The following is a 55,515-nucleotide window of genomic DNA, read 5'->3' on the forward strand; positions in this document are numbered from 1 at the left end:
TCTTCATGGCGCGGACCCTCTGCGAGGATTACACGATGTTCTCGGCGCTGTGCCAGGAGAACGCCGAGCGCGCGAGCAGGTTCGCGCTGGCGTGCTTCAACATCGACGGCACCGTGCGCGACAACTGGACATCGCAGACGGACGGCCCGGCGCACCGCATTCTGTCCCTCCTCGCCATCGAGGATCGGCTCTCGCTGCAGGCGCTCGCCACGGCCAGGTCCATCATCGAGAAGGACACCCGGTACCTCCTCTCGGCCTACAAGGAGCAGACGCACAACCTCTGGGAGGAGACGGCCGGGTTCAGCTTCTATGCGCGCTCCGTGCAGCGAAAGGCGTTCCTCTCGCTGATCAGCCGCGCCGACGAGCACGGGCTCTCTCCGTACATCAACGACATGTGGGCGGCCGCAGAGTGGCTGGGCAGCCAGATGGCGACGCACCAGGGCACGTACGACGGGCAGCCGTACTACGCGTCCATCACGGGGCCGAACGGCAGGCCCACCGAAGGCAGGGGAGCGACGCTCAACGTGGATGTCGTCATGTCGGCCGTCTACGGCTCCACGAACTGCGCCGACCCGGTGCTGCTCTCGACGGCCGCGCTGGTGCGCGACGCGTTCACCGAGGGCGACCGGCGGTACCGCATCAACGACGCCGATCGGGCGCTGCCTCGGAGCAGGGGGCCGATGATCGGGCGGTACCCCGAGGATACGTACGACGGCAACCTGTCCGATCATGGTCCGGACGCCGGTCACCCGTGGGCGCTCACGACGTGCAACTTCGCGGAGCTCTACTTCATGCTCGCGGCGAAGATCAAGAGCTCCCCCGCCGCCGCGCTCGTGAACGCCACGACGCAGAGGTTCTTCGCGCAGGTGGGCGTGAGCGATCCCGCCGATCCAGACATCGCGGCGAAGCTGATCGACGCGGGCGACAGGATGCTCGAGGCGGTGATCTACCACTCCGATCGCCTCCAGCTGAGCGAGCAGTTCGATCGCGACAACGGGTACGAGTGCAGCGTGAGCGATCTGAGCTGGAGTTACGCCACCTTCCGGAGCGCGGTCAGGGCGCGCGAGGCCGCCGTGGGGGACTTTCCGAGCCGCCACGGGTAGCCCGAGCGCGGAGGTGCCCGGCGGCGAGGCTCGTTGAGCGCAGCGAGATCGCGCAGGACGTTGCCGCTGATGAACCAGAGCCCGCGCATGTCGAACACCCCGAACTTCGATCGATCCGGACGAACACCGCGCAGGGCGGGGTCCGAGCAGCCGCTTCGACAGCTTCGATTTTTTTGGAAGAATCCCCTTGCGCCAGTACTTCTAGATCCGTAGAAGTAGTGCGTGCCCTCGACACTGGAGCGTCACGCGGAACAGCTGGCCGCGCTCGGTCACCCCGTCCGCCTCGCGATTCTGCGCTTCGTTGTGCAAGCCGGCGCCGACGGCGCATCCGCAGGCGAGATCCAGGCGCACGTGCACATGCCTGCATCCACGCTGAGCCATCACCTGAAGCGGCTCGTCGACGCCGGCGTTCTAAGGACGCGCGGAGAAGGAACGTTCCACTACTACAGCGCCGACTACGCGGCGCTTCGCGGCCTCACGGACTACATCTGGGAGGACTGCTGCAAGCGTGGGAAGGGTTGCTGCTAATTTTTTTCTCCACTATTTCTAAAAAATTGGAAGGAGTACCCGAGATGAACGTCCTCAAGCCTCACGTTTCGCTGAACATCTCCGACATCGATGCCTCGGTCGCGTTCTACGAGAAGGCATTCGGTGTGCGCGCCGCGAAGCGTCGACCTGGCTACGCCAAGTTCGACCTTGCGTCGCCTGCCCTCAACCTGACGATGCAAGAGGCGCCGCGCACGGGCGTGAACGCGAGCCATTTCGGCATCCAGGTCGCGAGCACCGACGACGTGCTCGAGGCCAAGCGCGCCTTCGAGGCGGCCGAGCTCAAGACCTTCACGGAGGAGAACACCGCGTGTTGCTATGCGGTGCAGGACAAGGTCTGGATCGAGGACCCCGACGGCAACTCGTGGGAGGTGTTCGTGGTGAAGGGCGACGCGGACGTGATGGGAAGCCAGCCTGCGAAGAGCGAGCCTGCGAAGAGCGAGGCGGCGTGCTGCGCGCCCGGCTGCTGCGCCCCGGCGAAGCTCGGCGATGCAGCGCGCTGATCTCACCCGAAGGGCCGTCGCCGAAGCGCTCGGGACGGCCCTCCTTCTCGCGACGGTGGTCGGGTCGGGGATCATGGGGGCGGCCCCCGCAGTGGTTCAGCGAGTTTGTCGCGACTTTCGGTCTGCTTGCGGTGATGTGGGGATCAGGATCGACCTGTCCGAGTCGACGCCGCAGAAGCTCACGCACGCGCTCGCAGCGGACGCGTACATGCTGATCACGATGGGCTGTGGCGAAGCCTGTCCGACCGCCCCAGGCGTGCGACGCGACGACTGGCCCTTGGAGGATCCGAAGGGAAAGCCGCTGGAGCGCGTCCGTGCCATTCGCGACGAGGTGAAGGCGCGCGTCGAGGCGCTCATCGCGGCTGAGGGGTGGAGTTGAGCGACGCGAAGATCGAGCCGGCTGCGTCGGGCGATCTCGACGTGGTTCGGGGGCTCCTTGTCCGCGCGGAGCTGCCGACGGCCGGCCTGCTCGACCAGTTCCCCGCCGCGTACGTGGTCATGCGGCGCAGCCTGGAGCTCGTCGGCGTAGCTGGGCTCGAGACGTACGGGCGAGTTGGCCTGCTACGCTCCGTGGCCGTGGTGCGGACGCTTCACGGGCAAGGGCTCGGCCGGGCTCTCGTCGCCAACCGCGTCGATGCGGCGCGGGTGGGGTCGCTCGAGGCCGTCTACCTGCTGACCACGACCGCTGCGGACTATTTCCGGGCGCTCGGCTTCGCCTCGACGCCGCGCGAGGCGGTTCCAGCCGACCTCGCCGCCTCCCCGGAGTTCGCCGGCGCCTGCCCGGCCTCGGCGGCCTGCCTGGTGCTCCGCGTGTGAGGCCAGGAAGCCGCGCAGCTTGGCGAAATCCTCCTTGGTGGAATCGATGACGCCGTCTGCCCCCAGCGACTGCGCGACGTTCGCCTGCTCGCCTGCTCGCCCGCTCGCCCGGTGCGGCGCTGGACAGCCAGGCGCCGCTCGGTGAACACTCGGGCATATGGGATACGAGCGGGACGACGATAGCGCTCAGCTGGCTCGCCGCCTGGAGGCGATGGAGCAGGAGATGGAATCGTGGCGGGCGGACGCGCGGAGATGGCGCGCGCTGATGGCGGCGCGCTGCTTCAGCGTGTCGATCCACCGCCCCGTCGGCAGGACCCACGCCGTCAACGCCGGCTGGGAAGCGCTCTGGCGGGCCCCAGCCGAGGCGTTCTTGCAAGTGAACTACAACATGCTGGAGGACCCGCAGCTCGCCGAGAACGGGATCATGCCGCACATCGAGCGGTTCTTTCGCGGCGAGGAGGTCGCGATCCCGCCGATCAGCTACGACACCGACGCTAACGAGACGCTCACGAGCAAGACGGGCGGAGCGGTGTGGGTCTGCTCCTTCGGCGTGCCGGTGCGCGACGCCGGGGACGGCTTCGAGGGCGTGCTGGTCCAGTTCGCCGTCCCGGAGGCTGCCGAGATCCAGCACAAGTACGAGGCCCTGATCGAGGAGCAGCGGGCGCTCCAGGCGTCGCTGGAGGCGCGGAACCGGGAGCTCGAAGAGACGGTGCGGGTGATCGCGGCGCAGCGGGACGCGATCCAGGCGATGAGCGTCCCGGTGATCCGCGTCGCGGACGGCGTGCTCTGCCTTCCCATCGTGGGCATGATCGACGACGCACGGGCCAGCGCGCTCCTGGAGCGCCTGCTCGAGGCGATCGCCGCGCAGCAGGCGGCGCAGGTGCTGCTCGACATCACCGGCGTGCCGGCGCTCGACGCCCGGGCTGCCGCGCAGCTCGTCGGGGCGGCGTCCGCAGCGCGGCTGCTCGGCGCGTCCTGCACGCTGGTGGGCGTCTCGCCCGCGCTGGCGCAGACGCTGGTCGAGCTCAGCGTCGACCTCGGCGGCCTCGACACCGCGGCGACGCTGGCCGAGGGGCTGACCCGGGCCCTCGCCGCGCGCCGCGGGGCGGCGCAGCGGAGCGCGATGGTCGCGGCGCGCGCGCCCCAGCGAGAGGCGCATCGGCCGGCGGCGCTGCCCCGGGGAGAGGCTCCGTCCCGCAAGCGGTGAGCGCTCGGCCGGCTACGGCGCCGCGTCGTCCCTGGCGGGCGGGGCGCCGAGCCCGAGCTCCTTGAAGAGGAACGCGAACACGTCGGCTTGCTCCTCGATCTCCTCGGAGAGCGGCGTCCCGGCCCCGTGGCCCGTCGAGCCGCTCGCCCGGAGCAGGATGGGCGCCGGGCCCGGCGAGGCCGCTTGCATCCGCGCCGCCATCTTCCGCGAGTGCCACGGATCCACCCGCGGGTCGTTGGCGCCGGTCAGGAACAGGGTCGCCGGATAGGCGGTCCCGTCCTTGACGTGGTGATACGGCGAGTAGGCGTGAAGGGCCTTGAACTGCTCGGGGTCCTTCACCGTGCCGAACTCGGTCACGTTGAACGCCCCGTTCGGCGTGAGCTCCACCCGGAGCATGTCGTAGATACCGACGTGCGACACGACCGCCTTCACCATCTCCGGGTGCTGCGTGAGCTGCGCTCCCATCAGCAGACCGCCGTTCGAGCCGCCGCGGATGGCGAGCCGCGCCGGGCTCGTGACGCGCCCGTCGACGAGGTGCTGCGCGCACGCCGCGAAGTCGTCGAAGACGTTCTGCTTCTTCGTCAGGTTGCCGCCGCGGTGCCACGCTTCCCCGAACTCGCCGCCGCCGCGCAGGTTGACGATCGCGACCACCCCTCCCTGGTCGAACCACAGCCGCCAGAGCGGGTTGAACCCGGGAGCCATGCTCGTCCCGTAGCCGCCGTATCCCGTGAGCAGCGCCGGCGCGGTCCCGTCGAGAGGTGTGCCCTTCCGGCGCAAGATGTTGATGGGAACCCTGGTCCCGTCCTTCGAGGTGCACGCCTCCCGGGCGACCTCCACGTCGGCATAGGAGACAGGGGCCGTCATCGCGAGCGGCGTCTTCGTCACCTTGCCGTCCCTGGCCGAGTACGCGAACCAGGCCGCCGGCTCGGTGTAGCTCACGCCGCGAAAGAGCATGTCGTCGCCTTGGGTGCGCACGACCTGCCGCACCGAGGAGACCTGCGGGATCGGCACCGTCCCGAGCGCCTTGCCCTTCAGATCGAAGACGCGGACCTGCGACGGGCCGCCGAGCAGATCGCGGACGTAGAGCCGCCCTGTCGTGGGCAAGAAGCCCTGGATCACCGCCTCGCTCTCGGGCACGACGAGCTCCGCCTTGGCGAGGTCCAGCTTGCCCGGCGAGAGGCGCAGCACCTTGCCGCGCGGCGCGTCCTTGCGCGACAGGAGGTAGAGCCGGTCGTCGGCGCCGAACACGACCCGGATGACCTTGTCGGGCAGATCGGCGAAGCGCGCCCACTTGCCCGAAGCGTCGAGGAGATAGTGCCAGTACTCGCCTCCATCGCCGTTCTGGACGCTGGCGAGCACGAGCTTGCCGCTCTCGCTCGTCGTGAGCTCGACCTCGGCGATGCGGGGGAATTCCTTGCCGAGCGCGTACTTGTCGTCCTTGTCCGGCGTACCGAGCTTGTGGAAGTAGATCTGCTGGAAGAAGCCCATGTCCTCTCGCGGGCGCTCCCCGGGCCGGGGGTGCCGGGTGTAGTAGAACCCCTTGCCGTCGCCGGTCCACGCCAGGCTGCCGCCCGCTGTGCCGCTGTTCGCGTAAGGCACGGTGTCGCCCGTCTCCTTGCCCGTCGCCACGTCGTAGACGTGCACGGTCCCGCTCTCGGTGCCGCCTTCGGACAGGGAGACAGCCACCTGCTTGCCGTCGCGCGACGGGACGAACCAGTCGATGGTCGTGTGCCCTTTGGGGTCGATGACCTCCGGATCGACGAGGGTCCGCGCGGAGGCGGGGTCGTTCACGGACCTCAGGACGACGAGGAAAGGCTGCTGCTTCGGCGGCTGGTCCTTGAGCGCGAAGATCTGTCCGCCGGCCTCGTCGAGCGCGTAGTGGTTCGCGGAGGTCGCCGACAGGATCTCCTGCACGCGCGCCCGGATCGCGCCGCGCGCCGGCACGGCGTCGAGGGTGCCGCGCGAGAGCTGGTTCTGCTCGGCGACCCAGCGCTCCACCTCGGGGGAGCTCCCGTCCTCCAGCCACTGGTAGTCGTCGACGACCCGGGCGCCATGGTACTCGCTCGCCACGGGCCGCTTCGCGGTCGCCGGGTAAGGAAGCCGCCCCGGTCCGGGGGGCGCTGCCGGCGCGGCGTGCGGCGGCGGGGTCGCGGCGGCCGGGGACGCGGCCGGCTTGTCCAGCGGCCTCGACGCGGGGGCGCTGCACGCCGCGAGCAGCGGCAGCGCCAGGGTGACGGCGGGGGTCGTACGCAGGCGGTTCATGTCCCCGACGCTAGCCGGCAAGACGGCGGTCACGGAAGTGGGCGAGCGCCGTCGCGATCCTGCAACCGTGCAAGCCGGATCCTCGCAGAATCGAAACCCGCCCGATCGGCGCCCGAGACATAAGTAGGGGATTTTCCGAAGGGTGTACCTGGTACGGAGAATGCTTAGCCTTGAGCCAGCTCCGCCGGCGGCCTCCGCCTAATCCCCCGAGGCGCCCGGCGGCGCTGCTATTTTGTCCTCCTGATTCCGGGCGGCCGCTCTGGTCACGGCGCCTCGATGGCTGAGGCCGCGGGGCGCCGGCGCCCCTGCGTCGATGGCAGAGGTCGCCTGGGCCCCCTGGGCACCGGGCAGGACGAGGCGCGGCGCCCTTCCTGCTACCATGCGTCGCATGACGACACACGGGAACGAAGGGGCGGCTGCGAAGGGCGAGGTCCGCGAGGTCGACGAGAGCGTCCTGAAAGATCTCGAGTCGAGGTACGCCGACGTGGCTTGCCCGGTGCATGGCGAGCCGCCGAGCTTCGAGCTCGCGCCCGACGGCTCCGTGGTCGAGCGCATCTGCTGTCCGGCCCTCCTCTCGATCGTCCGCGAGCTCCAGGTCGCCGCGGGCGAGCGCCCTCCGCCTCCAAGAGACGAGGACGAGGAGGTCAGAGGCTAGTTCCACCCACCAGGAGTCCAGCCAGGGCTCCGGAGAGAGATTTCAACGCAAAGGCGCAAAGGCGCAAAGGCGCAATAATGAACAAATGTCTTTTTGCGTCTTTGCGCTCTTGGCGTCTTTGCGTTGAATCTCTCTCCGCTCGCGAGGCAGGGTCCCCGCAGGATTTCCGACCCGCGGCATTGACTCCGCGTCACCTGAGCTCCTCCCCGGTGGCGTGGGAGAGCCTCTTCGGGCTGGAGAGCTCCGAGCTCCTCATGGCGCTACTCGTCGAACGCCGCGCCCGCGATGACGTCGCAGAAGTGGACGGGTCGAAACCCGTCGAGCCTGCGCTCGCCGACGTCGGCCACGACCGGCGAGGTGGCCGCGGCCGCCTCGTTTCGGCGGAGCAGCCCGCAGAACGCGGAGGTCATCGCCTCCTTGAAGCCGAGCCGCGGGTAGCGCCCGAGCGCCTCCTCGACGAGCCGCTCGGGCAGGAGCGTCCGGGGCGCGTAGCCGACGTCGATGGCCGCGCCCATCTGGCAAAGGGCGATCTCGGGGCGCTTGCGCTGGGGTATCACCACGGTGGTATGCAGGGCGATCGCGTCCCAGACGATCTCCTGCTCGCGCGCGCCGACCCCGCGCGCGGCCAGGAAAGCCCTGGCCGCGTCGGCCCCCTCGACCTCGAAGCGCGTCTCGACGGGGGCCGAGTCGGTGAGGCCCAGATCGTGGAACACACACGCCAGATAGAGCAGCTCGCGGTCGTACGACAGGCCCCTGCGCCGCCCCAGCGCGTCGCCGAAGACGTACGTGCGCGCCACATGGTTGAAGAGGAACGGGGCGCTGACCGCCCTGGCGTGCTCGGTCGCCTCGACACAAAGGGCGCTGTCAGGAATCTCGGGTAGCTCGATCGCGTTCATTGGCTCCTCCCGGGTTTGCTTGGGCCTGGCTCGGGACGTCACGAAGCGCCGTCACCGCGGCGCAGCGCGCGAGCCCGCGGCCGCGCCGCCGGCGCCCCGCAAGTGGGTAACAGACGGCGCGTCTGTCCCGAAAGACAATGAAGCTGCATTTTCGGCCACGGCGGGCGCTCGCTCTGCGGCGCGCGCGGCCCGTTCGGCCCGGTCCCTCGCCTTTCCCGACCCGAGCTGCTCGTCTGAGCGGCCTCTTGCGCGCCCCTCCGGTGGGTCGCTTGAGCCAGCCGCCGCCACGCTCTATCCTGGTCGCCGGCGATGCTGCTCGGACACGACGCGCTCAGGAACCTCTGCCGGGCGCGGGATCTGCTCTCCGAGGTGCGCGAGTCGAGGTTGTCGATCGAGGACGTGGCGCGGGAGGTGGCGATCTCGCCCTACCACTTCATCCGGCAGTTCGAGGCGGTGTTCGGCGTGACCCCTCACCAGTACCGCATCCGGCGGCGCCTGGATCTGGCCAAGCAGCTCCTGGCGGCCGGGCATCACTCGGTGACCGACGTGTGCATGGAGATCGGGTTCTCCAGCCTCGGCAGCTTCAGCGCGCTGTTCGCGCAGCGGATCGGCGTGCCGCCGTCGGCGTACCGGCGCCGCGTGCGCGCGATGGTCCAGGTGCCGGGGAGGCTCCCGTGGGAGCTCGCCCCCGGCTGTCTCACCCTGATGGGCCGGCTGCCGCCGGGCGCGTTTCGCAGTTTTCGAGAAGCGTGAGCCGGGCGGCCCTGGCAGAGTCGGCCCGAACCGTCAGCTCAGCGAGGCGATCGATGAGGATCAAGCTCAACAGCATCATGGTCGAGGACCAGACACGCGCGCTCAAGTTCTACACGGAGGTGCTCGGCTTCAAGAAGAAGAGCGATTTCCCTGTCGGCGAGTACCGGTGGATCACCGTGGTCTCGCCGGAGGGCCCCGACGACGTCGAGCTCGTGCTCGAGCCGAACGCCAACCCGGCGGCGAAGACGTTCCAGCAGGCGATGTTCACGCAGGGCATCCCGCTCACCGCGTTCGAGGTGTCGGACCTCAAGGCCGAGTTCGCTCGCCTCAAGGAGCACCAGGTCGCGTTCACGCAGGAGCCCACCCCGATGGGCCCGGTCATGATCGCGGTGTTCTCGGACACCTGCGGGAACCTGATCCAGCTGTATCAGCCGCTCTGATACCCCATCGCCAGGGCCGTCCCGGGCCCTGGTAGGGTGGCGCGCAGGGACGAGCGGCTCGCGAGGCATTGCGCGCGTCATCGCGGCGGCGCTGGCTCGGGCTCGGGCTCGGCCTTGATGTCACGCTCCGGATCGCGCCGGTCTCGACGACACGGGCCGAGGTTCTTCAGCAGCTCGACGGGCAGCGCCACGTCGACCGAGAAGCGCTGCTCCTCCGGCTTGCTCGCCCAGGGAGGGCGCCGCGCCTGCGTCTCCACCCGCGCGTGGTCGAGCAGCTCGGCGAGCTCGTCATTGTCTTCGCGCTTCGCGTTGAGCCGCCCCATGGAGAGCGCGGCGCCGAACAGCTTCGACAGGTCCTCCATCTCCTGACCGGCGGGGCCGGCGACCTCGGCGACGACGGCGACATCCTCCGAGGCGTCGATGTGGATCTCCACCCGCTGGACGGTCTCTCGGATCCGCTCGGCGAGCTGGTCCTGGTCCGACGGCAGCATCTTCGAGAGATCGTCGGGCGAGAGCACTCCATAGACGTCGCTGTAGGCCTGGTATTCCTGAAGGATGGATCCCTGCGCGGGATCGGTCGATTCGAGCCGATCGATCGCGTCCTCGACGAGATCGGGCTCGGCGCGCGGGTTCAAGATCAGGACGTCAGGCCCCCACGTCGCGACGCCCCTGCCCGTGTCCTTTTCCTCGTAGAGGACACCTCTCTCCCCGTACGTCCGCGTGGACCATCGCTCCCGCTCGAACCTCGCGCCCTCGAACGATCCCTGGAGCACCATGAGCCCCGTGCTCGACGTGGCGATGCGCTCCACGTCCTCCAGCACGTCGATCCCGTATCGGTCCTTCAAGCGCGCCAGGCCGGCGCGCTCGTCGCCGCGCGACAGCATGCAATCGAGCCATATCTGCATGATCGGCGACTCCTTGAGCGCCTCGATCTCGAACACCATGGCCGAGCGCTTCGGATCGGCGGGCAGGGCGGCGAGCACCGGGTCGCGCTTCCATTGCGGCGCTTCGACGCCGGGCGGCGGCGCAGACAGCGGCGGCAGCGTGCGCCGACGGCTGGCGCGCTCCACCTCGGCCGGCTTCGGATGGCGCGGAAACTCGATCTTCCGGGGCCGGACCGTGGGCTTCTCCTTGTCGCCGCGCGACATCAGCCACGCGGCGAGCGCGAGCAGGACCATCGCCGCCGCGAGCCACACGCCCCGCTTCTTCATCGGTCTCATCGGGTCGTCACCCCCGCCCAGGCGCCGCGGAGCCGCCGATTCCGAGCGCTCACCGCCTCGTCCGAGCATCGCCGCTCCACCCTAGAAATCCTTCTCTTCGAACACGTGGATGCCCACCGCGAGCGCGGCCAGGCCGAAGAGGAGCAGCCCCGCCACCTGGCTGGCGAGCACATCCCCCTTGATCGCCGTCGCCACCGCGAACTCCGCCGACGCGTCGGCGAGCGCCGACACCCGCGGCAGCACGAGCGTCGCCGCGCGGAAGGCCCCGCGGGCCACGCCAGGCTCGAAGAACGAGTCGAGCTGCTCGCGGTACCCCGCGACGATGCCGAGGATGAACAGCGCGATCCCCACCGCCGCGGACAGCGCGGCGCTCCGCACCATCACCGCGGTCGTGAGCATCGCCCCGTAGATGCCGGCGAACGTCACGCTCGCGAGGAGCGCCGCCACGATCGGGCTCGCCATCCACACGCCCGCCCTCAGCCCGAAGATGACCGTGATCCCGAGGGCGCCGTACAGCGTGCTGAGGAGCGAGAGCGCGAGCACGCCGAGGAACGTGCCGAGCAGGAGCTCGAACCGCCGCACGGGCAGCGAGAGCAGGTGCTCGATGCGCCCCGGCGCCAGCAGGCTCGGGCCGAAATCGGCGCAGGAGACGATCCCGAACGCGAGCCCCCCGTAAAACAGCACGTACGAAAGCGCGCGGCCGACGTAGCGGAGCGCGACGTCGACCGAGCGGATGTCGCCGCGGCCGACCTCCTTGCCGAAGAGCCGCGTCGCCGCGAGCGCGCCGTCCACCACCTCGAGCTGCAGCGCGCCCCCGATCACCACGAGCGCCATCGTGACGCCGATCCCGAGGGCGAGGAACCACCGCCGCGACGAGGCCTCGCGCAGGAGGTCGCCCGCGACGCTCAGCGCCGCCCTCACGCCACGCCTCCGCGGGCGCCGCCCGCGCCCAGCGCCTCCGCCAGCACGTCCTCCAGGTCGCGCAGGTCCCGCGACAGCTCGACGAGCAGGGCGCCCGCGCGCCGCGCCTCGTCGAGCGCCTCGTTGAGCGCCGCGGGGCTCTCGGCCTCCAGGCGCCACCCGCCTTCCCCGTCGATCGGGCGGAACCCGAGCGCGGCGAGCCTCGCCGCGTCGACGCCGTCCGCGAACCGCACGCGGTACGCCGTCTCGCTGCCGCACAGCGCGACGAGCGCGCCCTCGCGCACGAGCCGCCCGCCCGCGAGGATGCCGATGCGGTCGCAGATGCGCTCGGTCTCCGACAGGAGGTGCGAGTTCAGGAACAAGGTCGCCCCCCGCGCGCGCTCTTCGCCCAGGATCCTGCGGATCTCGGCGCGGCCGAGCGGGTCGACGCCGTCGGTGGGCTCGTCGAGCACGAGCAGCTCGGGCTGCCCGAGCAAGGCCGCGGCGAGCCCGAGGCGCTGCCGCATCCCCTTCGAGAACCCGCCGATCTTGCGGTCCGAGTCGGCCCCGAGCCCTACCCTCTCGGTCAGCGCGCGCAGCGCGCCCTCGCCCGGCGAGAGGCCCTTCATGCGGGCCACGCTCGCGAGGAACTGCCGCGGCGTGAACGCGCTGGGCAGGAAGAGCCGCTCCGGCAGGTACCCGATCCTGGCGCGCACGCCCGGGTCCTCCGGCTCGCCGCCGAGCACGCGCACGGCGCCGCTCGTGGGGCGCACCACGCCGAGCAGCGTCTTGATGAACGTCGTCTTGCCCGCGCCGTTGAGGCCGATGAGCCCGAACGCGGCGCCGCGCTGGATGGCGAGGTCGAGGCCCGCGAGCGCCGTCTGCCCGCCGCTCCGGCGGAAGAAGCCGCGGTAGACCTTCCTCACGGAGGACGCTTCGATGGCGAGCACGGCGGCGTAGTCTGGCCGGCCGACCGCCGCACGCAAGCGGAATGCCCGAGGCGAGGGAGAGCGGAGCAGGAATCCTCCAATCGCGACGGCGCGACCAGGCGCGCGCCGAGGCGACCTCGAAACACAGGTTCAGAGCAGAACACATCGTGAGGGAGCGGGAAGTCCAGACGCTCCGGAGGCGTTCCGGCCCCATCCTTCGCCCGCGGGCAGCGTCAAGCGCCAAGGAGCACGTGGTGTTGACAGACCATGTCCGACCGGGTCCACGCCTCGATCACGCCCCGTCCTCTCCAGCTCTCCACAGGGGTTCTCCACAGGACATCCCCTGGACAACAGCTGGATTCTGTCGATTACCTTTGCCGCGCGCGCCTCCGCTCGTCATGGCCGCTCGCGCGGCGTCGAGGAGCCCCGCGCCGCCGGGTGGACCGCGCCCGGGCACCCACGCAACCATTCGTAATTACAATATATTTTCAACCCGCAGCGCATCCGTCCGCCCTCGACAGGTTGGGACAATGTCCGTCCGACCGATCCCTTTCCCGACGGGTCGAAGATGACTATCCATGGTAGACACCAAGGACGCGGCGCGACGGCGTGTCTCTCGTACGACGCGTGTCGATGGCGCGCCGGAATGCTTCGTTTTGCAGGAGACTTCATGGAAAAGATCTCGCTGACGTACTTTGTCGACTTCGTTCTCAAGGCCGGGACGCCCAAGCTGACCGGCGTCAGGGAGTTCAAGGAACGGAAGGACGAGCTCTACACCGACTTTTACAGGCAGGTGCGAGAGGCGATCGTCGACATGCACAGGAGCGGAAAGCCCACCAGCGTGCTCGACGGCTTCCTCGCCGCGCAGCACGACGAGCGGCGCCGCCGCATCTACCCGTCGGTGGTGAATGGATATCGCAAGTTCCTCGCCTCGACGAAGATGACGTGGTTCGAGCCGCCGGTGTCGACGTACCGCCTGGGCGATCTCGAGATCAACGTCAATCCGGAGCTCGGGCTCGTCATCGATGGGACGCCCCACGTCATCAAGATGTATTTCCGCGGGGAGCCGCTGTCGTCCAAGCGCGTCTCGGTCGTGCTGAACCTGCTCATGAACGGCCTCGCGGAGAGCACGCCGGGCGGCGCCTTCGCGGTGCTCGACGTGCGGAACGCCAAGATTCACACCTTCAAGGTGCCGAACCCGCGTCTCAGCCTGCTGCTCCGCGGCGAGGCGGCCTCCTTCGCCACCATCTACACCGGGCTCTGATCGCGGCGCCGCCGCGCGAGGCGGCGCCGCGCAGCGCGGACATGACGCCGCGTCAGCCGTCGATCACCTTGCCGGGGTTGAGGATGCCGCCCGGGTCGAAGGCGTGCTTGATGCGGCGGTGCAGCGCGAGCGACGCCGCGCCGAGCTGGCGGGCAAGGAGGCCGCGCTTGAGCGTGCCGACGCCGTGCTCGCCGGTGATCGTGCCGCCGAGGTCGAGCGCCTGCGACATCACCTGGTTGAAGGCCGCGACCGCGCGCGCCTCGGCCGCGGCGTCGCTTCCATCGAACACGACAAGAGGGTGAAGGTTGCCGTCGCCCGCGTGCGCCACCGTCGCGATGGTGGTCTGCGTCGCGGCGGCGATCGCCTCGATTCGACGGAACATCTCCGGCAGCTGCGGCAGCGGCACGGCGACGTCGTCGACGAGCACCGTGCCGAGCTGCTCGACCGCCGTGAGCGCGAGGCGGCGCGCGGTGAGCATCATCTGCCCCTCGCTCTCGTCCTCGGTGGTGGCGATCACCGTCCCGCCGGCGGCCTCGCAGGCCGCCTGCATGCAGGAGAGCTCGGCGGACCCGGGCGCGTCGCTCTGCGCGATCAGCATCGCGGCAGCCTCGGTGTCGAGGCCGAGCGGGCGGAAGCGCTCGACGGCGCGGAGGGCCGTGCGGTCCATGATCTCGAGCATCGACGCATCGACTGACCGGACGAGCGCCGCGACGGCCCGCCCCGAGGCCTCGAGCGATGCGAACGTCGCGACCAGCGTGGTTGCCGGCGGGGGCCGCCGGCGCAAGCGCAGGGTGATCTCGGTGATCAGCGCGAGCGTGCCCTCGGAGCCGACCAGGAGCCGCGTCAGATCGTAGCCGGCGACGTCCTTGCGGCTCCGGCCGCCTGTGCGGAGCACCGTCCCGTCGGCGAGGACCGCCTCGAGGCCGAGCACATAATCGGAGGTGACACCGTATTTCACGCAGCACAGGCCGCCGGCATTGGTGGCCACGTTGCCGCCAAGGGTCGAGATGGCGTAGCTCGACGGGTCGGGCGGATACCACAGCCCCCGTTCGTGCGCGGCGGCCTTGAGCTCGCCGTTGAGCACCCCCGGCTGGACGACGGCGAGCATCGCCGCCTCGTCGATCGCGAGGATCCGGTTCATGCGCTCGAAGCTCAGCACCACGCAGCCGTCGCTGGCGGTCGCCCCGCCCGCCACCCCGGTCCCGGCGCCGCGCGGCACCAGCGCGGTGCGGTGCCGGGTCGCCCACTGCGCCAGCGCCTGCACCTGGGAGGTCGAGGCAGGCCGCGCGACCGCGACGGGCCAGCCGCCAGGCGCCCAGAGGGCCTGATCGCGGCGATAGCCCTCCAGGATGTCCCGATCCGTCACCAGGCCGTCGCCCAGGACAAGGGCGAGCTCGTCGAGCGGGTTCATGTGCCGTAGAACTCCGAGAGGTGCGCCCTGAGGAGCGTCGCGGCCGACCTCGCGTTACCGCGCTCGATCGCGCGCAGGAGCGCCCGGTGCCCCTCGACCACCCGCGGGCGGATCGCCGCGAACGAGCGCGCCCGCAGCGCCTCTTCGAGGTGGAGCCGGAAGCTGTCCTTGACCGCGTCCATCACGAGCGCGAGCACCTGGTTACCAGAGGCCGCGACCAGCGCAACATGGAATGCGATATCGACGTCGTGGAACTCGGTGGGGAGATCTGCGGCCGCCCCATCCCCGCGAGCGCGGCGCACGCCTCGTCGAGGTGAGCGGCGACCGGCGCGGCCGCAGAGCGGGTCATCGCGGCCGTCTCGATCGCGACGCGCAGCTCGATGAGGTCCGGGAGCGACACATTCCGGAGCTGGACAATCGCGCTCCCGCTCGTCCGTGCACATGCAATTTTTCTACAACCATTACCATGGCAAATGACACGGCAATATGTTATGCACACCACGAAGATAAATCACTTCTGTGCGCCAGCCGCACGTCGGTCTTCACGGGGAGAACACCTTTCATGAAATTTGCTACCAGACAGCGTGGTGCTGCTTGCTCGAGGCTCCTTGCGGCTTCGGTGATCCTTGGCTTATTCGCGGCATCCGGATGCACCGCCGAGCTCGAGGCGCCCCCGGCGTCGTCCGAGGACGAAGGGGCCTTCATCGCGGCCGAGCCGGAGGAGGATGCCCTGGGCACGTCCGAAGGGGCGCTCGCCAGCGGAACCGTATCGGCGTTCGGCGGCTGTCCCGGCGCTTATCCGTCGTGCACCACGTGCGGCCCCTACGCGTGCGGCCAGACGTGCTGCGCCACGGAGCGGGAGCCTGGCTTCGAGTTCTCGTACCCGGATGACTGCTCGAGCTGGACCCGCCCGGCGTGGCAGCCGACGAGCGATCCGCCGCTCGTGTGCCACATCGATCCGGACAGGCACTGGGATGGCGTCGAGATCGAGATCTACGCGGCGAAGCGCTATCAAGACACGAGCTGCGCGCCGCAACCGAGCCGGTGGCAAAAGGACAAGGTCGCGGAGGTCGATTGCAGCTGGTGGACCGCCCTCACGGACGGGAGCACCTGCGGGCGGCGCGTGTTGAACAAGGTGACCGAGCTCGCGGCCGCGGGATACGCGCCGTTCCTCCCGAACCCGGAGGGCGACAACTGCCCCACCGGCTCCGCGCCGCCGCCGCCGCTGCCGCCGCCCCCGCCTCCGCCTCCGCCCCCCAACGACGATCCGTGCAGCAACTGCCGCGGGGGGACCTCGTGCTTCTGTGGCGACGACGTGTGCCGCCCGAGGACCACGGCCTGCCCCTGATCCGATCGACGAGGGCACGGGCCGGTTGAGCACGCCAGCCCGCGGAGGCTGCCGCCCTGCCGTCCTTGCTGTGGAGACGCTGCCCCCTTATTGCCGCGCACTCTCGTTGATGCCGAAGCTCCTCTTATCGAGCATGCTTCTTAGATGCCGGCGCGGGGTTAGTGTCACCTCCCCCGGTGCTGCCCGAGAAGGATTCGAGCGAGGTGAGGCTGAATTCCGACTGCTCGGCTCGCCGCCAGGCGCGCTCGCCGCGGCCGCTCAGGCGGCGACGAGCATCCGTTCCCCGTCGCGCCGCGCCGCCGCCGATGTCTCGTCCCAGGCGGCGTCGGCCTCCGCGCGCTGGAGCCGACCGAAGGCCTGCACCTCCTTCCGCTCGCCCTCGACCTCGGCGTCTTCCGCCGGCGGCGCCGGCGCCGGCCCCGTCATCGCGTCGCCGACCGCCTCGCGCACCTCGCGCCCGCCCTCGGCCAGGCAGTAGGCGAGCACGCGCCACCCGAGCTCGGCGTGCAGCGCCTCGTCGCGCGCGATCTCGCCGAGCGCCACGCGCGCGCCCTCGTCCCTCGCCCCCGCGAGCGACCGGCGCGCCCGGGCCGCCGCCGCTCCCTCGCCGAGACAGCCGTCGTGCCACGCCTCGAGCGCCATCCGCACGAGCGCCGCTTGCCGGTCGGCGTCGCGCGCCGCAGGAGGCGGGAGAAGCGCGGGCCTGAGGCGCCACCCCGCGAGCGCGCTCGCGAGCTCGCTGCAGCGCGCCGTGTGGCGCACCTCGTCGCCGAGCGCGGCGAGCGCCCGCGCCACGAGCGACGCGGGCGCGCCGACCGCCGCGAGGTCCCGCGCGAGGGCGAGGAACGCCGGGATCGAGCCGCACTCGGCCCGCGCGCTGTCCAGCCACGCAGACGCGAGCGCCGCCCGGGTCGCGCGATCGAGCCGCGCCGGGCGCGACACAGCGGGGCCCAGCCCGAGCACCGGCGGGAGCACGACGCCATCGGCCGTGCGCAGCGGCCGGCCGTCGATGCCATGGGACCGCTCTCCGAAGATCGGAGCGGCGTGGACGCCCACGCCCAACATCTGCTCGGGGGCGAACGGTTCGCCCGACAGTGGAATGGCCGCGCCCGTCGAGAAATCGATGACCGCCGGGTCGAGCAGGCTGGCCATCACACCGACGTGGAGACCATGCTGCCCCGGGAGCAGGTCGCGGTAGGGGGTGCGGTACATCCAGCCGAGCTCGCCGTCGATGCTGGCGTCGCGCGACAGATCGCCGCCGCCGTGGGTGCCGATCGCGAAGCGGCCCGCAGAGAAGTTGAGCCACGTCGCCTGCGCGAACGGACCGAATCCCATGTGCCCCGAGTCGAACGCTCCGGCGAAGCTGCCCTCCATGAGGAACGTCGCGCGGAGGTCGGCGCCCAGACCGAAGGCGACGAGCTTCGGACCGAAGGAGACCGACAGGGAGACCCCGACCGACATGGCAAAAGGCTCGTCGGCGCGCGCCTGGCCGGGCAGCGAGACGAGGGCGGCGACACCGAGGGCGGCGAGCACGGGCGGGAGCGCGCGGGAACAAGAGGACATGGAACCTCCGCAAGCCACAAGGGGAAGGATCGAGCTCGGCTCCAAATTTACCAGAGGACGCAAACCGGCACGACCGCGGTGGACGACGGAAAACGGCTCTGGAGCGCGGGAGCACGCGCCGCGCGCGGTCCGCTGGGAGCGCCATGTTGCCGCTCGACCGACGGCGAGCGAGCTCGCGGCGGAGAAGGCGCCACGTGCAACAGAGCGCGACCTTCCGGGCGGAACATCACATCCAGGAGCCCGCGAAAAAAGATTGACTCTCCATCCCGCAGTGTCGCCACATATCCATCTGGGCGTTGCAAAAAGTTTGTCGAATTGAGAAATTCCCCTCGCCAGGCGGATGGGGCACCAGCACCCTCGGCTGGGTCGTGGGCCCCCTGTCTCTCGCCTGCTCGACCTCTGGGGTGCGGCCGGCAGCAACGCTCCTGCTTAACACGAGAAAGGAAACGGAGACCATGACACGCACTTATCGTCACTTGCTGCTGCCTCTGACCCTCGCGCTCGTCTCGCACGTGGTCGGCTGCTCCGGCTCAGACGCGGAGGCGGACGCCTCGAGCGACGGCTCGACCAGCGCCTCGTCCACCTCCGGCGGCACCACCTCGTCCACCTCCGGTGGCGGCACCACCTCGTCCACCTCCGGCGCCGGCAGCACCTCATCCACCTCGGGCGGCGGCAGCACCTCATCCACCTCGAGCGGCGACACCACCTCATCCACCTCGAGCGGCGACACCACCTCATCCACCTCGAGCGGCGACACCACCTCGTCCACCTCAGGCGGCGGGACGACCGAGAAATTCAGCTTTTTCGTGACGAGCCTCGCCGCCATGCGGGAGGTGTCGGGCTCCCAGGACGGCTTCGGGGGTGACCTCCGCTTCGGGGAGACAGGGCCGGGCGCCGGCCTCCGCGGCGCGGACAAGATCTGCGCGACGATCGCCGAGAAGAGCCTCCCGGGCGCAGGAAGCAAGACGTGGCGCGCGTTCCTGAGCGCCACGGCAGGCGAGGACGGGAAGCAGGTCAACGCGATCGACCGGATCGGCGAGGGGCCCTGGTACGACCGGCTCGGCCGGCTGGTCGCGAACGAGAAGAAGGAGCTGCTCAACACGCGCCCCAGCGGGGCCGACGCGGCGATCATGAACGATCTGCCGAACGAGGACGGCGTCCCCAACCACCAGCCCGACCCGGGCCAACCCGAGGTCGACAACCACGACACCCTGACGGGCTCCAACACCCAGGGGCAGCTCCAGGGCGCCAACGCGACGTGCAAGGACTGGACGGCCAAGACGGGAGACAGGGCCGAGGGGACACCGCAGGTTGGACACTCGTGGCCAAGGGGAACCGGCGGCGGACCCGGCGGGGGCGGGACCTGGGCCCACTGGATAACGACCCACAATGCACCGGGGTGCGCGCCTGGGGTCAATCTCGTGGACTCGGGAGGCCCGGCGCCGGGCTCGAACACCGTCGGCGGCGGCGGCGGCTACGGCGGGATCTACTGCTTCGCCTTGACGCCCTGACGCAGGCAACCCGGCGCGCTCTTGATGGGCGCCTCGCAACGAGGGCGATCCGGGCACTTCGCCTGCGACCGAGCTCTTCCAGGCGATCGCCGACGCCGTCAAGGAACGGCGCTCGGCTTCCTCTCGCGCGCGACCCGGAGGAGAGGGCGCCGTACAGGAGATCCTCCTTGGCCATACGATGGCGGCACCTCGGCAGGGTCGCGGTCGATGCCTCCGGAGCGCGCGGCCACGGCGCCGGCTTCACCGGGAGCGCTGCGCACAGGCGCAATCGATCACGCCGGGAAGCGAGAGCCCCTCTCCGGCCCGATACTTCACGTTGGAAGCCGCCGGCGCTTGGTCGCTCTCGCGAGCTGCCTCTCGCTCCGAGGAGAGCGTGCGTCGCTGCTGGGCAGCCTCAGCTACGGAGTGAGCCTCGTGCTCGGCTACCATCGTGCTTGGGCACAAGGGCGCTCGCTCTCTTCTCGGGAGAGCAGCATCCCGCGAAGGGGCCCGCCGGACGCGCCGGGATTGGTCCGGTTCTTGAACGCCACTTCGATCGTGATAACGAAACGGAGCACCTGGCTGACGGCCACTCGGTGGGGGCGAGCCCGTCGTCCGGACATCCTGCTCGGAGCAGCGACAAAGGAGGGTGACAAATGGTCATGAACGACAGATTGATCATGCCGACGCGAGTCGTCAGGGACTACCTTAACAGTTCCCTTGTCTGGAACGACTTCCTGACGCAGGGCGGCTTCGTCTCCGGCGACATCGTGGTGGCGGACCCGTTCAAGGCGGGGACCACGTGGACCCAGCGCATTATCCAGCAGATCCTCGACAACGGAGAAGAGCGGAAAGACGCTCTCTCGGACACGTCGCCCTGGCTGGACTCCAGCTTCGGCGACCACGCCGCGATGCTGGCGATGCTGAAGGCGCAGCGTGAGGCCGGCGAGCGTCGTGTGCTGAAGTCGCATTTGCCCGCGGACGCCGTGCCCATCGCCGCGCAGGCCCGCTACATCTTCGTCGGCCGGAACGGCAAAGATCTCGGCATCAGCTTCCACAACTACTTGAGTCAGTTCTCCGCCGAGACCATGGACAAGATCGACCGCATCCACGCGAAATGGTCCAACGATCCAACGCGGCTCGTTATTCCGGAGGACGCGCAGGCGTTCTTCGACAAGTGGCTGGACACCGACGGGTACGGCTGCTGCGATCTGTTCGACGTCGTGCGATCGTGGTGGAAGCTCCGGGGCGAGCCGAACGTGCTCCTCGTGCATTACCGGCGGCTCAAGGAGGATCTGCGCGGTCAGATCGTGCGCATCGCCGAGTTCATCGACGTCGATCCGACCAGGCTGCGGCTGGACGTGATCCTGGAGCACTGCTCCTTCGGCTACATGCGCGAGCGGGCCGAGCAGATGGCCCCGTTCGCCGGTACACACATGCGGGACCCCAAGGCGTTCTTCCACAAGGGGCCGGCCCGCGACTACCGCGCCGAGATCACCCCCGAGCAGACCGCGCGCTTCGATCGGCTGGCGCTCGAGAAGCTGGGAACCGACTGCGCCCACTGGCTGGAGACCGGCGAGGAGCGCCCCGGAGCGTCGGCCGGCGGGCGTCGTCAAGCGGCCTGATCGTGCCCTCGCCCCTGCGTCGCTGAAAGGAGGAGCTGCGCGACCTCCGGGCGGCTGAACTCGGGAGGAGGCAGCTTCCCGGCGCGCAGCAGCTCGCGCACCTGGGTCCCCGAGAGCGTGATGCGCGTCTCCGGCCCTCCAGGCGCGGTCTTGTCGGTCGCCATCCCGCCGACGACCGTGGACCAGAAGGCCTCCTCGAATTTGAGCGGCTCGATGCCGAGCTCGCTCGGGAGGAAGTCGTCGAACGCACGCTGCGCGTCGTACGTCCCATAGAAGCGCCCGACGCCAGCGTGGTCGCGCCCGACGATGAAGTGCGAGCAGCCGTAGTTCTTGCGCACGAGCGCGTGGAAGATGGCCTCGCGCGGTCCCGCGTAGCGCATGGCGGCCGGATACAGCCCCAGGACGACCCGGTCTGCGGGGTAGTACTTCTCCAGCAAGAGCTCGTAGCAACGCATCCGCACGTCCGCCGGGACGTCGCCGGCCTTGGTCGCGCCCACGAGCGGGTGGAGCAGGAGCCCGTCCGTGATCTCGAGTGCACACTTGGTGATGTGCTCGTGCGCGCGATGGATCGGATTGCGCGTCTGGAATCCCACGACGCGCCGCCAGCCGCGCGCCTCGAAGGCTGCCCGCGTCGCCGCCGGATCCCGGGGATACTCCGGGAACTGCGGAGAGAGCGGCCGCTCGATCAACCAGACCTCGCCGCCGAGGTACACGTCGCCCGACGACCGCAGGTAGGCGACGCCCGGGTGGCCTTCGTCCGTTGCGCCATAAACGTTGCGCGCCTCGACCTCCTTGTCCGGCGTCCAGCGGTCGACGAGCTCGAGCACACCGACGACGCGCCCGTCCGGCGACGCCAGCGCCACCTCGCTGCCGAGGGAGAGACGAGCGGCGTCCTCGTCGGGGACCGCGAGCGTGATCGGGATCGACCAGACGAGGCCGCTCTCCAGCCGCCGCTCGCGGACCACGTGCAGGTAATCCCGCGACGTCATGAACCCCTTGAGCGGGGAATAGGCGCCATTGCCGATGAGCTCCAGATCGCTCGCCCCGCGCTCATCGAGCCTCACCCTGGGTAAGCCGGCCACGCGCTCGAGCAGCCGCTGTCTGGCGTCGCCGCGAACGAACCTGTCGACGAGCTCCCCGCCGTGCGGGGGCGCGAGGCCCGCCCTCGCCGGCTCGGCCGGCTGCGCCATGGGACGGACATACCCGAGCTCCTCGAGCTTGGCGAGGATCCTGGCGAGGCCCTCGCGGGGCGACTCGCGATCGGTGTGAACGATCACCTCGGGCGAACGCGGCGGCTCATACGGATCATCGACGCCGGTGAAGCCCTTGATCTCGCCCGCGCGGGCGCGCGCGTAGAGCCCCTTGATATCCCGGCGTTCGAGCACATCGATCGGGCACTCGCAATAGACCTCGCAGAAACGCCCGATCGCGCGCCGCTGCTCGTCGCGGATCTCCCGGTAGGGGCTGATCGCCGCGGTGATCGCGCATGCGCCGGAGCGCGCCACGAGCCTGGCGACGAAGCCGATCCGGCGGATGTTGGTGTCGCGATCCTCTCGCGAGAACCCGAGCCCCTTCGAGAGGTGTGTGCGGACGACGTCTCCGTCGAGCGACTCGACATGCACGCCCCGCCTCGGCAGCTCGGCAGCCTGCATGGCGGCCAAGGTCGACTTGCCGGACCCCGACAACCCGGTAAACCACACGACGAAGCCCTCGCCCGAAGCCATTGTGTGCCTCCTTTCGACGTATCCGTACACCGCTTTGGGCACGCAGTATGCCACTTTGCATGGGCGCGCCGGCCGACTCGCGCCCCCGTGCGCCCGTACACGACCGTCGTCTGCGGTACGCGGGTGCGGGCGACCTCCGCGGCTCGAGCGGGCTCCGCCCGCCCCCCGGGGCGCGGCGACGTGGCGCGACGCAGCGGTATGACGATGTACCTGATAGCGGCGCTCGGTCTGATCATCGGGATCGTATCGGCCATCCTCGGGGCCGGCCCGTCGATCCTCACCGTGCTGCTCTTGACGAGCGTCGCCGGGCTCGAGCTCCACAGCGCGGTCGCCACCTCGCTCGTGGCCGTCATGCTGATGAGCCTCGTCGCCGTCGTCCCGTACGCCATGGAGAACGCCGTCGTCTGGCGGTACGCTTTCACCTTCGGTCTCGCCTCGATGACGGGAGCGTACCTCTCCGGACACATCGCGGGTGTGATCCCGGAGCACATCCTTCGGGTGATCTTCTTCATGGCCACCGTGGTCGCGTCCGTCGCGATGCTCTGGGATCGCCCCCCGCTTCCGCTGGACCAAGGCAGAAAACGATCGAGCTGGCGGCCTATGGCTGTGCTCGCGGCAGGGGGGATCCTGGTCGGTTGCTTGACCGGCCTGGTCGGTCTCGGCGGCGGGTTTGCTATCGTCCCCCTGCTCGTCATGTTCACGGGGACCCCCGTGCACGCCGCGATCGGCACCTCCATCCTCGTCATCGCGATGAACACGATGGCTGGTCTCGCCGGCCATCTCCCCCACCCGCCGATCGATTGGCCGCTCGCCGTTTCGCTGAGCATCACCGAGTGCGCAGGCAGCCTGGCCGGCGCCAGGCTCGCCAGGCACATCAGCGCGGCCGTGCGGCGTTGGGCGTTCGCTGGCCTCATGCTGGCGGCGTCGGCCTTGACGCTCGGACAAGCCATGCATGGATATCATCCCTCGCACGTGCTGAACGGGTGAGGCCGCGGCTGCGCCAATCCCCGCCACGTCCCCAATCCCACGGCGGCCGACTGTGCACCCTTGGGACATGTGGGCGCGCCCTGGCGATCCGCTGCGCCCGGTATTAATCATGGGGTAGGATGAAGACTGATCCGGAGCTCGACGAGGTACTCCGTATTGCGCGCGCCGCTGAGCGTCGCGTGCGCGCCATCTACGCCACCGCCTTCACGGTCGAGCTCAAGGGACCGGGTGATCCAGTGACGCGCGCCGACCGAGAGGCGAGCGACATCATCTGCGAATCCCTGGCCTCATCCTTCCCAGGCGACGCCATCCTCTCCGAGGAAGGTGTGCCCGAGGATCCCGCGGAGGTGGCCCGCCTCGTCACCTCGCCCCGGGTGTGGTTCGTCGATCCTCTCGACGGCACGCGCGAGTTCACCGAGCACATCGGCGAGTTCGCGGTGATGATCGGCCTCGCCGTCGCCGGCCGCGCCGTGCTCGGCGTGGTGGTGATGCCGGCTGACGGCGAGGGGATCGCCGGCCGAGCGGGCGGCGCCGCGTTTGCCGAGGACGCTCACGGCGCGCGGCGCCCTCTCTCGGTGAGCGCGGTGAGCGATCCGCGCGAGGCCACGATCGTGATCTCCCGCTCCCACCGCCCTCCGCTGCTCGACCCGTTGCTCGCTCGCCTCGGCACCGAACGCATCGTCCCCTGCGGATCGGTCGGCGTGAAGGTGGCGCGCCTCGTGCTGGGGCAGGCCGATCTCTACGTGCACGACGGCGGAGGCGCCAAGCGCTGGGATACCTGCGCCCCCGAGGCTGTGCTGACCGCCGCAGGCGGGCGCATGTCTGATCTCGACGGCGCGCCCATCGACTACCGAAGTGACGACCTCGTCCTGCGGCGCGGCATCGTCGCTACCAACGGCGCGCTGCACGAGGCGGTGCTCTCCGCGGTGGTGGCGAGCAAGGTGCGCGCGGCTGCGGCTCGAAACGACGACAGGGCCGTGACCAAGGGTTCCTGAGACAGACATGTCGGCGGGGGCCGACGAGAGGTGCGCATTCCGGGAGGGGTATGGCGCGCGATATCCTGATCGCCGTCGTGATCACCGCAGCCATCCAGTCCGTCTTCGGGGTCGGGGTGCTGCTGTTCGGCACGCCCATCCTCCTCCTGCTGGGGTACTCCTTCACCAAGACGCTGACGGTGCTCTTGCCGATATCCATCTCCATCAACCTGCTTCAGATCGCCCAACACTGGCGCCAGATCGACTGGACCCTGTTCCGAAGGATCCTTCTGTACACGATCCCCTTCGTCGTGGCTTGCCTGGCGTTCGTCACCCGCGTCAAGATCAACGTCGGCTTCATCATCGGTCCGTTCCTCGTGTTCGTCGCCCTCAAGGACTTCTCCCGGCGGATCGGCGCAGCGGTCGAGTCCCTGATACGCTACGAGCGCACCTACCTCGTCACGATGGGGGTCGTGCACGGCCTTACGAACCTGGGCGGCTCGCTCCTCACCGCCCTGGTGCACGCCAAGAGGTACGACAAGGACGCGACTCGAGTCACCACCGCCATCGGCTATTGTGCGTTCGCCGCATTCCAGATTGCCACGCTGGTGGCCACCGCCGCCCACGCCCCCGTCGACTACGGCGCGCACGCCATCTACGTGGCGACAGGCATCGCCGTCTTCTTGCTGGTCGATCGGCTCGTCTACGTCAGGTTCGACAACGCCGGGTACAGGCGCCTCTTCGCGGCGTTCCTCTTCGCCTCGGGGGTCCTGCTGACCTACAAGGCGTTCGCCCGCTGAGCTGGCGCGGGAGCGCCGCGGCGAGCGTCTTGCGGAACCTGCGTGGACCTCCGAGGGCGCGCCGGCGCCGAGACGGCGCGCAACGCGGGCCCGCGACCCGGCCAAGGGGGGCCGCGAGCTCCACCCGCGCCGCACGATGCGCCGCGGCCAGCAGACCGCCGTCGCCGGCCGCGCTCGCCGGCGACCGGCGCCGCGGACCTCAGCGACACGTCGACTCGAGCGGCCCCCCGTTCACCGGCGCGCCGCCTCCCATTCGGGGCTGCTCAGGAAGTACGTATCGAAGAGCTCCTGCACGTCGCGCAAGGTCTCGGGCGGCTCCTCGCCGCGGGCGATGCGCGTCAGCTTGCGGAAGTAGTCGAACCGCTCGACCCCTGGGGTGATGACGACCAGGAGCTCTGCGCCCTTGCCGCGCGCGGCGGCGAACGCGTGGGCGACCCGCGGAGGGACCACGAGGAGATCGCCCTTCTCGGCCGTCACGACGTCGCTCCCCGAGAGGACCTGCACGGCGCCGTCGAGCACGTAGAACATCTCGGCCGAGCCGTCGTGACGATGGGGCCGCGCGCCGTCCGCGTCCTTCGCGAGCGTCACACGCACGGTGGAGAGGGCCCCGCCCGTCGCGCTGCTGTCCGCGAGGAGCTGGATCCGCGCGGCGGGAGAGCCGACGATCTCAGCGTCAGCGCCACGGACGACGACCGACCGATCGAAACAAGGCTGGATGATCGACATGCCACCCAGTGAAGCACCCGTTGAGAGAGCGCTCACCTGGAAAAACGTACGGAGCGCGCCCGCAGGCGGGGCGCCGCATGCGCTGCGTTCCGCGCCGCCGGCGAGAGGCGGCGCCTGCTCAGGTGAGCGGCAGGGCGCCCCCGGTGTTCAAGACGCCCTCGCCGAAGCTCTTGACGTCCTCGAAGCCCATGTAGTGGAAGCAGCTCACGAGCATGTCGGCGAAGGAGCGATCGCCGCGGAAATCCACCAGCCGCCCGCGCCGGAAGTAGTCGTGCGCCTTGCCCGCGAAGACGACGAGGCTGTCCTCGATGCTGTGGCTGTCGCCCTGCCCGAGCTCGTTCCAGTGCACGACGAGCGTGTGATCCCAGAGCGTGCCGTCACCGTCGCTCGTGTTCTTCAAGATCTCGTAGAGCTTCGTGTTCTGCTCCCAGAGGTGCCTGTGGATCTTGCGTACCTTGGCGAACGAGTCGTCGTCGCTGTTGTGCGAGATGTCGTGGTGCCCGTCGCTGAGGCCCAGGTTCGAGTAGACGCGGTTGCTGGTGTTGCCGCTCCAGTTGAAGTGCACAACGCGCGTCAGATCGCAGGCGAACGCGAGGGCGCTGATCTTGAAGAACAGCTCGCCCATGATCGCGTGGTTCTCGTCGGCGTAGGGGTTGAGCCGCTCGCCGAGCGGGGTCTTCACGCACGCGGCCGCGCCGTTGCCTGCCTGGAGCGCGCGCTCGACGTCGCGCATCGCGTCGAGGTGCTGCTGGATCTTGGCGCGGTCCTCGGCGCCGACCCGGGTGAGGAGGGAGTTGCCCTCTTCCCGCACCAGATCGATGGCCGACTGCTTCTTCGCCAGCCGCCTCAGCACCTCTTGCTGCGCGCCCCCGTCGTCGGGCATGGAGGCGAAGATCCGGGCGTAGGCCTCGTACGGGTCGGTCTCCGGCGGGATCGGGCTCTGCTCGCCCGCGGGCCCCGCGTGGGAGTGGGTGTTCCAGATGTCGTTCCACTTGTCCCCGACGCGGTACACGAGGTGCCGGTGCGCGATGCTCTCGTTCGCTTCCAGCACGCGACCGCCGATCGCATAGTCGGCGCTCGGCCCCTCCACGTAACCGATGGTGCTCTCGGTGCCGCCGATGGGGAACGACCCGGTGCCGGACTTCCACGGAGCGAGCGAGCTGCCGCCCTGCTGGTGGTTGTCGGCCCGCTCGGACTCCGGCAGATCGTAGAAGCGCTTGTGCAGGTTGTTGAGAAAGAGGAGGTCCTCGCGGTACGGCTCGAGCGGGGCGAGGAACTCGCCGAGCTGAAAGCTCGTCTCACCGCGGGCGTCGAAGCGCCGATCCGTCTCGTCGCCGTTCGCCTGGAACACGAACATGATGCGGCGCGGGGACGGCGTCGTCTGGGCTCGCGCGCGGCTCGAACGCATCGCATCGAGGAACGGGAGCGCGAGCGCAACTCCGGATGCGCCACGCAGGAAGGTACGGCGGCTCAGAGGTTTCATTGTTTCTCCGGGACGATGACGGGGCGGTAGCGGAAGGCGTCGGTCTGCGTGAGCGCGACCAGGAGCTCGGACAGGCTGTAACCGCTGTCCTTGAACGCGAGCGAGAGCGACGCCATCGAGCAGCGATCGGCGTCGGTCTTGTCGCGACCGTAGAAGAAGCGGAAGTTTTGCAGCACGTAGCAGGCGCGCGCCTCCTCGCTCTGCGCGAGGCGCTGGCCCAGCTCGGCGGCGTTCGCCACAGGGCCGTTGACGTCGCGCGTGCTCGAGATGGCGCTCGAGGTGTCGATCGGCCTGCCGGCCTCGTCCGTGGCGCGGGGGCGGCCCACGGCGTCGAACGACTCGAACACCACGCCGATGGGATCCATCAGCGCGTGGCACCCCGCGCAGCTCGGCTCGGTGCGGTGGAGCTCGAGGCGCTCGCGCTGCGAGAGCCCCTCGCCCAGGCCCTCGAGATCGAGCTTCACGTCGTTGGGCGGCGCGGGCACGATCTGGCACAGGACATCGGTGCGCACCTTGAGGCCGCGGCGGACGATCGAGGTGCGCGTCGCCTTGTCGCGCGTGAGCATCATGCCCTGGGTCAGCACCCCCGAGCGGCCAGGCATGTCGACCTTGACGAAATCGTCGCCGCTCACCCCGCTCACGCCGTAGTGCTGCGCGAGCGCGCCGTTCACGAAGCTGTAGTCGGCGGCGAAGAGGTCGTCGAGCGAGCCGCTCGGGCTCGCGAACAGGTCCTTCACGAACGTGCGCGTCTCCGCCCGCAGCAAGGCGGGCAGGTCGCGCGGGAGGCCCGGATACACCGCGGGATCGCGGTTCATGCTGCTCAGGATGTCGGTGTCGAGCCACTGGTCGAAGTACTCGAGCAAGCGCTCGGCCCTGGGATCGGCCAGCATGCGCCGCGCCTGGGCCTCGAGCTGCTCCGGCGTGCCGAGCTCGTCCGCCTCCGCCGCCCGCGTGAGCTCCTCGTCCGGCTGCGACTGCCAGACCAGGTACGAGAGCCGCGAGGCCATCTCGTACGGCGTGGGCTCGGTGACGTCCCCCGTGCTCGCCTGGCCGAGCTCGACGCGATAGAGCACGTTCGGCGACTGCAGCATGCTGAAGACGACCCACTCGATGCCGTCGTCGAAGGTGTACCCGTCCGCTCCCGCGGTGAAGCGCTCCTCGTAACTCTGGACCTCGGCTTCCGTGAGCGGCCGACGGTACGCCCTGGCGCCGAAGGTGCGGATGAAGTCGCGCGCGCACTCGAGCTCACCGATCTCCTCCGGATCGCAGGAGACGAGGCCCGAGGCGTGGGCCGCGACAGCGGCGACCTGCTCCGCGGCGTCGAGGAACTTCTGCGCGACGAGCGAGCCGACGTTCAAGAAGCTCGCGTTGTTGCGGAAGCCGAGCGACTCGGACTCGTTCGGAAATGTGGCGACCACCTTGTCGACTGCGGAGGCCACGCCCGGGACGCCGGAGAAGAGATCCTTCACCGTGTTGGCGTACTCGTAATTGCTGAGACGGCGGAGCGGCGCCGTACCGGGCCTCGGCGTCTGGCAGAACGCCGAATCCAGCACGTCTTCCGGGGGCTGGACGATCCCAGGTTCGTCCCCGCCGGGGCCCGTGCCAGCCCCCGTGGACTGGCCGGGCCCGCCGATCTGGCCGTTGCAAGCCGCGACGAGCGCGAGCAAGAGCGGCGCAGCGTACCTGAGGTGTGAGCCGAAGAGCTCGAGAGGCCAGCGATGCGTGTGTTGCTCGGGGTTCACCGTGTTCTCCACGCCGCGCCCGAAGGAAGGCACGAGTTGGTGCGAGCGCCGACCACATGGATCGGCGCCTGCACGGGTTCCCGACGCTGCGACTCAACAGCGCCGATTTGATATTATGTACCAGAACCTGTCCCGTCCGGCTCACGGCAGAGGTCGATCGCGGACATTTTTGTGCCCCAACGACCCACCAGCTCACCCATTTTATCTACTGCTGTCGCGTTTTTGAACCTCGACGGTAGCTGCGCGCGGCGCCTCACCGCACATCACTGCCGAGAGCAGATAGTTCAACTATCAACGATTTTGACGCCTGGACGACGGCGTGGTCCGGGATCACCTCGACGCGTCTCGCTGAGCGCCCGCGATCCCAGCGTCACGCCGCCGAGAGGCCCCCATCAGGCGATCACCTGTAGAAGCCGACGTCGTCGATATAGACGTCGAAATCCTGCCCTTCCGTGAACCCGAACTCGATCGCGAAGAGCCCTGTGAGGTCGATGGCCTCGCCGGTTGGCTCGGCGTCCCCGCCGCCGCGCGCGAGCTCCTCGAAGGGGATCACGACCGGGGCCCACGCCGTGCCGAGGCGCGCGATGAATGACCAGTCGTCGAAGCACGGATTGGCCACGTCCTCTCCCGATTCATCGCAGATCCCGCCCGCGGGATCCGAGGTCTTGTCCGGGATGTTGACCTTCATCGTCGTCGCCGCGCCCGCGTCGCCGAGCTTGGCCCAGAACACGATACCGCTGTACGCCGACGCGTCGTAGGCGAGCAGGCCCCCGTCGGGGCCGTTCAGCGCGAAGCCGAACCCGGCGCCCCACTCCGTGAAGCCGGATCCGAACGTGTGCATCGCCATCGTGCTCTCGCCGCGCGGCTCCGCGAGCGCCTCCGGGACGAACCCGACGGGATTCTCGTCCGAGTAGACCGGGGGAGTCTGCGTGCCCGTCCCATCATTGAAGCTGTACCAGTAACCGACCCTGCCGCCCGCCTCATCGATGGCGCTGTCGCCGTCTTCCATGTCGTCGATCAGCTCGACGTCGGTGGGGACGACCACCTCGCCCCCGCCCGCGCCAGTGCCGGCCTCGCCCCCCGCGCCTGCGTCGGCCTCGCCGCCCGTCGCGCCGCCCGCGCCGTCCACGAGGTGGTAGCTGTCGTCCAGCCCCACGAGCGTGGTGCATCCCCCGGCTGTGAGCGTCAACGCCGCGCACATCCATGCTGCACGCCTCTTCGCCATATCTTCTCCTACCATCACCGCGTGGGCACGGTCCACCGCGGCCCCACCGCGCCCACGGCACCCCGGAGAGCCAGCGACGGACGCGGGCGTTGGACGGATCTGCCCTGCGGCGCTGGGCGACACCCGGGACTTGCGGCGCAGCGCCGATCCGTGAGACCTTCTGTGCGTGAGTTCACCCAGAGCGCCTGAATCGACAGATCTGGTCGTCGAAGACGTGACACGCGCCCTGGACGCCGCCCGCGAGGAGCTGTCGGCTGCAGCAGCCGCTGCGCTCTCCGGAAAACGCGGAGACGGGGGATGGGCCCGTTACCAAACTGCGCACGACAAGTGCATCTCGCTCGAGCGAGATCTCGCCCGCGCGACCGGGGAGGAGTGTGCCGTCGAGATCCCCTGGCAGCACCCTTGGAATGTCGGCGCCCCACTCCCGCATGTTTTCGCCACGAGCTCTCGGACTCTCGTCGTCTACAACATGCGCGAACCCGACCCCACGTGGGATGGGTCCTATGCGACCGTGGTCGATCCCACCAGCGCCGACCTGCGCCTGATCGCCATCGTCGAATTCGAGCTATGCCTCGCCCACAAGTTCGGTCCACCGAATGACGAGGTCCTCCACGGACATCTCGCTGCACGGCCGCGGGCTGGTCGGGTATGCCGCGCACGTCGTCGAGAGGTCTCGACGGATCGCCGAGCTGATGAAGATCAACTCGGTTCACAGCCAGTACGATCCAAGTCAGTGGAAGCAGTATCGACACTACTTGCTCGCCTTCCACGACGAGACGTTTGAGTGCATCGCCCGGGGTCATTCCCTCAAACAGACCATGTCGTCATTCCCCGAAGCGCTCCACTCGTGCGTCAAGAGCCTCCTGGCGTGACGCCGCCCAACAAGCTGTTGAAGCAAGCGGCCGCACGTCCGTCGTTGGGCATGACGAAGCAGAGATTGCCACGGAATTACATCCAGGGCGTTCGAGGGTCCCGGAGGCGATCGTGTACCGACCCAAAGACGGACAATATGTATATTATGGAGTTTTGTTGAGTTCTTCGGTGGCCGACGGTGAGCCGTTACAACCGTGAGGTGCGAGCGCTAGACTGAGCTCAGCCCCTATGCCCGTCCATGCCATCCGAATCGAAGAGCGCCTCTGGTCGAGCGCGTCGCCGCTCCGCAGGCAGGAGTGGCGCACGATCACGACCGATATCGTCTCCGGCGAGCCGCCCTGGCCCTCGCGCGAGCCCTGCACCCTCGTCGCCGGTTGCGACGACAGAGACCTCCACCTCGTCTTCACCGGGAGCGCCCTCTCGGCTGACACCCTCGCCCTCGCGCGGGCGGAGGTCGCGCCGCTCGTGGGCGAGTACGTGGACCTCATCCGAAGGCTCTCCGGGGGCGACCTCTACCCCGCCCACATCGAGCCCATCGATATGGCCAAGCGCGTCCTCCACGACGCCGGCGCAAGGCGGATAGGCGCCCTCCTCCCCGACCTGAGCCCGAGCTTCGAGACGCGCCGCCGCTTCTTCTCGCTCGTCGTCTCGCTCCTCGTCGACACGACGCGGCTCGGCCCGCTCCCAGCGCATCACCACGATCCGAGGCGCGTGCGGTAGCCGGGCGTCAGTCCGGGCGTCAGGTAGAAACGACGACGAGCGGCGGTCACCCGCACAGGAGACGGGCCCAGATCGGCGTTTTCGGCGCACAGGCGTGCTCCAGCACGCCGAGCACCGAAAACGTCGAGGTGGGCCCGTATCCGCAGCGGGTGCCCGCCGCTCGCCGCTCGGGATCAGCGGGCGCCTAGGAAGTCTAGCTTGCCGATCTCGAGCCCGTTGTGGCGCAAGATCGCGTAGGCGGTCGTCACGTGGAAATAGAAGTTGGGCAGCACGAAGTTCAGCAGGAAAACCAGGCCCTTGAATTGCAGCGGCTGATCGCGCGTCGGGACGGTGATATCGCGGTCCTCGGAGCCGTCGATCTGCTCGGGCCGCAGGCTGTTCAGGAACGCGACGGTCTTGGTGATACGGGCCTGTAGCTCCTGGAAGCTGGCCTCGTTGTCCTCGTACTTCGGCAGGTCGGCGGCCGCCAGCCGCGCCCCACAGCCCTTGGCGATGTCGGTGGCGATCTGCACCTGGCGCGTGAACGAGAGCATGTCCGGGGCGAGGCGCGCGTCGAGCAGGACGCGCGGCTCGATCTTCTTCGCCTCGGCGTACGCGGCGGCCTTGGTGAGGATCGCCGAGAGGTTGCCGAGCATCCTGACGAGCACCGGGACCGAGGCCTGATACATCGAGATCGTCATCTTCTTATCTCCTTGCTATCGCACGGTTCATGCAGCGCGTTCCCCGCGCGGCGCACGCGGCGCCGACGCACCCCCTGGCGGGGACGCGAGCAGGCGCGAACATAGGGCATCCTGCTCGCCAGGCAAGCACGCCCTCTCACGCAGGGGCCGCCCGCGCCCCCCGGGCGCCCGAGCACGGCGCTCGTTCGCCGGGATCCACGGACTCAAGCGCTGAGGACGCGCCCGCCGGGCGCTCTGCGTCATGACGCGCTCGTGAAGTAATGTAAAGAGCATTGACGAACAAGCTTCGATGACGGGGTGCCGCGGCGCGAGGCTCCGTGCCGGGGAGGCAGCGCGACGGAGCGCGCCGTGATGGCCCTCGACGGCCGCACGGGCGGCGCGCTATAGGGGGCGCCGATGCGAAACCTCCTTTTCGTCTGCTTGTTCACGGCTGCGCTCGCGGCCGCTTGCGGCTCCACGACGACCGACCCGGAGCCGACCGGGAGCGGCGGGTCGGCCGCCAGCTCGACGAGCGAGAGCTCGGCGAGCGCCAGTTCGACGGCCTCCAGCTCCGCGACGGGCGCAACCTGCACTCCTGGCGAGACCACGTCCTGCACCTGTCACGCCGTCAGCGAGCCGGGCGTCGCGACGTGCCTCGCCGACGGCAGCGGCTACGGGCCGTGCATGGAACAAGGCGGCGGCGCCTGCCGCTGTCCCCTCGGGCGCAGCGACGGCTGCTGCCCCGGCGACGGGATCTGCTGTGCGTGCGTGCAAGGCTGCGATCCGAACACGGATCCGCTGCAAGATCCCGAGACGGACGCGCTCATCGCCTGCGTCTGCGCGGCGGGCGTGTGCGCCGACGAGTGCGAGAGGGAGTGCGCCGGCCAGGGCATCGCGGCGGACTGCAGGGCGTGCGTGCAGCAGGCGGGCGCAGACGCGTGCAAGGCGGAGTACGAGGCCTGCGGCGGGACGTGAGCCCGCGCCGCGCGTCGCGCGGCCCATGGCGCGCCGGGGGGCGGGGCCCGATTCCCACCTTCCCGGCCGGCCCCGATTCCCCCCTTCCCGCCCCCGGGCTCGCCGCTACATCCTCTCGAGCTCTGCCGCTCTCGCCTGCAGCAGCGCATCGATCCGCCGGAGCAGCTCCGCCGGGTCGATCGGCTTCGGCAGCACGCGCCCCTCGTGGGCCGAGAGGAACCGCCTGCTCACCTCGCTCGTGCCCCCTCCGGTCATGAACAGCACCCGGTCGACGAGCGCCGGCAGCTCCGCCTCGAGCCACTCGTGGAGCTCTATCCCCGTGCCCTCCTGCATCACGATATCGCAGAGCACGACGTCGAAGTCCGCGTCCAGCCGGAGCGTCCTCTGGGCCTCTCTGCCCGAGCGCGCGCAAACGACCTCGTGCGACGCCTCGAGGAGCCCGCGCAGCGCGCGCAGGAGGAGGGGCTCGTCGTCCACGAGGAGGATCCGGGCGCGCCGCGCCGGCTCCTCCTGCCGCGCGGGCGCAGGCGGCGCGCGGCGAGGGGTGAGCTCGGCGCTCGACCAGGCGGGCAGCCGGACGCGGACGCAGGTGCCGACGCCGGCCTCGCTGCTGACGCCGATGGTGCCGCCGCACGACTCCACGATGTTGCGGCAGATCGCGAGTCCGAGCCCCGTCCCCTCCCCCGCGCGCTTCGTGGTGAAGAACGGCTCGAACAGCCTGTGCATGTGCTCCTCGGGCACGCCGCAGCCGGAGTCCACGATCTCCGCGACGACCTCCCGGCCCTGATCGCGGGTCCGCACCTCGACGACGTTGTCGGCGACGCGCCCCTCCCGGATCGACTGCGCCGCGTTGATGAGCAGGTTGACGAACACCTGCGTCAGGCGCCCCTCCGCGCCGCTCACGGGCGCGACCGAGGCGAGCTCGCGCACGACCCGCGCGCGGTGCTTCATCTGGGAATGCACGATGTTGAGCGCGCTCTCGATCACCGCGTTGACGTCGGTCGGCCCGATCGCCTCGTTCGCCTCCGCGCGCGCGAACACCCCGAGATCCCCGACGATGTCCATCACCCGCGCAGCGCCGTGGCGGGCGTCCGCGAGCGGCTGGGCGAGGTGCTCGGTGGCGACGCCCCTGTCGGCCAGCCGCCGCACCTCGCGGGCGAGCAGCTCGAGGTTGGCCACGACGTACGCGAGAGGATTGTTGATCTCGTGGGCCACGCCCGCCGCGAGCTGGCCGACCGCGGCGAGCCGCTCGCTGCGCTCGAGCCGTGACCGCAGCTCCTCGGCCCGGCGCCGCCCGGTCACGTCGCGCAGGAGCGCCATGCGCGAGGGGCGCCCCTGCCAGTCCACGTCGACCCAGCGGACGTCGATGACGACCTGCTGCCCTCCGACCTCCAGGCTCGTCTCGCCGGCGCAGAGCGCCGCCGGGCAGCCCCGCCCGGCGACGGGGCGCCCGTCGCCCAGCAGCGACTCTGCAGCGGGGTTCGCGAAGAGCACCGTCCCGGAGGGATCCAGCACGATCACCCCATCGGCGCTCCGGGCGATGAGCTGGTGCAGGTTGGCCTCGTTCTCGCGGGCCTCGGCCATCGCCCGCCCGAGCTGCGTCAGGAGCTGCTGGCGGCTGACCGCATAGCGGATGGCTCGCCACAGCGTGTCCGCGCCGAGGCCCCGCTTCACGAGGTAATCCTGCACCGACGCGCCGAGCGCGCGCTCCGCGAGGCGGACGTCGTCGTGGCCCGTCAGCACCACGATGGGCACATGGGGGTCCACCGCCCGCACCCGCTCGACCACCTCGATGCCTTCCCCATCGGGCAAGGAGAGGTCGAGGAGGACGACATCCCACCCCTCGTTCACGCGCGCGAGCCCGGCGGCGAGCGTCTCCGCGTGCGCGAGCTCGGCGCGCTGCCACGGCACGGCGTCGAGGTGGCTTTGCACGACCGAGGCGGCGATGGCGCTGTCCTCGATCAGCAGGAGGCGAAAGCAAGGCGCAGGCGGCGCCCGGCTGGGTTCTGCGGACATGGTGACCCCCTGATGGCTAAGGAACGCCAACGCTTTCCCGGAATCAAGCGCCTCGCGCGCTCGCCGCCCTCGTCGCGCCGGCGGCTCGCAGCGCGGGCGGAGCGGGGATTGCCGCGCTCCTCCGCCGCGGACGACGCAACGCACCATTCGGCGCGCCATTCGGCGCACCATTCGGCGCACCATTCAGCGCATCATTCAGCGCACCATTCAGCGCATCATTGCGGCTTCCGCGGACCGGCCGCGCCATCGGCGCTATCGTCGCCGGAAATGGAGTTCCTCCCCTTCCCGAAGATGCCGTGCCTCGGCGCGAGCGACGCTCCGACCTGGGTCGCGCTCGAGAAGATCCACGGCGCGCAGCTCGTGATCGGCGTCGACGCGGCCGGCGTCCATTTCGGCAAGCGCAAGGAGTGGCTCCGCGACGAGGACCCCTTCTTCGGCTGGCAGCTGCTCCGCGCGTCGCTCCGGGACGCCGCCCGCGCGGCGCACGCGGCAAGGCGGAGATCGCCGCCGTGCCCGAGCGCTTTCCGTCGCGCGTCGCGTCCGCCCTGGGGCTGCCGCCCCTCGGCCCGGAGAACCTCGCGAAGGGCCTGGTGGCCAAGCCCGACGTCCGCATGCCGGCCGGGGCCTACATGGCCTTGAAGCGCAAGATCGCCGAGATGCGCGAGGACCGCTTCGACGAGAGCACGCCGTGGGACCCGGAGCGCCCGGTCGACCTCGCCACGCTGATCCGCTGGGGGGAGCGGCTCGTGAACGGCCCGCGCCTCGCGTCCGCCGCGTCGAAGGTGGGACGCCACGATCGGGCGGCCCTCGACGAGGAGGCGGCCCTCGACGTGCTCGTGGACCTCGAGGCGGCGTTCCCAGGCGCGATGCGCGCCCTCTCGCCCGAGGACAGCGAGGCGCTGGAGCGCGCCGTCAGGGCCGCCGTCGCGGCGGAGCGGCTCTCGACGTGAGCGGCGCGCGGACGTCTTTCGTACGGCGGCCGAGCATCCGCGCGCGAGCGACGCCGCCCCTTCGCTATCATCGCGCGATGCTGCCCCACCCGCCGCGCGTCGTTCGGCTCGTCCTCCTCACCGCGAGCGGCGGGCTCGTGGGCGCGCTGCCGCCCTATCCGGTCGCGACGCCGTGGTGGCAGGATGCGCACGCGGTCGTCCAGGGTGCCCGCGAGCGCTTCGGCCTCCAGGTGACGGTCCTCCGGATGCTCGCCGCCGAGCTCCCGGCCCCCCAAGGCGGGGCGGTCACCTACCTCGCGGAGGCGGAGCTCGACGCGCCGCCGCCCGGGGTCGAGCCCTGGCGCGGGGCGCTCGACGACCACCCGCTCCGGCAGCCGTGGGCGCGGCCGGGCGGGCCTGCCGACGACCTCGCCTGGGCGGACGCCGTCCTGCGCGATCGGGGCCTCGCGCGGACGGCGCCCGCCGAGCAGATGCGGTCGTGGAACCTGTCGAGCCTGTGGCGGCTCCGGGTTCGCGACGAGATTGTCTGGCTGAAGCATGTCCCTCCGTTCTTCGGCCACGAGGGGGCTGTGATCGCGCGGCTCGCGGGGGGACCTGTACCGGCGCTCCTCGGCCACGACGGCCGGCGGATCCTGATGCGGGAGATCCCGGGCGAGGACCTCTACGAGGCCGAGCTGCCGGTCCGGGAGAGGTTGGTCTCGCTGCTGGTCGGGCTGCAGCGCGACGCGAGCCGACAGGTCGGTGAGCTCCTTTCGCTCGGGCTGCCGGACTGGCGCGCGCCGGCCCTGATCCGGCTCATTGCTGACGTGATGGCTCGGACGCCCGAGCTGTCCGCCGGCGATCGGGCGACCCTCGACAGCTTCGTCGATGGCCTGCCCGAGCGCTTCGCTCGCCTCGCCGAGGCCGGGCTGCCCGGCACGCTGGTTCACGGCGACTTCCACGTCGGCAATGCCCGCGGCGACGCGACGTCGGCCGTCCTGCTGGACTGGGGCGACAGCGGCGTCGGGCATCCGCTGCTCGATCAGCCAGCGTTCCTCGACGGGGCCCCGCCCGGCGCGGTCGAGCCGCTCCGGAGCTCCTGGAGCCGCGCGTGGCGCGCCGCGATCCCGGGCTCCGACCCCGAGCGCGCCGCCGAGCTGCTCGCGCCCGTCGCCGCGGCCCGCCAGGCGATCATCTACCGCAAGTTCCTCGACAACATCGAGCCGTCGGAGCACCCCTTCCACGCGAGAGATCCCGTGGCGTGGCTCGCGAGGACAGCCGCGGTGGTGCGCTCTCGATCCTGCTAGCTGGGTGAGCACCGCCGCCATCGAGCTCTCGGACGGTCGACGACGCGCGCCCTCCCCGCGACGCGCCTTCCTCGCGAACAGGTACAGCAGGAGGCGGCCACGGACCCGAGCGGTCAGCTCGACATGCCGAAGGCCGTCAGTGATGCGACCGCGTTCGTGTTCGCGGGCCACAAGACCACAACGGACCTGCTCGGCAACGCCGTGCATCTCTTGCTCCTGCACCCTGACACGCTCGCGGCGCTCGTGCGCGATCCGTCCCTCGCCGCCGCCGTCGTGGAGGAGACCCTCCGCCGGGACTGCCCCGTCCCCGGGACGACCCGTGTCGCCAATGTCGACGTGACGATCGGAGACGTCACGATCCCCAAGGGGGCGCGGGTCTTCGTTCTCCTGGGCTCTGCCAACCACGATGAGGCCGTCGTTGAAGCCCCCGCGAGGTTCGAGCCCGGGCGCCCCGACGGGGGCGAGCACCTCGGGTTTGGCCGCGGTGTGCACTTCTGTCTCGGCGCGCCCCTCGCGCGGCTCCAGGGGCGCGTGGCGCTCTCCGTGCTCACGCAGCGCTTGCCGGGCCTCCGCCTCGCCAGCGATCGGCCGGTGCAGCTCCGGCAAGTCACCATGTTCCGAGGCCCCGTGTCCCTCGATGTCGCCTGGGACGCCAAGGGTCAGGGCACTACGGGAACTGCGCGCGGACCGAGTTGAAGTAACTGACGAGCGTGTCCGTGACACGCGGGCCCAGCCCGCCCGTGTTGGCGACCACACCGTTCGATATCGACGTGGAGATCACGTAGGGGCCGCCGGCAGCCGGAGCGTAGCTGAAGACGCCGGCGCCGCTCACGCCCTCCGAATTGTCGACCCTGTGGCTGAGCCGAGATTTCGCGTTGAGAAACGGCCAGTCGGCGAGCGGCTCGGAGACGATTGGGCCCGGGTTCTGGCCCTCTCCGGCGCCTCCGAAGAGCACGCCGTCCGTGCAGCCCGGCGGGCTCTGCGCTACTCCACAGCCGGGAAACCCCCAGAGATGATGAGCCCAGGACTGGACGACCGCATCGTTCGAGTTCGCTGCGTAGCCGAGGTAGCCAGGATGACTTCCGCCGAAGGGCGAGGGCCAGAGTATCAGAATGACCCAATCATGCGCATTGCATTCCCACGTGGGATTGACCGGACAGTTCCGGGTCACCCACGCCGTCGGGTAGGCATAGGTTTGAGCTCCGACCACGCCGTAGGGCGGAGCAGGGCTCGTCGTGTCTTGCCTCGGGACAATGCGAGGCCAGTCGATACCTCCAGCCGAATCGACGGTCCCGTGCGCGTTCGTGATGGCGATCCTGGCCCCAATCATCGTCCCGGAGCCGGCGCCATGGTTGTTCGTCACACGCACCATCGTGGTCTGAGGCCAGGCGGTCGCCGGATAGAAGGCGCTGATCCTGAAATCGAGTCGATTGTCTGCCGGACCGACGATCGACTGCGTCCCCAACCTAGGCGGCCTCAGCTCTTCTTCGGCCGCGACCGGCGCCATATCGCCCGTAGGCCTCTCCGCGCGGCCGTCGTGCCCTAGCTTTCGCGCATACTCGGCAGCCACCTTGAGGCCTTCGAGGGTCTGGATGACCTGATATTCTTCGCCTGTTTCCCCGTTGCCAACGATGACGGAGAACTCATCCTCCTTGACCGGCTGGAGGAGCCGTTTGTGGGCTTCGTGCGCTGCTGCCTTGTCTGCATCTCCAGAATGGTCATACGGGTACTCGGGTGCCATGGCGGCCTTGCCCTGCGGTGGCTCCTGTAAAACCGACGCCGGCGCCGTTGGGATCTTTCGTAAGAAGACCTGCCTCCTGCCGGTGTCAAGCGGTGAGTCATACGCCGCGCCCTGCGAGGACGGCCAAGGCCGTGACTCCTCCGGCCCCGGCGGCTGTGCTCCTTCGGAGCAAGCAGCCAGCATCCCCGCCGTCAATACCGTGAATGAAACCCTCGAATGCACCGTTCGTGCGCCAGCCCCTGGCCTCTGCATTTTGCGCGTCCTCCTAGCCAGTCCTTCCAAGCGGAAGCGGCAACTCGATGGCGACGCTACACCATTCCCTCTCACGCACGTAAGGCTTTCGAGCGCTCACGTGCGACTGCCCAGCGCAATCAGCGGCGCTGAGCCAGGAAAGACACCGCTCGAATGAAATCATCGCACAATGAGCACATTTTTCTTTCACGGAGCCTGTTGAAGAAGGCTCCTTGGAGCTCCGGCGCCGAAGCGAATCACAGACGGAGCTCCGCGAGCATCCGCGACATGTCGCGCGCCTCGATCGGGTCGCGCCGGTCCGGGCCGGCCGCGTGGCGCAGCAGGCTGAGCGGCTCAGGGTGGGGGATGAGTCGAGATGAGGGCAAGCAGGCGCTGAGCCGCACACTCACGCCTGTGAACCAGATCGAGACGGCGAGGTCGGCACGACCGTCGCCGTTCAGGTTTGCGGCCGCGGCCGACGGGGCGCGCTGCCACCCTCTCCTGCCGCAGTGGCGGAGAGTGTGAATGTGTTCTTTCAAGCCAGGACAGGTCGCGCAGTTGGGGATTGACATCTCCTAGGCGTTCGGATCTCATCTTCGCGCATGATGCGCGAAAAATTCGGGCACGGCGGACGATCGGGCGCCAGGCGCGAGCTGGGTCTCATTCTGGGGCTCCTCCTCGTCGCGGCCTGCGGACAGAGGGTGCGAACATTCGAGTCGTCGTCGAGCTCCAGCGACGTGGGCAGCGGCGGCGGCGGTCGTGCGGGCAGCGGCGGCAGCGGCGCGACAGGCGGTGACGGAGCGGGCGGTGACGGAGCGGGCGGTGACGGAGCAGGGGGCGACGGGACCGGAGGCGACGGGACCGGAGGCGACGGGACCGGAGGCGAAGCCCCCCCGCCCCACTGGGCTACGTTCGAGCGCGTCGGTCATGACGATCTGGCCAATCAGATCTCGAATTTCCTTCCGCAGGTCGCGGTCTCGGCCAACGGCGACGCGCTGCTCGTGTTCTATGATCAGGACACCGTCTGGGCGCGCCGCTATGTCAAGAAGAGCGACAGCTGGGACCCGCTGCTGCAGGTCAACGACGCGGCCACGAGAGGCGTGAACGCCAGGGTCGCCATCGACGCCGGTGGCAACGGGGTGGTCGTCTGGTATTCGTCCTCGGTGGGCGGAGCCGTGTTCGGCAAGCGGTTCACGGCATCGCTCGGTTGGCCCGCCGGGTGGGGCACGGTCGAGACGATCGCCGAGGGCACCTCGGGGGTCTCGAGACATTCGACGACGGTCGCGATGACCCCCGCCGGCCATATCGCCGTGGGGATCGACGTGAACACCGTCGACACCTCGGCGCGTGAGGGATACCTGGCCATTTACGAGGGCGGGCAGGGCTGGCAAGCCCCGGTGAAGGTGTCGGGGAGCACGACCAGCTGCAACGGCACGGCTGTCGGCGTCTCCACCGTGGGCACGACGCTGCGCGGGGTGGCCGCGTGGTACCAGTCGGACGGCGGGCGTCTCAACGTGCTGGGCAACGTGGTCACCTACGATCTGACGACGCACAAGGGCAGCGCGGCAGGCCCGAAGCCGCTGGAAGCGGATGACACGCTCGACCACTTGAGCCCACGCGTCGTGATGGACGGCAACGGGAACGCGATGGTCGTCTTCCTCCAGCGCGACTCGACCTCCTCGGTGTCGCACGTGATCGCCAATTTCTATTCAGGGGGCGTGTGGGCCGGAGCGACCGGCGTGGATACCGCGGGCCAAAGAGCGACGGACTACGCCGTCGCGATGAACGCGGAGGGTGACGGGGGCGTGGTGTTCCGTCAGTGCGGCGCCGGCTGCGCGATCTGGGCGCGGCGCTTCTCGGGGACGACGTTCCAACCGGCCGACAAGCTCTCGGTCGATGAAGATAGCGTGAGCGGTCCCGAGATCGCCGTGGATGGGGCCGGGCGAGGGCTCGCCGTGTGGACCCAGAAAGCCGCCGCCCTCCGGTCTATCTTTGCCAGCGAGCTCTCGCCCGCGCAGGGATGGACGGAGGCCCACGCGCTGGAGGACGACAACGCCGCGGAACACTGGGAGCCGACGGTGGGCTTCGGCCCGAACGGGACCGGGATCGCCGCGTGGGTGCGCGAGACGACGACGAACGACATCATGCGTCGCTCGATCTTCGCCGATGTTTACAGACACTGAGGACGGCGCTGGGCGCCTGCCTCACGAACATCCGAGTCCATGCGTCCACGGTCCTGGTGGGCCTTCAGCCGGGCTCCAAGAGCCTTTATGCGCTCATCCGCGGGCGGTGCACGCAGAGAGGCTCAGCGCGGGGGCACGTTGATCAGGCGGGCCGCGCACCGGCCGCTCTGGCAGAGGCAGCCGCCGCCGCAATCCATCGTTCCGGGCCGACACTCCTGCGTGCACATCAGGCCTCGATCACACGTCGGCGCGGTGGCCTTCGCGATGCACGCGGCCGCGTGGCACGCGCACACGGGGACACAGTCTGCGTCGCTCTTGCACGGATCGCTGCCCACGACGATCCGCTCGCCCATCGGGGCGGCTGCCGGCGGCGCGGCGGGCTCTTCCGCCGGTGGCGCGTCCGCGCCGGGAAGCGCGTCCGCGCCGGGAAGCGCGTTCGCGCCGGGAGGCGTGTTCGTGCCGGGAGGCTCATGCGCGGACGCCCTGCACCCGGCGCCGCAGAGCCCCGCGGCCAGGATGACCCCCATCGACCCATCGAGGATGTGTCTCATGCGCGTGCTCTCTCACGGATCGCCACGACGTTCCACCCGGCCCGCGAGCTCGACCTCGCCCAGGGCCGCCCCGGCGCGGCGGCCGGCGGACCACGGCGGCCGGCCGGCGGGCTGCCGCCCCGCCCCCCCTCGGCCAGCCCGGCGACCCGGGACCCGGCCGCCCCGGCGGGCCGAAAAAAAATCGTCGGCCCCATGTCGAGCAGGCCCACCGTGCTCCGACATCCAGGCAAAGCGCGGTCGCGGTGACCGCGCCGCCCTCACCTCACCGCCGGGCCCGACCCCGGCCAGGAGCCCCGATCATGACCACCACGCAGAAGCTCAAGACGTGCCTCTGGTTCAGCAACAACGCCGAGGAGGCGGTGCAGTACTACCTGTCCATCTTCAAGGGCTCACGGATCGTCTCCGAGCTCCGCTCGGGAGACGCGGGTCCGGGGCCCAAGGGCTCGCTCGTGATGGCCGAGTTCGAGCTGAACGGCCAGCGGCTCATGGCCCTGAACGGCGCCCACCAGAGTTTCAACGAGACGTTCTCGCTCGTCGTCACCTGCGAGACGCAGGAGGAGGTCGACGAGCTCTGGAGCAAGCTCACGGCCGACGGCGGCGCCGAGAGCCAGTGCGGGTGGCTCAAGGACAGGTTCGGCGTGTCCTGGCAGATCGTCCCGTCCGTCTTGATCCGGCTCATCCAGCACCCGGAGCCGGCCAGGGCGGGGCGGGTCATGCAGGCGATGATGCAGATGAAGAAGATCGACATCGCGCGCATCGAGGAGGCCGCCCGATAGGCGCCCTCGTCCCGCTCGCCCGAGATCCGGCGAGGGTTCGCCGGACCGCGCTCCTCACGCGAGCGCGCGGATCGCGCGCAGCACCGCCTCGACGTCCGCCTCGGAGTTGAGCAGGCTCGGCGCGACGCGGACATACGAGGTCGCGTACGGCGACGTCGACGCGATGATCCTCCTCTCGCGGAGCCTCCCCACGACGGCCTCCGGCGTCATCCCCGCCACCTCGAAGCACACGATCCCCGCAGAGAGCGCGTCGTCGAGCGGCGTGTGCAGGGTGACGTGACCCATCCCCGCGAGCCCTTCCTTGCACTGCCGGTTCAAGGCGTGGATCCGCGCCGCGACCCTGGCCTTGCCGATGCCCCGGTGGAACGCGAACGCCGCGGGCAGCGCCCACCGGTGCTCGAAGGAGTGGAACCCTCCGGGAGACATCATGTCCGCGGTCGTGGGCGGCGGCGGCTGCTCCCGGAGCCAGGCTTCGTATGCAGCCTTTCCGAAGGACGGGATGCTGGGGCGCAGCATCGGCCAGAGCTCCCGCCTGCCCCAGAGCACGCCGGTGCCCCGCGGCCCGAACATCCATTTGTGACAGCCCGCGGCGAAGAAGTCGCAGCCGAGATCGGCCATCGTGGCGTCCTCGACCCCGAGGCCGTGCACGCCGTCCACGCAGCAGACGACGCGCTTCGCCGGCGCCCGGCCCTGGTTCGCCCTGGCGACGACCTCGGCGATGGCGCGCACCGGCGTCTTCACGCCCGAGCTCGAGTGCACCCACGTGATCGCCACGACCCGCGTGGCCGGGGTGAGCGCCGCCTCGATCGCCCCCGCCATCTCCGTCGCCGTCGCGGCGCGGCTCCGCCCATAGAGCGCGATCTTCCGCACCACCGCGCCGGTCCGCTCCGCGGCGAGCCGGAGCGACTCGTGCGTGGAATAGTGATCGTGCTCCGTCGTGAGCACCTCGTCGCCGGCCTCGAGCGGCAGGCCGAGGTACAGCGACGCGAGCCCCATCGTGGTGCTGTCCGTGAGCGCGATCTCCTCGGCCGCGGCGCCCATGTACGCCGCGGCCGCCTCCCGCACCGGCGCCAGATCCCCGTGCGCGTGGAGCGCGTCCACCGGGTTCTCGTCGAGCTCCCTCCGCAGCCGCTCGATCGCCTCGCGGACGGGCCGCGGGTGCGAGGCGAGCAGGAAGGCCGTCATGTGGATCCACGCCGGCGACAGGGCGAACTCGTCCCGAACGCCCTGCCACGGACCGGGCGGCGCTTTCCGGCGAGCGCTCGCGGTCGTCATCGCCCCCGAGCCCGCACAGCCCGCGGCGCCCATCACCAGCAGGCCTGCGAGCACGCTCCGCCTGGGTAGCTTCGTCGTCATCTGGTCCCCCCTCCGTGCCGGCGCGGCGGCTGCCCGCCGGCGCCGCAGCATCGCTCGCCCGGGAGCGCCGCGCTCCCGCGAACAGAGAGGTCGGACCGCGCCGCCCCGGGCGATGGATCAGGGCATTCCCAAGCAGTAGCGAGGCCCCGTCGGAAGCTGCCTCGGTCTCGTCGCGGCGCGCGTCGCCACAGCGCTCCGGGCGCGGTCACGTCGTGTCGTCGTCGAGGATCTCTGACGTGGATCACTCGGGCCTGCGGGCCGGTGGCTCCTCGAGGAGCGACGTCAATCGATCGATCTGGATGGGCTTGACGAGGTGCGTCTCGAAGCCTGCCCCCTCGGAGCGCCGGAAATCCGCCTCCTGCCCGTAACCGGTGATCGCGATCAGGCGAACCCGCTCACCCGCCGGCTGCTCGCGGAGGCGCCGCGCGAGCTCGTAGCCGTCCATCACCGGCAGCCCGATGTCGAGCAGCGCGACGTCGGGCGCGAACTCTTCCGCGATCCGGAGCGCGGACGGGCCGTCGGAGGCGACGCGCGTCGTGTACCCCATCGCGCCCAGCGACTCGGCCAGGAGCTCGACCGCATCGAGGTTGTCGTCCACGAGCAGGATGCGGCGCCGGTCGACGAGCGATCGAGTCCCCCGCGCCCCGGACATCCCGCGCGCCGGCGCGGCCTCGGGCGAGCGCACGTTCGCCGCGGCCGGCAGCCGGATGGTGAACTCGCTCCCGCGCCCGCGGCCCTCGCTGTGCGCGCTCGCGCGGCCGCCGTGCATCGCGATGAGGCTGTGGACGATGGCGAGGCCCAGGCCCAGGCCGCCCTGGGAGCGGTCGAGCGCCTGGCGCTCCTGCACGAAGCGCTCGAAGACGCTCGGCAGCATCTCGGGGGCGATGCCGATGCCGTTGTCGCGCACGGAGAGGACGACCTCGCCCTCCGTGCGCCCGGCCCGGACGGCGATCTCGCCGCCGCTCTCGGTGTACTTCGCGGCGTTCGTGAGCAGGTTCGAGACCACCTGGGCGAGCCTCGTGACGTCGCCCTCCACGGCGAGGCCGCTCGAGGGGACCGCGACCGTGAGGTGGTGCCGGCGCTGATCGAGCAGCGGGCTCGCCAGCTCGAGCGCCTTGGCCACGACCTCCGCGATCTCGATCGGCTGCTTCTTCAGCTCGACCTTGCCCCGCGTGATGCGGGAGACGTCGAGCAGGTCGTCGACGAGCGCCGTCAGGTGCTTGATCTGGCGCTCGATGACGAGCCGCTCGCGCTCGGCGTGCCCTCCGGCGCGGAGGCGCATCAGGTGGAGCGCCGTGACGATCGGCGCGAGCGGGTTCCGCAGCTCGTGGCCGAGCATCGCCAGGAACTCGTCCTTCGCGCGGTTCGCCCGCTCCGCGTCGCGCCGCGCGTCCTCCGCGCGGCGCAGCAGCTCCTCGCGCTCCCGCGCCGCCGCCTCGAGCTTCTTTCGCGCCCGCACGTACTCGGTGACGTCGAGCGCGACGACCAGGATCCGGGCGAGGGCAGCGCCCGGGTCACGCATCGGGTGCATGTTGAAGCTCCAGTACAGTTCTTCGCGCACGCCGTCCCCGCGATCGAGGTCGAACCGGTAGTCGTGCGTGACGAACGGCTCGCCGCTCGCGAATACCCGGGAAAAGACCTCGAGGAGCGGGGAGCCGACGATCTCCGGGAAGGCTTGCGCCAGCGTGCGTCCGATCACGTCGCGATGGCCCACCATGGCCACCAGGCGTGGGTTCGCCATCTCGATGACGTGCTCGGGGCCACGGTAGACGGCGATCCCGACAGGCGCCTGCTCGAACAGCGCAAACATCTTCCCGCGCTCCCGCTCCGCGGCCCGCCGGTGCTCGCCGAGCTGGAGGTGCGTCGCGACGCGCGCGATGAGCTCGCGCGCCGAGAACGGCTTCACGAGGTAATCGTCGGCGCCGGCCGCCAGCCCCTCGACGCGAGACTCCTCGCCCGCGCGCGCCGAGAGCATGATCACCGGCACGCACCGCGTCGCCGGATCGGCGCGCAGCGCCCGGAGCAAGCCAAAGCCGTCGAGGCCCGGCATCATCACGTCGGCGATGACGAGATCCGGCGGTGACCGCCGGGCGACATCGAGCGCGGCCGCGCCGTCGCTCACGGCCTCGACGGTCCACCGCGTATCGAGGATGCGCCGCACGTACATGCGCATGTCGGCGTTGTCATCGGCGAGGAGGATGCGCGCGCTCGGGTCGAGCGGCACCGAGAGGTGATCGGACTCGACACGATCGGCCGAAGCGAGCGCCAGGGCGGGCGCCTCCGCGGCGAGCTGCCACCGCAGCGCCTCCTCGACGTAGGGCGCGGCGCCGGTCGCCGTCGACGAGAGCGTCTTCTCGGCGTGGATACGCTCTGCCGGCAGGTGCGCGGACCCGCGCGGGATCGCGATCGTGAACGCCGTCCCCTCGCCCAGGCGGCTCTCCGCCCGGATGCTGCCGCCGTGCAGCCGCACCAGCTCGTGCACAAGCGCGAGCCCGATCCCGGAGCCCTCATGCGTGCGCGCGCGTGCCCCCTGGACGCGGTGGAAGCGCTCGAAGAGGTGCGGCAGCTCGTGCTCGGGTATGCCGGTGCCCGTATCGCGCACCACGAGCTCGACCTGGTCCCCGCGCGCGCGGAGCAACAGGAGGATCTCGCCGTCGAACGTGAACTTCAGGGCGTTGGACAGCAGGTTCAGCACGATCTTCTCCCACATGTCCCGGTCGACGAAGACCGGCTCCGGGAGCTTCGGGCAGTCCACCTTGAACGCGAGCCCGGCTCGCTCGATCGCGGAGCGGAACGCGCTCGCGAGATCGACGGTGAGGCCAGCGAGGTCCGTTGGATCGTAGGACGCCTGCGCGCGGCCCATCTCGAGGCGCGAGAAGTCGAGCAGCGCGTTGACCAGCTTGAGCAGGCGCAGCGCGTTGCGGTGGGCGAGCGAAAGGTGCTCGCCGCAGAGCGCGCGCTCCGGCGACGCGAGCGCGTCCTCCATGGGGCCGAGCATCAGCGTCAGCGGCGTCCGGAACTCGTGGCTCACGTTGCTGAAGAACAGCGTCTTCGCGCTGTCGATCGCGGCGAGCTCCTCGGCGCGCCTGCGCTCTTCCTCGTAGGCCCGCGCGTTCGCGATGGCGGTCACCACCTGATCGGAGATCAGCCGAAACAGCCCGCGATACGGCTCATCGAGCAGGCGATGCGGGCTGACGCCGCCGACGAGGAAGCCATACGGACGAGGTTGGCCCGGCCGCGAGAGGGGCAGGACGATCGCCTGCTCCGGCGCGCTGCCCCAGCGGCCGACGGGCAGGGCGCCGAAGCGGGCCGCGAGATCGCAAACGAGGAGCTCGCCAGCGGCGCGCGCCGCCTCCGCGAGCGGCCAGGCCGAGGCCTCGTCGCCTCGATCCTGGAGGGAGACGCGCGCCGGCTTCGCCGCTCCCTCGTATCCGTCGAGCCCGCTCGCGCCGACGAGGCGCGCGTCGCCCGGGTCGCCGTCCAGGAGGTAGAGCAGCGAGAACGGCAGGTCGGCGTCGTTCGCCGCGAAGATCTCCGCGGCTGTGCAGCACGCCTCCTCGGCAGACTTCGCCTGGGCGGAGCGCGTCGCGAGATCGCGCAGCATGCGGAGCTGGCGCGCGTCGAGCACTTGCTCCGTGGTCTCCTTCACCGTGATGAGGACGCCGACGACCGGCTCGGCGTCGCCGGGTATCGGGCTGAAGGAGAGCGTGAAGTACGTCTCCTCGACGAAGCCTCGCCTCTGCACCGGGAGCAGGAGGTGCTCGCTCCACGTCGCGGGCCCCCCGTCGAGCACGCCCTGCGCCATCGGGCCGACGACGTCCCAGACCTCGGCCCAGACCTCGGCCGCCGGGGCGCCCACCGACGCAGGGTGCTTCATTCCCAGGATGGGTCGATAGGCATCGTTGTAGATCTGCAGAAGCTCCGGCCCGACCAACATGATCATGGGAAACCGATTGCCGAGCACGAGGCCGACCACGGTCTTGAGGCTTATCGGCCATGTCGCGACAGGGCCGAGCTTCGTCTTCGCCCAGTCGATCGAGCGCATCAGGGCGCCCATCTCGCCGCCCCCGGCGAGGCACGCCTCGGCGCTCGCGTCCAGGGCACCACCATCGAGCGAAGGCTCGGCGACATCTGAAGATTTCTTCCATATGCCGGCTGGCCGCATGCACCGCCATGGTGGATGAAATCCACGGCTTTTGCCACCGGGATACGAGCGCGGCCCAGGCGCCGCCGGCCTTGAGCCGCCCCTGCGGTCATACGGGCGAACGAGGCGGCCTCGGGGGACGGCGCCCTCTCGCGCCGCGACGTCGCCTCACTCGCGGAGCCGCGTATCCGTGTTGTAGCCGCGCGGCGCGAGGGGCGAGAGCCTCTCCAGCCAGATCTGCTCGAGCAGGGTGAGCTCATCCGCCACGGAGAACCCGGGCTCGTCCTTCTCCTGCACGACCTCGAGCACCTCGAACGTGAAGGCGTCGGCGCCGTGCTGCTGCCAGTCCCGCTGGAGAGCCTGGTTCTGGTGCCCGCCGATGGACAGCATGAAACGGTGCTTGTTGAGCGGCCCATGGAGGTTCGTGCTGCTGCCGAGCAGGACCTTGCCGTTCACCGTGTTCTTGACCTGGAAGATGCCCGCCTGTTTCGGGGTCTCGAGGTACTTCCGCTTCATCTCCTTGCGCGTTTCCATCGTGCTCGCTCTCGCCTTCTTCGTCCCTGACCCGGGCGTCGTGTCCTTCGCATCGGGTGTCCTGGTCTGTTCCGCGATCAGCTCGTAGTGCAGGCCGTCGCGCGTCATGTATCCCTCGTCGACGAGCATGCGCCGGATCGTGCAATGGTCGGGATACATGGTCTGGATGATCTCGTTCACCTCCTGCTCGCGATAGCGCCGGCCCGCCTGGAACTTGCCCAGGAACTGCTCGAGCACGATGCGCCGCTTGCGCCATTGCTTCGGCATCTGGACGAGCACGCCCCCGCGGAAGAAGGCGCGCATCACCTGGCTCCGGGCTCGCTCCGCGCGCCGCCGCGCAGCGCCGCCGGCGGCGGAGGGCAGCGAGACGAGCTCCTTCAGCGTGAGGCGGAGCAGATCGTCGCGCAGCGCATAGACCAGGTAGTACTGGGTCTTGCGCTTGGTCACCAGCCCGGCCTCGTCGAGCTTCCGGAGGTGGAAAGAGACCGTGGAAGGCGCGCGACCCAGCCGCTCGGCCAGCTCCTCGGCGCAGTGCGGCCGCTCGATCAGGGCGTTCACCACCTGGAGCCGCGACGCGTCGGCGAGCGCCTTGAGCACGCCGATGCGCGCCTCGACGCCCAGCTCGCGCGCCGGGGGATCTGGTTCGATGGTCATCAAAGTGAATCTAGGCGGCGCGGGGGCGCCGTCAATCTGTTTCGACAGTCATCGAACCGGAAGCGCGCGGGACGGCCGCCGCTCATTCAAGCGTCACCGTCGAGCCACGGCCGGGCTCGGGCGGGGGCGGGATGCGGGCGGGAGATGACGAGCGTCGACCCCGCAGGGGCGGCGAGCGCCGCCTGGGGGCCTCACTTCAGGAGATCACGGCGAGCGGTGCTGCGTGGCGGTCATGGACGGGCGCTGGCCGACGACGTCGAACCAGCGCGAAAGGCCGCTCCGGCCGCTGCGCCACGCCCGATCCGGCCAGCGGAAGTCGAGGTAGCCGAGCGCGCAGGCGACCGAGATCGCGCCGATGTCCGCGAGCGCTCCCGACAGCGTACCGGCGTCGCGCTCCAGCCTGTCGAGGCCGGCCTCGATGGCAGCCGCCTGGCGCTGCATGACGCTGCTCGATCGCTCGTCGGATGGGCGATGCTCGTCGGCGAAGAGGCGCCCGGCAGCAGCGCTGACACCATCCGCGATGCCCTGCCGGAGCAAGGCGCTCCACCGCGCCTCTCCCGGCGCTGGATACAGCCCGCCGGCCCCGAGGTGATCCAGGTATTCGCAGAGGAGCGCCGACTCGAAGAGCACCTGCCCGTCCTCCAGCACCAGCGTCGGGACCTTGGCCAGCGGGTTCAGCGACCGCAGCGCCGCGTCCGACCAGGGATTGACCAGCACAAGATCGATCCGGTCTCCCAGCTGCAGCTCGTGGGCGGCGACCCGCACCTTGCGGGCAAAGGGGGATGTGGAAGCGTAGAAGAGCTTCATGGCGAACAGCTCCGGACAAATCCGCTCATCTATTGGTATCTCAGCAAAGAAACATTGAACAGGGAGGCGGGGAGACGGGGAGGTTGTTGGGCTTTCAAGGCGGCGGCCAGCGGACGCCGAGCCCCTGGTGCGGCGAGTCGACGCTCAAACGGACGTCGTCCGCAGGGGCCGGCAGCGCGCGCCACACGTCGGGGTGCTGATCGGGCTGCTTGCCCTGGCTCTCCGCGAGCGCCTCGTAGAGCGCGCCCCGGTGGAGGACGTAGGCTCCCTTGGGGTACGTCACGGCGCGCTCGTCCGGGCTGAGCGTCGCGCGGTCGGTCCACCACTCCAGGCGCCGGTAGTCCTCGTCGAGGCCGCCCCCCATGAAGTCTCGGAAGCGGACCCGCTCGACCGCGACCGTCGGATTGTCCTCGGCCTGCACGCTGTCGAAGAGCCACTTGATGAACGGATAGGGCCCGTCCACCCGGTTGCCCTTCAGGATGTGCGGGTTCGGCGCGTTGCTGCCCACCGCGAAGACCTGCACCGGCTCGTCCGCGTCGGGGTAGACCTCGCCATAGTTGAAGTGGAACCCGAGGAAGACGTTGCGCTCGAAGCGTATCGTGGCGCCGGTGTCCACAGCGTGCGTGTACACCCCGCTCAGCGACGTGTCGGCGAAGTAGTTGTCCGTGAACGAGACCGTGTCCGGGGGCGAGCGCGGATCGCCGTCCACGCGCGTCGGGAACAGCTCGACGAAGAGGTCGCCCGTCCCGATCACGAGGTTGTGGTGGAAGCTCGAGCTGCCGTAGCGCTGGCCGAGCTGCACGTTGCCATCCTGGTAATGGTCGAACGCCGACCGCCACCGGACCGCGCCCGGCCCGATGACGTTGTGGTGGATCTCGCAGTCCGAGCCGAGCTGCCCGACCTGCAGCGCCTCGGTGCCGGTGCGCAGGAACCGGTTATCGTACACCTCGAGGCGCTCGAACGCATGCTGCGGCTGCGCCTGGGTGCTGCCGAAGTAGATCCCCTCCGAGCCGACGTCGTGCACGTAGAGGTCGTGGATCTTCACGTTGCGCATCGTGGCCTGCCCGTCGTCGTCGGTCTTGGCGATGATGCCGGCGAACTCGGCGCGCGCGACCTCGAGGGTGTCCAGCTCGAACTCCGACGCTCCTCCGCCGATGGCCAGCCCCGAGAGGCCCTCTTTGCTGAACGCGTCGTCGATGAAGATGCCGTACGTCCCCTGGCCATGGGCGAACGCGCCCTCGGCGTGCCCCCGGAACCCCTCGTCTCCGGTCTTCGAGACAGGGTCGTGCCGGCCCGTCAGGATCCAGCCCTTTCCGCCCTTGATCACGAACACGTAGTTGGCGGCGTCGCCCCCGACCTTGACCTGTCCGCCGAGGTTCGTGATCACGAGCGGGCGCTCCGCGCTCCGCTCGGGCAGGCCGCCGAGCAGGATGCTCCGGTAGCGGCCAGCCGGAATGTAGAGCCGATCGAGCGCGCTCCAGTCGACCTCCGGGAACGACCCGGCGAGATCGGGATAGGCGATCTCGGGGAGCTCACCCTCCCTCGGGGCCGGCTCCGGCAGCGTGAAGGTGGTCGTGGGCTGGCCGAAACGACCGTAGGCCGGGACGCCCGGCGTGGAGCCCCCCGCGCCAGGCGAGGAGCCACCGGCGGCGCCCGCGCCCGACGTGGAGCCTCCGGCGCCGCTCGCGCCCGGCGTGGCGCCTCCGGCGCCAGCGGTGGACTCCGCATCATCGCCGTCGCCGCCGCACGCCGCCATCGCGACGAGCAGGACACCTATCCTCGCGCCTTGCCGCATCCGCAGGAGGATACGCCATCAGCTGGGCACGCTGCGCCGAAAGCCGCGCACAGCGCGACGGCGCGTGGGCGCTGGTGCTCAGATCCGGGTGGACGTGATACCGGCTGCGCCGCAGAGCAGCGCTTCCCTCCCGTCAACCTACGCGTCTGACGGTGTGCGCACCGTCGTGCTCTCGCCGCCTCGCCTGCCGGTAGCCGAGGGGGCTCACGCCGTGGGCGCGCGCGAAGGCGCGCCCGAACGCGGGCTCGCTGTCGTAGCCGACGCGGGCGGCGACGAGCTTCACCGGGAGCGTCGTCTCGCCGAGCAGGACCGCGGCGCGCTCGAGGCGCAGCCGGCGCACGTGATGGCCGAGCGGCTCGCCGAGGAGCGCCGTCGCGCGCGCCGCGAACGCGGATCGCGAGAGCCCGGCCGCTCGCGCGAGGTCCCCGAGCTCCCACGCGCGCTCGGGCGAGGCGCGCACCCGCGCGAGCGCGGCCGCGATCGGCTCGTCCCGGAGCGCGTCCCGCCGCGGCAGCGACGCCGCGGGGTCGCGCAGCGCGCTCGCGAAGAGCGCGTGCGCCCACGCCTCGCCGACCGAGCGGCGCAGCGCCGCCGACAGGGCCGGCGGGCCGGCGAGCAGCGCGAGCGTGTCGTTGAGCCAGCGCGCGAGCCCCGGCGTCGCGCCCGCGACGTGCACCGCCGGCGGCAGCAGGGCGACCCACGGGGCGCCCGCCGCGTCGACATGCAGGTCGACGACGACGAGGCGCGTCTCCGGCGGGGCCTCCGTGGCCAGGGCGTCGTCGGCCACGGCGCGCATCCCGCGGCAGAGGGCCTCCGGGTGCGCGAGCGAGGTCGTCGGCCGATCGCGGATGGCGTGCTCCTCGGCGCGCGGCAAGAACACGAGCTCTCCCGCGCCGAGCGCGAGCCGCCGGCGCGCGACGTCGATCCACCCGCCGCCGCCGAGCGCCGCATACACCCGGGCGGAGGCGCGCTGCGCCGGCTGCCGCTTGCCCCAGCGCTCGCCGAGCGCGAAGCGCCTCACCTCGGCCTCGCGGAGCACGACGCTCCGGGCCAGCTCGTCGAAGGCGGCGGACATGGCGCGATCGACTCTACAACACCCGGCGGGCCGCGCCACGCCGGCGCGCGCGGCCCGCCGCGCGGGCGGCGCCGGCCGCGGGCCGTGGACGCGCGGATCGTGGAGCTGGACGCGCGGCAATCGCGGCGCCCCTACGCTGGCCTCGTCGACACGAAAGGAAAGGACATCCCATGACGCACCCCCTGCCGCATTCCCGTCCGCTCGACGCCGCCAAACGCTACGAGCAGGACTATGTGATGATCGTCGCGACGAGGAACGGTCGAGTCGTGCGCTACCGCGAGTACTGGAATCCAGCGCCCGTCCTCGAGGCCTTCGGCGGCGAGCTCGACGCCCATCGCGAGGAGGCGTCATGAGAACGCGCGCAGGGAGCGATGGGCCGCTCGTCCTGATCACCGGCGGGACGGGCACCACCGGGCGAGCCGTCGCCGCGCGGCTCGCGGCCGCCGGCGCGCGCGTCCGCACCGCGAGCCGCGCGGCGCCCGCCGCTCGCGACGGCGTGGAGCACGCCCGCTTCGACTGGGCCGACGCCGCGACGCACGAGGGCGCGCTCCGCGGCGCCGATTGCGTGTACCTCGTGGCGCCCGCGATGGTCGAGGATCCCTCGGCGCTCATGCTGCCCTTCGTCGAGCGCGCGCTCGCGAGCGGGGCTCGCCGCCTCGTCCTGCTCAGCGCGTCGCCCGTGGCGGAGGGGAGCCCCGGGCTCGGCCTCGTCCACCGCGCGCTCCGCGAGCGCGCTCCGGAGTGGACCGTCCTCCGACCGTCGTGGTTCATGCAGAACTTCATCGACCCGCGCCACCCGCACGCGGCGGCGATCGCCGGGCGAGGCGAGCTCACGACCGCGACGGGCGGCGGCCGCGTCGGCTTCGTCGACGCCGGCGATATCGCGGAGGTCGCCGCGCGCGCGCTCCTCGACGGCGCGCCGCACAACACATGTCACGTCATCACCGGCCCGGAGGCGCTCAGCTACGATGACGTGGCGGCCATCGTGTCCCGCATCGCCGGCCGGGCGATACGCCACGTCCGCGCCGGCGAGGAGGACGCTCGGGCGTACCTCGTCCGGGCGGGTATCCCATCGCCCTACGCCGCGTTCCTTGTGAGCCTCGATCTCGCCATCCGCGACGGGGCCGAGGACCGCGTCACCGACGTCGTTCAGCGCGTGACAGGCCGCGCGCCCCGCGCCTTCGGCGACCTCGCGCGCGCCCACGCGCACGTCTTCCGTGGAGAGCCCAGCGCGCGCCGCGGCGGCCCGGCCGCGTAGCGACGTCGAGCCGCCGAGCCCGCCGCGTCCAGCCGACAAGCGAGCTCCACGACGACTCGCCATTCACGCTCTCCCGATGTGCTCGACCCCACCACGGCGACAACACCCCTCGTCCAGCTCCCCGTTCTCCTGTAACCTGAGCAGCTGCGGGCAGGCAGCGCCTTCGCGGACACCGCACCTCAGGCGTCGTCGGGCCGGACAAGTCAAGGTCGAAGCATGACCGGGGGAGATTGGCGATGGGGACGAAGGACCGCGTGGAAGACTGGCATGACGTCCTGGACAACGCTTCGCTGGGCGTCCACCTGGTGGACGCGAACGGCAAGATCCTGTGGGCGAACA

The 55,515-nt window shown here is 70.3% G+C and carries 50 protein-coding genes and 1 pseudogene (2 of these 51 cut by a window edge); 27 read left to right on the forward strand and 24 right to left on the reverse strand.

Going from position 1 to position 55,515, the window contains the following annotated elements; genetic code table 11:
* The 6 genes and pseudogenes from ACSRUE_RS44505 to ACSRUE_RS44530 all read left to right on the forward strand — a co-directional run.
* Positions 1-1,103, forward strand: the 3' portion of a protein-coding gene (locus ACSRUE_RS44505; RefSeq protein ID WP_441288865.1) for a glycoside hydrolase family 15 protein. The gene continues 268 nt to the left of window position 1, outside the view; the window shows 1,103 of its 1,371 coding nt (coding positions 269-1,371); its start codon lies beyond the left edge, outside the window; it ends in the stop codon at positions 1,101-1,103.
* Positions 1,104-1,325: 222 nt separating this feature from the next.
* Positions 1,326-1,631, forward strand: a complete 306-nt coding sequence (locus ACSRUE_RS44510) for an ArsR/SmtB family transcription factor (protein ID WP_437761551.1) — start codon at positions 1,326-1,328, stop codon at positions 1,629-1,631.
* A gap of 44 nt (positions 1,632-1,675) precedes the next feature.
* Positions 1,676-2,152 carry an ArsI/CadI family heavy metal resistance metalloenzyme gene (locus tag ACSRUE_RS44515; RefSeq protein WP_441288866.1) on the forward strand — a complete coding sequence of 159 codons (477 nt, stop codon included), beginning with the start codon at positions 1,676-1,678 and terminating at the stop codon, positions 2,150-2,152.
* Positions 2,139-2,237, forward strand: a pseudogene (locus ACSRUE_RS44520) (aquaporin family protein); the annotation flags it as partial. The gene ACSRUE_RS44515 and the pseudogene ACSRUE_RS44520, both read left to right, overlap by 14 nt.
* Before the next feature lie 290 nt (positions 2,238-2,527).
* Positions 2,528-2,968, forward strand: a complete 441-nt coding sequence (gene arsN2 / locus ACSRUE_RS44525; protein WP_437761553.1) for an arsenic resistance N-acetyltransferase ArsN2 — start codon at positions 2,528-2,530, stop codon at positions 2,966-2,968.
* Positions 2,969-3,191: 223 nt separating this feature from the next.
* A complete protein-coding gene (locus ACSRUE_RS44530; protein ID WP_441288867.1) occupies positions 3,192-4,175 on the forward strand; it encodes an STAS domain-containing protein in 984 nt (327 codons plus the stop codon).
* 12 nt (positions 4,176-4,187) lie between these two features.
* Here the strand turns inward: ACSRUE_RS44530 and ACSRUE_RS44535 are convergent, their stop codons facing one another.
* Positions 4,188-6,437 (reverse strand): prolyl oligopeptidase family serine peptidase, encoded by a 2,250-nt coding sequence (locus tag ACSRUE_RS44535; protein WP_441288868.1) that lies wholly within the window; start codon positions 6,435-6,437, stop codon positions 4,188-4,190.
* Between the two features lie 388 nt (positions 6,438-6,825).
* Here ACSRUE_RS44535 and ACSRUE_RS44540 point away from each other — a divergent pair, with 388 nt between their 5' ends.
* The gene (locus tag ACSRUE_RS44540) at positions 6,826-7,092 is read left to right on the forward strand and encodes a hypothetical protein (RefSeq protein WP_441288869.1); all 267 of its coding nucleotides are present in this window, start codon (positions 6,826-6,828) and stop codon (positions 7,090-7,092) included.
* Between the two features lie 260 nt (positions 7,093-7,352).
* Here ACSRUE_RS44540 and ACSRUE_RS44545 read toward each other — a convergent pair whose 3' ends face one another.
* Entirely contained in the window at positions 7,353-7,988 is a 636-nt protein-coding gene (locus tag ACSRUE_RS44545; protein WP_441288870.1) for an HD domain-containing protein, read from the reverse strand.
* Between the two features lie 309 nt (positions 7,989-8,297).
* Here ACSRUE_RS44545 and ACSRUE_RS44550 point away from each other — a divergent pair, with 309 nt between their 5' ends.
* Positions 8,298-8,741 carry a helix-turn-helix transcriptional regulator gene (locus ACSRUE_RS44550; RefSeq protein ID WP_437761558.1) on the forward strand — a complete coding sequence of 148 codons (444 nt, stop codon included), beginning with the start codon at positions 8,298-8,300 and terminating at the stop codon, positions 8,739-8,741.
* 53 nt (positions 8,742-8,794) lie between these two features.
* On the forward strand, positions 8,795-9,181 hold the full coding sequence (locus ACSRUE_RS44555; RefSeq protein WP_437761559.1) for a VOC family protein: 387 nt from the start codon (positions 8,795-8,797) through the stop codon (positions 9,179-9,181).
* 77 nt (positions 9,182-9,258) lie between these two features.
* Here the strand turns inward: ACSRUE_RS44555 and ACSRUE_RS44560 are convergent, their stop codons facing one another.
* The 3 genes from ACSRUE_RS44560 to ACSRUE_RS44570 form a co-directional block, all read right to left on the reverse strand.
* Positions 9,259-10,392 (reverse strand): hypothetical protein, encoded by a 1,134-nt coding sequence (locus tag ACSRUE_RS44560; RefSeq protein WP_441288871.1) that lies wholly within the window; start codon positions 10,390-10,392, stop codon positions 9,259-9,261.
* A gap of 90 nt (positions 10,393-10,482) precedes the next feature.
* Positions 10,483-11,322 carry a hypothetical protein gene (locus ACSRUE_RS44565; RefSeq protein WP_437761561.1) on the reverse strand — a complete coding sequence of 280 codons (840 nt, stop codon included), beginning with the start codon at positions 11,320-11,322 and terminating at the stop codon, positions 10,483-10,485.
* A complete protein-coding gene (locus tag ACSRUE_RS44570; RefSeq protein WP_441288872.1) occupies positions 11,319-12,227 on the reverse strand; it encodes an ABC transporter ATP-binding protein in 909 nt (302 codons plus the stop codon). Before ACSRUE_RS44570 ends, ACSRUE_RS44565 begins: the two co-directional genes overlap by 4 nt.
* Positions 12,228-12,900: 673 nt before the next feature.
* Between ACSRUE_RS44570 and ACSRUE_RS44575 the strand changes: the two genes are divergently transcribed.
* Positions 12,901-13,494: a hypothetical protein gene (locus ACSRUE_RS44575; RefSeq protein ID WP_437761563.1), complete on the forward strand. Its 594-nt coding sequence runs from the start codon at positions 12,901-12,903 to the stop codon at positions 13,492-13,494.
* A gap of 52 nt (positions 13,495-13,546) precedes the next feature.
* Here the strand turns inward: ACSRUE_RS44575 and ACSRUE_RS44580 are convergent, their stop codons facing one another.
* Together ACSRUE_RS44580 and ACSRUE_RS44585 are read right to left on the reverse strand one after the other, a co-directional pair.
* Positions 13,547-14,905, reverse strand: a complete 1,359-nt coding sequence (locus tag ACSRUE_RS44580) for an FAD-binding oxidoreductase (RefSeq protein WP_441288873.1) — start codon at positions 14,903-14,905, stop codon at positions 13,547-13,549.
* The gene (locus ACSRUE_RS44585) at positions 14,902-15,207 is read right to left on the reverse strand and encodes a FadR/GntR family transcriptional regulator (RefSeq protein ID WP_437761565.1); all 306 of its coding nucleotides are present in this window, start codon (positions 15,205-15,207) and stop codon (positions 14,902-14,904) included. Before ACSRUE_RS44585 ends, ACSRUE_RS44580 begins: the two co-directional genes overlap by 4 nt.
* A gap of 317 nt (positions 15,208-15,524) precedes the next feature.
* Between ACSRUE_RS44585 and ACSRUE_RS44590 the strand changes: the two genes are divergently transcribed.
* The gene (locus ACSRUE_RS44590) at positions 15,525-16,253 is read left to right on the forward strand and encodes a hypothetical protein (protein WP_441288874.1); all 729 of its coding nucleotides are present in this window, start codon (positions 15,525-15,527) and stop codon (positions 16,251-16,253) included.
* Between the two features lie 258 nt (positions 16,254-16,511).
* On the opposite strand, the gene ACSRUE_RS44595 is transcribed toward ACSRUE_RS44590, so the two are convergent.
* Positions 16,512-17,816 carry a hypothetical protein gene (locus ACSRUE_RS44595; protein WP_441288875.1) on the reverse strand — a complete coding sequence of 435 codons (1,305 nt, stop codon included), beginning with the start codon at positions 17,814-17,816 and terminating at the stop codon, positions 16,512-16,514.
* A 472-nt stretch (positions 17,817-18,288) separates the two neighbouring features.
* Positions 18,289-18,642, reverse strand: coding sequence for a hypothetical protein (locus ACSRUE_RS44600; protein WP_441288876.1), 354 nt, complete (start codon positions 18,640-18,642; stop codon positions 18,289-18,291).
* Here ACSRUE_RS44600 and ACSRUE_RS44605 point away from each other — a divergent pair.
* Together ACSRUE_RS44605 and ACSRUE_RS44610 are read left to right on the forward strand one after the other, a co-directional pair.
* Entirely contained in the window at positions 18,641-19,327 is a 687-nt protein-coding gene (locus tag ACSRUE_RS44605) for a hypothetical protein (RefSeq protein ID WP_441288877.1), read from the forward strand. The genes ACSRUE_RS44600 and ACSRUE_RS44605 overlap by 2 nt on opposite strands.
* A gap of 635 nt (positions 19,328-19,962) precedes the next feature.
* Positions 19,963-20,931 carry a sulfotransferase domain-containing protein gene (locus ACSRUE_RS44610; RefSeq protein ID WP_441288878.1) on the forward strand — a complete coding sequence of 323 codons (969 nt, stop codon included), beginning with the start codon at positions 19,963-19,965 and terminating at the stop codon, positions 20,929-20,931.
* On the opposite strand, the gene sat is transcribed toward ACSRUE_RS44610, so the two are convergent.
* Positions 20,919-22,655 carry a sulfate adenylyltransferase gene (gene sat / locus ACSRUE_RS44615; protein WP_441288879.1) on the reverse strand — a complete coding sequence of 579 codons (1,737 nt, stop codon included), beginning with the start codon at positions 22,653-22,655 and terminating at the stop codon, positions 20,919-20,921. The two genes, ACSRUE_RS44610 and sat, sit on opposite strands and share 13 nt — an antisense overlap.
* Before the next feature lie 198 nt (positions 22,656-22,853).
* Here sat and ACSRUE_RS44620 point away from each other — a divergent pair, with 198 nt between their 5' ends.
* The 3 genes from ACSRUE_RS44620 (at position 22,854) to ACSRUE_RS44630 (ending at position 25,416) form a co-directional block, all read left to right on the forward strand.
* Positions 22,854-23,642: a sulfite exporter TauE/SafE family protein gene (locus ACSRUE_RS44620; RefSeq protein ID WP_441288880.1), complete on the forward strand. Its 789-nt coding sequence runs from the start codon at positions 22,854-22,856 to the stop codon at positions 23,640-23,642.
* Positions 23,643-23,761: 119 nt separating this feature from the next.
* On the forward strand, positions 23,762-24,637 hold the full coding sequence (locus tag ACSRUE_RS44625; protein ID WP_441288881.1) for a 3'(2'),5'-bisphosphate nucleotidase CysQ family protein: 876 nt from the start codon (positions 23,762-23,764) through the stop codon (positions 24,635-24,637).
* A gap of 50 nt (positions 24,638-24,687) precedes the next feature.
* A complete protein-coding gene (locus ACSRUE_RS44630; RefSeq protein ID WP_441288882.1) occupies positions 24,688-25,416 on the forward strand; it encodes a TSUP family transporter in 729 nt (242 codons plus the stop codon).
* Between the two features lie 231 nt (positions 25,417-25,647).
* Here the strand turns inward: ACSRUE_RS44630 and ACSRUE_RS44635 are convergent, their stop codons facing one another.
* From ACSRUE_RS44635 to ACSRUE_RS44650, 4 genes are all read right to left on the reverse strand, one after another.
* Positions 25,648-26,142, reverse strand: a complete 495-nt coding sequence (locus tag ACSRUE_RS44635; RefSeq protein WP_441288883.1) for a cupin domain-containing protein — start codon at positions 26,140-26,142, stop codon at positions 25,648-25,650.
* Positions 26,143-26,260: 118 nt separating this feature from the next.
* Positions 26,261-27,550: a DUF1552 domain-containing protein gene (locus ACSRUE_RS44640; RefSeq protein WP_441288884.1), complete on the reverse strand. Its 1,290-nt coding sequence runs from the start codon at positions 27,548-27,550 to the stop codon at positions 26,261-26,263.
* A gap of 71 nt (positions 27,551-27,621) precedes the next feature.
* Positions 27,622-29,367: a DUF1592 domain-containing protein gene (locus tag ACSRUE_RS44645; RefSeq protein WP_441288885.1), complete on the reverse strand. Its 1,746-nt coding sequence runs from the start codon at positions 29,365-29,367 to the stop codon at positions 27,622-27,624.
* Positions 29,368-29,767: 400 nt separating this feature from the next.
* Positions 29,768-30,556: a hypothetical protein gene (locus ACSRUE_RS44650; protein WP_441288886.1), complete on the reverse strand. Its 789-nt coding sequence runs from the start codon at positions 30,554-30,556 to the stop codon at positions 29,768-29,770.
* A gap of 632 nt (positions 30,557-31,188) precedes the next feature.
* Here ACSRUE_RS44650 and ACSRUE_RS44655 point away from each other — a divergent pair.
* Entirely contained in the window at positions 31,189-31,464 is a 276-nt protein-coding gene (locus ACSRUE_RS44655) for a hypothetical protein (RefSeq protein WP_441288887.1), read from the forward strand.
* 229 nt (positions 31,465-31,693) lie between these two features.
* On the forward strand, positions 31,694-32,185 hold the full coding sequence (locus ACSRUE_RS44660; RefSeq protein WP_441288888.1) for a UPF0262 family protein: 492 nt from the start codon (positions 31,694-31,696) through the stop codon (positions 32,183-32,185).
* A gap of 173 nt (positions 32,186-32,358) precedes the next feature.
* Here ACSRUE_RS44660 and ACSRUE_RS44665 read toward each other — a convergent pair whose 3' ends face one another.
* Positions 32,359-32,865, reverse strand: coding sequence for a DUF1993 domain-containing protein (locus tag ACSRUE_RS44665; RefSeq protein WP_441288889.1), 507 nt, complete (start codon positions 32,863-32,865; stop codon positions 32,359-32,361).
* A 396-nt stretch (positions 32,866-33,261) separates the two neighbouring features.
* On the opposite strand from ACSRUE_RS44665, the gene ACSRUE_RS44670 reads away from it, so the two are divergent.
* Entirely contained in the window at positions 33,262-33,819 is a 558-nt protein-coding gene (locus tag ACSRUE_RS44670) for a hypothetical protein (protein WP_441288890.1), read from the forward strand.
* A 105-nt stretch (positions 33,820-33,924) separates the two neighbouring features.
* On the opposite strand, the gene ACSRUE_RS44675 is transcribed toward ACSRUE_RS44670, so the two are convergent.
* Entirely contained in the window at positions 33,925-35,835 is a 1,911-nt protein-coding gene (locus ACSRUE_RS44675; RefSeq protein WP_441288891.1) for a response regulator, read from the reverse strand.
* Between the two features lie 509 nt (positions 35,836-36,344).
* On the opposite strand from ACSRUE_RS44675, the gene ACSRUE_RS44680 reads away from it, so the two are divergent.
* The 3 genes from ACSRUE_RS44680 (at position 36,345) to ACSRUE_RS44690 (ending at position 38,767) form a co-directional block, all read left to right on the forward strand.
* Entirely contained in the window at positions 36,345-36,785 is a 441-nt protein-coding gene (locus tag ACSRUE_RS44680; protein WP_441288892.1) for a hypothetical protein, read from the forward strand.
* Positions 36,786-36,862: 77 nt separating this feature from the next.
* Positions 36,863-38,071, forward strand: coding sequence for an aminoglycoside phosphotransferase family protein (locus ACSRUE_RS44685; protein ID WP_441288893.1), 1,209 nt, complete (start codon positions 36,863-36,865; stop codon positions 38,069-38,071).
* A gap of 123 nt (positions 38,072-38,194) precedes the next feature.
* Positions 38,195-38,767: a cytochrome P450 gene (locus ACSRUE_RS44690; protein ID WP_441288894.1), complete on the forward strand. Its 573-nt coding sequence runs from the start codon at positions 38,195-38,197 to the stop codon at positions 38,765-38,767.
* Here the strand turns inward: ACSRUE_RS44690 and ACSRUE_RS44695 are convergent.
* Positions 38,739-39,812: a trypsin-like serine peptidase gene (locus ACSRUE_RS44695; protein WP_441288895.1), complete on the reverse strand. Its 1,074-nt coding sequence runs from the start codon at positions 39,810-39,812 to the stop codon at positions 38,739-38,741. The genes ACSRUE_RS44690 and ACSRUE_RS44695 overlap by 29 nt on opposite strands.
* A 932-nt stretch (positions 39,813-40,744) precedes the next feature.
* On the opposite strand from ACSRUE_RS44695, the gene ACSRUE_RS44700 reads away from it, so the two are divergent.
* Positions 40,745-42,226: a hypothetical protein gene (locus tag ACSRUE_RS44700; protein ID WP_441288896.1), complete on the forward strand. Its 1,482-nt coding sequence runs from the start codon at positions 40,745-40,747 to the stop codon at positions 42,224-42,226.
* A 122-nt stretch (positions 42,227-42,348) separates the two neighbouring features.
* On the opposite strand, the gene ACSRUE_RS44705 is transcribed toward ACSRUE_RS44700, so the two are convergent.
* On the reverse strand, positions 42,349-42,777 hold the full coding sequence (locus ACSRUE_RS44705) for a hypothetical protein (RefSeq protein WP_441288897.1): 429 nt from the start codon (positions 42,775-42,777) through the stop codon (positions 42,349-42,351).
* A 299-nt stretch (positions 42,778-43,076) separates the two neighbouring features.
* Here ACSRUE_RS44705 and ACSRUE_RS44710 point away from each other — a divergent pair, with 299 nt between their 5' ends.
* Positions 43,077-43,553 carry a VOC family protein gene (locus ACSRUE_RS44710; protein ID WP_441288898.1) on the forward strand — a complete coding sequence of 159 codons (477 nt, stop codon included), beginning with the start codon at positions 43,077-43,079 and terminating at the stop codon, positions 43,551-43,553.
* Between the two features lie 54 nt (positions 43,554-43,607).
* On the opposite strand, the gene ACSRUE_RS44715 is transcribed toward ACSRUE_RS44710, so the two are convergent.
* From ACSRUE_RS44715 to ACSRUE_RS44740, 6 genes are all read right to left on the reverse strand, one after another.
* Positions 43,608-44,909: an aminotransferase class V-fold PLP-dependent enzyme gene (locus tag ACSRUE_RS44715; RefSeq protein ID WP_441288899.1), complete on the reverse strand. Its 1,302-nt coding sequence runs from the start codon at positions 44,907-44,909 to the stop codon at positions 43,608-43,610.
* Positions 44,910-45,150: 241 nt separating this feature from the next.
* Positions 45,151-49,074 carry an ATP-binding protein gene (locus tag ACSRUE_RS44720; RefSeq protein WP_441288900.1) on the reverse strand — a complete coding sequence of 1,308 codons (3,924 nt, stop codon included), beginning with the start codon at positions 49,072-49,074 and terminating at the stop codon, positions 45,151-45,153.
* 147 nt (positions 49,075-49,221) lie between these two features.
* On the reverse strand, positions 49,222-50,241 hold the full coding sequence (locus tag ACSRUE_RS44725) for a metalloregulator ArsR/SmtB family transcription factor (protein WP_441288901.1): 1,020 nt from the start codon (positions 50,239-50,241) through the stop codon (positions 49,222-49,224).
* A 204-nt stretch (positions 50,242-50,445) separates the two neighbouring features.
* The gene (locus ACSRUE_RS44730; RefSeq protein ID WP_441288902.1) at positions 50,446-51,048 is read right to left on the reverse strand and encodes a glutathione S-transferase N-terminal domain-containing protein; all 603 of its coding nucleotides are present in this window, start codon (positions 51,046-51,048) and stop codon (positions 50,446-50,448) included.
* 94 nt (positions 51,049-51,142) lie between these two features.
* Complete coding sequence (locus ACSRUE_RS44735; RefSeq protein ID WP_441288903.1) at positions 51,143-52,843, reverse strand: right-handed parallel beta-helix repeat-containing protein; 1,701 nt, start codon at positions 52,841-52,843, stop codon at positions 51,143-51,145.
* A gap of 133 nt (positions 52,844-52,976) precedes the next feature.
* On the reverse strand, positions 52,977-53,918 hold the full coding sequence (locus ACSRUE_RS44740; protein ID WP_437761599.1) for a helix-turn-helix domain-containing protein: 942 nt from the start codon (positions 53,916-53,918) through the stop codon (positions 52,977-52,979).
* A gap of 170 nt (positions 53,919-54,088) precedes the next feature.
* Between ACSRUE_RS44740 and ACSRUE_RS44745 the strand changes: the two genes are divergently transcribed.
* The 3 genes from ACSRUE_RS44745 to ACSRUE_RS44755 all read left to right on the forward strand — a co-directional run.
* A complete protein-coding gene (locus tag ACSRUE_RS44745; protein WP_441288904.1) occupies positions 54,089-54,271 on the forward strand; it encodes a nuclear transport factor 2 family protein in 183 nt (60 codons plus the stop codon).
* A complete protein-coding gene (locus ACSRUE_RS44750) occupies positions 54,268-55,176 on the forward strand; it encodes an NmrA family NAD(P)-binding protein (protein ID WP_437761601.1) in 909 nt (302 codons plus the stop codon). Before ACSRUE_RS44745 ends, ACSRUE_RS44750 begins: the two co-directional genes overlap by 4 nt.
* Before the next feature lie 254 nt (positions 55,177-55,430).
* On the forward strand, positions 55,431-55,515 hold the 5' end (the start) of the coding sequence (locus ACSRUE_RS44755) for a PAS domain S-box protein (protein ID WP_441288905.1). Its footprint extends 305 nt past the window's final position; 85 of the gene's 390 nt are visible here — the first part of the coding sequence; it begins with the start codon at positions 55,431-55,433; its stop codon lies off the right edge, out of view.

It is taken from the genome of Sorangium sp. KYC3313 (genome assembly GCF_052075895.1).
In the GTDB taxonomy this organism is placed as follows: domain Bacteria; phylum Myxococcota_A; class Polyangia; order Polyangiales; family Polyangiaceae; genus Sorangium; species Sorangium cellulosum_B.

What these genes read in the sequence shown, in the direction of transcription:
- ACSRUE_RS44515 (WP_441288866.1), top strand. Translation starts at nt 1,676, where the DNA reads ATGAACGTCCTCAAGCCTCACGTTTCGCTGAACATCTCCGACATCGAT.
- ACSRUE_RS44530 (WP_441288867.1), top strand. Translation starts at nt 3,192, where the DNA reads ATGGAATCGTGGCGGGCGGACGCGCGGAGATGGCGCGCGCTGATGGCG.
- ACSRUE_RS44535 (WP_441288868.1), bottom strand. Translation starts at nt 6,437, where the DNA reads ATGAACCGCCTGCGTACGACCCCCGCCGTCACCCTGGCGCTGCCGCTG.
- ACSRUE_RS44540 (WP_441288869.1), top strand. Translation starts at nt 6,826, where the DNA reads ATGACGACACACGGGAACGAAGGGGCGGCTGCGAAGGGCGAGGTCCGC.
- ACSRUE_RS44545 (WP_441288870.1), bottom strand. Translation starts at nt 7,988, where the DNA reads ATGAACGCGATCGAGCTACCCGAGATTCCTGACAGCGCCCTTTGTGTC.
- ACSRUE_RS44550 (WP_437761558.1), top strand. Translation starts at nt 8,298, where the DNA reads ATGCTGCTCGGACACGACGCGCTCAGGAACCTCTGCCGGGCGCGGGAT.
- ACSRUE_RS44555 (WP_437761559.1), top strand. Translation starts at nt 8,795, where the DNA reads ATGAGGATCAAGCTCAACAGCATCATGGTCGAGGACCAGACACGCGCG.
- ACSRUE_RS44560 (WP_441288871.1), bottom strand. Translation starts at nt 10,392, where the DNA reads ATGAAGAAGCGGGGCGTGTGGCTCGCGGCGGCGATGGTCCTGCTCGCG.
- ACSRUE_RS44575 (WP_437761563.1), top strand. Translation starts at nt 12,901, where the DNA reads ATGGAAAAGATCTCGCTGACGTACTTTGTCGACTTCGTTCTCAAGGCC.
- ACSRUE_RS44580 (WP_441288873.1), bottom strand. Translation starts at nt 14,905, where the DNA reads ATGAACCCGCTCGACGAGCTCGCCCTTGTCCTGGGCGACGGCCTGGTG.
- ACSRUE_RS44595 (WP_441288875.1), bottom strand. Translation starts at nt 17,816, where the DNA reads ATGTCCTCTTGTTCCCGCGCGCTCCCGCCCGTGCTCGCCGCCCTCGGT.
- ACSRUE_RS44605 (WP_441288877.1), top strand. Translation starts at nt 18,641, where the DNA reads ATGCGGGAGGTGTCGGGCTCCCAGGACGGCTTCGGGGGTGACCTCCGC.
- ACSRUE_RS44600 (WP_441288876.1), bottom strand. Translation starts at nt 18,642, where the DNA reads ATGGCGGCGAGGCTCGTCACGAAAAAGCTGAATTTCTCGGTCGTCCCG.
- ACSRUE_RS44610 (WP_441288878.1), top strand. Translation starts at nt 19,963, where the DNA reads ATGGTCATGAACGACAGATTGATCATGCCGACGCGAGTCGTCAGGGAC.
- sat (WP_441288879.1), bottom strand. Translation starts at nt 22,655, where the DNA reads ATGGCTTCGGGCGAGGGCTTCGTCGTGTGGTTTACCGGGTTGTCGGGG.
- ACSRUE_RS44620 (WP_441288880.1), top strand. Translation starts at nt 22,854, where the DNA reads ATGACGATGTACCTGATAGCGGCGCTCGGTCTGATCATCGGGATCGTA.
- ACSRUE_RS44625 (WP_441288881.1), top strand. Translation starts at nt 23,762, where the DNA reads ATGAAGACTGATCCGGAGCTCGACGAGGTACTCCGTATTGCGCGCGCC.
- ACSRUE_RS44630 (WP_441288882.1), top strand. Translation starts at nt 24,688, where the DNA reads ATGGCGCGCGATATCCTGATCGCCGTCGTGATCACCGCAGCCATCCAG.
- ACSRUE_RS44635 (WP_441288883.1), bottom strand. Translation starts at nt 26,142, where the DNA reads ATGTCGATCATCCAGCCTTGTTTCGATCGGTCGGTCGTCGTCCGTGGC.
- ACSRUE_RS44640 (WP_441288884.1), bottom strand. Translation starts at nt 27,550, where the DNA reads ATGCGTTCGAGCCGCGCGCGAGCCCAGACGACGCCGTCCCCGCGCCGC.
- ACSRUE_RS44655 (WP_441288887.1), top strand. Translation starts at nt 31,189, where the DNA reads ATGACGAGGTCCTCCACGGACATCTCGCTGCACGGCCGCGGGCTGGTC.
- ACSRUE_RS44660 (WP_441288888.1), top strand. Translation starts at nt 31,694, where the DNA reads ATGCCCGTCCATGCCATCCGAATCGAAGAGCGCCTCTGGTCGAGCGCG.
- ACSRUE_RS44665 (WP_441288889.1), bottom strand. Translation starts at nt 32,865, where the DNA reads ATGACGATCTCGATGTATCAGGCCTCGGTCCCGGTGCTCGTCAGGATG.
- ACSRUE_RS44670 (WP_441288890.1), top strand. Translation starts at nt 33,262, where the DNA reads ATGCGAAACCTCCTTTTCGTCTGCTTGTTCACGGCTGCGCTCGCGGCC.
- ACSRUE_RS44675 (WP_441288891.1), bottom strand. Translation starts at nt 35,835, where the DNA reads ATGTCCGCAGAACCCAGCCGGGCGCCGCCTGCGCCTTGCTTTCGCCTC.
- ACSRUE_RS44685 (WP_441288893.1), top strand. Translation starts at nt 36,863, where the DNA reads ATGCTGCCCCACCCGCCGCGCGTCGTTCGGCTCGTCCTCCTCACCGCG.
- ACSRUE_RS44690 (WP_441288894.1), top strand. Translation starts at nt 38,195, where the DNA reads ATGCCGAAGGCCGTCAGTGATGCGACCGCGTTCGTGTTCGCGGGCCAC.
- ACSRUE_RS44695 (WP_441288895.1), bottom strand. Translation starts at nt 39,812, where the DNA reads ATGGCACCCGAGTACCCGTATGACCATTCTGGAGATGCAGACAAGGCA.
- ACSRUE_RS44705 (WP_441288897.1), bottom strand. Translation starts at nt 42,777, where the DNA reads ATGAGACACATCCTCGATGGGTCGATGGGGGTCATCCTGGCCGCGGGG.
- ACSRUE_RS44710 (WP_441288898.1), top strand. Translation starts at nt 43,077, where the DNA reads ATGACCACCACGCAGAAGCTCAAGACGTGCCTCTGGTTCAGCAACAAC.
- ACSRUE_RS44715 (WP_441288899.1), bottom strand. Translation starts at nt 44,909, where the DNA reads ATGACGACGAAGCTACCCAGGCGGAGCGTGCTCGCAGGCCTGCTGGTG.
- ACSRUE_RS44720 (WP_441288900.1), bottom strand. Translation starts at nt 49,074, where the DNA reads ATGCGGCCAGCCGGCATATGGAAGAAATCTTCAGATGTCGCCGAGCCT.
- ACSRUE_RS44725 (WP_441288901.1), bottom strand. Translation starts at nt 50,241, where the DNA reads ATGACCATCGAACCAGATCCCCCGGCGCGCGAGCTGGGCGTCGAGGCG.
- ACSRUE_RS44730 (WP_441288902.1), bottom strand. Translation starts at nt 51,048, where the DNA reads ATGAAGCTCTTCTACGCTTCCACATCCCCCTTTGCCCGCAAGGTGCGG.
- ACSRUE_RS44735 (WP_441288903.1), bottom strand. Translation starts at nt 52,843, where the DNA reads ATGCGGCAAGGCGCGAGGATAGGTGTCCTGCTCGTCGCGATGGCGGCG.
- ACSRUE_RS44740 (WP_437761599.1), bottom strand. Translation starts at nt 53,918, where the DNA reads ATGTCCGCCGCCTTCGACGAGCTGGCCCGGAGCGTCGTGCTCCGCGAG.
- ACSRUE_RS44745 (WP_441288904.1), top strand. Translation starts at nt 54,089, where the DNA reads ATGACGCACCCCCTGCCGCATTCCCGTCCGCTCGACGCCGCCAAACGC.
- ACSRUE_RS44750 (WP_437761601.1), top strand. Translation starts at nt 54,268, where the DNA reads ATGAGAACGCGCGCAGGGAGCGATGGGCCGCTCGTCCTGATCACCGGC.